This window comes from Flavobacterium sp. XS2P24, from assembly GCF_030010285.1.
Taxonomy (GTDB): domain Bacteria; phylum Bacteroidota; class Bacteroidia; order Flavobacteriales; family Flavobacteriaceae; genus Flavobacterium; species Flavobacterium algoritolerans.
The window spans coordinates 230,685-288,355 of record NZ_JASCRU010000003.1 but is presented as its reverse complement, the minus strand read 5'-3'; the positions used below and the strand labels follow the sequence as shown (position 1 = coordinate 288,355).

Annotated in this window: 42 protein-coding genes and 2 tRNA genes; 27 read left to right on the top strand and 17 right to left on the bottom strand. The window is 34.0% G+C overall.

Annotated elements, in window-relative coordinates; genetic code table 11:
- Positions 1 to 2: 2 nt before the first annotated feature.
- From QLS31_RS04405 to QLS31_RS04395, 3 genes are all read left to right on the top strand, one after another.
- A tRNA-Phe gene (locus tag QLS31_RS04405) sits at positions 3 to 75 on the top strand.
- Positions 76 to 81: 6 nt separating this feature from the next.
- Positions 82 to 167, top strand: a tRNA-Leu gene (locus tag QLS31_RS04400).
- Positions 168 to 582: 415 nt separating this feature from the next.
- Positions 583 to 2,205 (top strand): amidase, encoded by a 1,623-nt coding sequence (locus QLS31_RS04395; protein ID WP_282742880.1) that lies wholly within the window; start codon positions 583 to 585, stop codon positions 2,203 to 2,205.
- 47 nt (positions 2,206 to 2,252) lie between these two features.
- Here QLS31_RS04395 and nth read toward each other — a convergent pair whose 3' ends face one another.
- From nth to QLS31_RS04380, 3 genes are read right to left on the bottom strand one after another with little or no spacing between them, the layout of a single operon-like run.
- Entirely contained in the window at positions 2,253 to 2,897 is a 645-nt protein-coding gene (nth, locus tag QLS31_RS04390; RefSeq protein ID WP_282742878.1) for an endonuclease III, read from the bottom strand.
- Between the two features lie 4 nt (positions 2,898 to 2,901).
- Positions 2,902 to 3,291: a peptide-methionine (R)-S-oxide reductase MsrB gene (msrB, locus tag QLS31_RS04385; RefSeq protein WP_282742876.1), complete on the bottom strand. Its 390-nt coding sequence runs from the start codon at positions 3,289 to 3,291 to the stop codon at positions 2,902 to 2,904.
- A 41-nt stretch (positions 3,292 to 3,332) separates the two neighbouring features.
- Positions 3,333 to 4,199 carry an alpha/beta hydrolase gene (locus QLS31_RS04380; RefSeq protein ID WP_282742874.1) on the bottom strand — a complete coding sequence of 289 codons (867 nt, stop codon included), beginning with the start codon at positions 4,197 to 4,199 and terminating at the stop codon, positions 3,333 to 3,335.
- A 158-nt stretch (positions 4,200 to 4,357) separates the two neighbouring features.
- Between QLS31_RS04380 and QLS31_RS04375 the strand changes: the two genes are divergently transcribed.
- The 6 genes from QLS31_RS04375 to QLS31_RS04350 all read left to right on the top strand — a co-directional run bounded on the left by QLS31_RS04375 (position 4,358) and on the right by QLS31_RS04350 (position 14,044).
- Positions 4,358 to 5,779 (top strand): glycogen synthase, encoded by a 1,422-nt coding sequence (locus QLS31_RS04375; RefSeq protein ID WP_282742872.1) that lies wholly within the window; start codon positions 4,358 to 4,360, stop codon positions 5,777 to 5,779.
- Entirely contained in the window at positions 5,776 to 7,056 is a 1,281-nt protein-coding gene (locus QLS31_RS04370; RefSeq protein ID WP_282742869.1) for a glucose-1-phosphate adenylyltransferase, read from the top strand. Before QLS31_RS04375 ends, QLS31_RS04370 begins: the two co-directional genes overlap by 4 nt.
- Positions 7,057 to 7,127: 71 nt before the next feature.
- The gene (gene glgB, locus QLS31_RS04365) at positions 7,128 to 9,035 is read left to right on the top strand and encodes a 1,4-alpha-glucan branching protein GlgB (protein ID WP_282742868.1); all 1,908 of its coding nucleotides are present in this window, start codon (positions 7,128 to 7,130) and stop codon (positions 9,033 to 9,035) included.
- A gap of 198 nt (positions 9,036 to 9,233) precedes the next feature.
- On the top strand, positions 9,234 to 11,633 hold the full coding sequence (locus QLS31_RS04360) for a glycoside hydrolase family 31 protein (RefSeq protein WP_282742866.1): 2,400 nt from the start codon (positions 9,234 to 9,236) through the stop codon (positions 11,631 to 11,633).
- 88 nt (positions 11,634 to 11,721) lie between these two features.
- Positions 11,722 to 12,537 (top strand): M48 family metallopeptidase, encoded by an 816-nt coding sequence (locus tag QLS31_RS04355; RefSeq protein WP_282742864.1) that lies wholly within the window; start codon positions 11,722 to 11,724, stop codon positions 12,535 to 12,537.
- A gap of 181 nt (positions 12,538 to 12,718) precedes the next feature.
- Positions 12,719 to 14,044 (top strand): MFS transporter, encoded by a 1,326-nt coding sequence (locus QLS31_RS04350; RefSeq protein WP_282742862.1) that lies wholly within the window; start codon positions 12,719 to 12,721, stop codon positions 14,042 to 14,044.
- 34 nt (positions 14,045 to 14,078) lie between these two features.
- On the opposite strand, the gene QLS31_RS04345 is transcribed toward QLS31_RS04350, so the two are convergent.
- The 4 genes from QLS31_RS04345 to QLS31_RS04330 are packed head-to-tail and all read right to left on the bottom strand — an operon-like array spanning position 14,079 to position 16,965.
- Positions 14,079 to 14,813, bottom strand: a complete 735-nt coding sequence (locus QLS31_RS04345) for a head GIN domain-containing protein (protein ID WP_282742860.1) — start codon at positions 14,811 to 14,813, stop codon at positions 14,079 to 14,081.
- A gap of 16 nt (positions 14,814 to 14,829) precedes the next feature.
- Positions 14,830 to 15,894: a hypothetical protein gene (locus tag QLS31_RS04340; RefSeq protein ID WP_282742859.1), complete on the bottom strand. Its 1,065-nt coding sequence runs from the start codon at positions 15,892 to 15,894 to the stop codon at positions 14,830 to 14,832.
- Positions 15,878 to 16,414, bottom strand: a complete 537-nt coding sequence (locus QLS31_RS04335; RefSeq protein ID WP_099716329.1) for an anti-sigma factor — start codon at positions 16,412 to 16,414, stop codon at positions 15,878 to 15,880. Before QLS31_RS04335 ends, QLS31_RS04340 begins: the two co-directional genes overlap by 17 nt.
- The gene (locus QLS31_RS04330; protein ID WP_282742856.1) at positions 16,411 to 16,965 is read right to left on the bottom strand and encodes an RNA polymerase sigma factor; all 555 of its coding nucleotides are present in this window, start codon (positions 16,963 to 16,965) and stop codon (positions 16,411 to 16,413) included. The genes QLS31_RS04335 and QLS31_RS04330 overlap by 4 nt, the downstream gene beginning before the upstream one ends.
- Positions 16,966 to 17,274: 309 nt before the next feature.
- Here QLS31_RS04330 and lon point away from each other — a divergent pair, with 309 nt between their 5' ends.
- The 6 genes from lon (at position 17,275) to QLS31_RS04300 (ending at position 26,149) form a co-directional block, all read left to right on the top strand.
- Positions 17,275 to 19,728 (top strand): endopeptidase La, encoded by a 2,454-nt coding sequence (gene lon / locus QLS31_RS04325; protein WP_282742854.1) that lies wholly within the window; start codon positions 17,275 to 17,277, stop codon positions 19,726 to 19,728.
- Between the two features lie 164 nt (positions 19,729 to 19,892).
- Entirely contained in the window at positions 19,893 to 20,915 is a 1,023-nt protein-coding gene (gene porQ / locus QLS31_RS04320; RefSeq protein WP_282742853.1) for a type IX secretion system protein PorQ, read from the top strand.
- A gap of 63 nt (positions 20,916 to 20,978) precedes the next feature.
- Positions 20,979 to 21,671 (top strand): (d)CMP kinase, encoded by a 693-nt coding sequence (gene cmk, locus QLS31_RS04315; protein WP_282742852.1) that lies wholly within the window; start codon positions 20,979 to 20,981, stop codon positions 21,669 to 21,671.
- A gap of 73 nt (positions 21,672 to 21,744) precedes the next feature.
- Positions 21,745 to 23,121 (top strand): nucleoside permease, encoded by a 1,377-nt coding sequence (locus QLS31_RS04310; RefSeq protein ID WP_282718395.1) that lies wholly within the window; start codon positions 21,745 to 21,747, stop codon positions 23,119 to 23,121.
- Between the two features lie 371 nt (positions 23,122 to 23,492).
- Positions 23,493 to 25,268, top strand: a complete 1,776-nt coding sequence (rpsA, locus tag QLS31_RS04305) for a 30S ribosomal protein S1 (RefSeq protein ID WP_282742850.1) — start codon at positions 23,493 to 23,495, stop codon at positions 25,266 to 25,268.
- 326 nt (positions 25,269 to 25,594) lie between these two features.
- Positions 25,595 to 26,149: a fasciclin domain-containing protein gene (locus QLS31_RS04300; protein ID WP_099715439.1), complete on the top strand. Its 555-nt coding sequence runs from the start codon at positions 25,595 to 25,597 to the stop codon at positions 26,147 to 26,149.
- A gap of 125 nt (positions 26,150 to 26,274) precedes the next feature.
- Here the strand turns inward: QLS31_RS04300 and pheT are convergent, their stop codons facing one another.
- Complete coding sequence (gene pheT, locus QLS31_RS04295; RefSeq protein WP_282742849.1) at positions 26,275 to 28,695, bottom strand: phenylalanine--tRNA ligase subunit beta; 2,421 nt, start codon at positions 28,693 to 28,695, stop codon at positions 26,275 to 26,277.
- A 295-nt stretch (positions 28,696 to 28,990) separates the two neighbouring features.
- Between pheT and QLS31_RS04290 the strand changes: the two genes are divergently transcribed.
- Both QLS31_RS04290 and QLS31_RS04285 read left to right on the top strand, forming a co-directional pair.
- A complete protein-coding gene (locus QLS31_RS04290; protein ID WP_282742848.1) occupies positions 28,991 to 30,496 on the top strand; it encodes an aldehyde dehydrogenase family protein in 1,506 nt (501 codons plus the stop codon).
- A gap of 77 nt (positions 30,497 to 30,573) precedes the next feature.
- Positions 30,574 to 30,948: a DUF779 domain-containing protein gene (locus QLS31_RS04285; RefSeq protein ID WP_282742846.1), complete on the top strand. Its 375-nt coding sequence runs from the start codon at positions 30,574 to 30,576 to the stop codon at positions 30,946 to 30,948.
- A gap of 1 nt (position 30,949) precedes the next feature.
- Here QLS31_RS04285 and QLS31_RS04280 read toward each other — a convergent pair whose 3' ends face one another.
- From QLS31_RS04280 to recG, 7 genes are all read right to left on the bottom strand, one after another.
- Positions 30,950 to 31,873, bottom strand: coding sequence for an AraC family transcriptional regulator (locus tag QLS31_RS04280; protein WP_282742845.1), 924 nt, complete (start codon positions 31,871 to 31,873; stop codon positions 30,950 to 30,952).
- Between the two features lie 73 nt (positions 31,874 to 31,946).
- Complete coding sequence (locus QLS31_RS04275) at positions 31,947 to 32,810, bottom strand: bestrophin family ion channel (RefSeq protein WP_282742843.1); 864 nt, start codon at positions 32,808 to 32,810, stop codon at positions 31,947 to 31,949.
- A 149-nt stretch (positions 32,811 to 32,959) separates the two neighbouring features.
- Positions 32,960 to 33,496 (bottom strand): hypothetical protein, encoded by a 537-nt coding sequence (locus QLS31_RS04270; protein ID WP_282742841.1) that lies wholly within the window; start codon positions 33,494 to 33,496, stop codon positions 32,960 to 32,962.
- Positions 33,497 to 33,674: 178 nt separating this feature from the next.
- Complete coding sequence (locus tag QLS31_RS04265) at positions 33,675 to 34,988, bottom strand: TolC family protein (protein WP_282742839.1); 1,314 nt, start codon at positions 34,986 to 34,988, stop codon at positions 33,675 to 33,677.
- An 89-nt stretch (positions 34,989 to 35,077) separates the two neighbouring features.
- Positions 35,078 to 38,173, bottom strand: a complete 3,096-nt coding sequence (locus QLS31_RS04260) for an efflux RND transporter permease subunit (protein WP_282742837.1) — start codon at positions 38,171 to 38,173, stop codon at positions 35,078 to 35,080.
- 68 nt (positions 38,174 to 38,241) lie between these two features.
- Complete coding sequence (locus tag QLS31_RS04255) at positions 38,242 to 39,300, bottom strand: efflux RND transporter periplasmic adaptor subunit (RefSeq protein ID WP_282742835.1); 1,059 nt, start codon at positions 39,298 to 39,300, stop codon at positions 38,242 to 38,244.
- A gap of 294 nt (positions 39,301 to 39,594) precedes the next feature.
- Positions 39,595 to 41,700 (bottom strand): ATP-dependent DNA helicase RecG, encoded by a 2,106-nt coding sequence (gene recG, locus QLS31_RS04250; RefSeq protein WP_282742833.1) that lies wholly within the window; start codon positions 41,698 to 41,700, stop codon positions 39,595 to 39,597.
- Positions 41,701 to 41,906: 206 nt separating this feature from the next.
- Here recG and QLS31_RS04245 point away from each other — a divergent pair, with 206 nt between their 5' ends.
- The 5 genes from QLS31_RS04245 to QLS31_RS04225 all read left to right on the top strand — a co-directional run bounded on the left by QLS31_RS04245 (position 41,907) and on the right by QLS31_RS04225 (position 47,339).
- Positions 41,907 to 42,854 carry a hypothetical protein gene (locus tag QLS31_RS04245; protein WP_121342095.1) on the top strand — a complete coding sequence of 316 codons (948 nt, stop codon included), beginning with the start codon at positions 41,907 to 41,909 and terminating at the stop codon, positions 42,852 to 42,854.
- 42 nt (positions 42,855 to 42,896) lie between these two features.
- A complete protein-coding gene (locus tag QLS31_RS04240; protein ID WP_282742831.1) occupies positions 42,897 to 43,442 on the top strand; it encodes a DUF1697 domain-containing protein in 546 nt (181 codons plus the stop codon).
- A 205-nt stretch (positions 43,443 to 43,647) separates the two neighbouring features.
- Entirely contained in the window at positions 43,648 to 44,073 is a 426-nt protein-coding gene (locus QLS31_RS04235) for a hypothetical protein (RefSeq protein ID WP_282742829.1), read from the top strand.
- Between the two features lie 253 nt (positions 44,074 to 44,326).
- The gene (locus tag QLS31_RS04230) at positions 44,327 to 45,811 is read left to right on the top strand and encodes an aminopeptidase P N-terminal domain-containing protein (RefSeq protein ID WP_282742827.1); all 1,485 of its coding nucleotides are present in this window, start codon (positions 44,327 to 44,329) and stop codon (positions 45,809 to 45,811) included.
- A 307-nt stretch (positions 45,812 to 46,118) separates the two neighbouring features.
- On the top strand, positions 46,119 to 47,339 hold the full coding sequence (locus QLS31_RS04225; RefSeq protein WP_282742825.1) for an ATP-binding protein: 1,221 nt from the start codon (positions 46,119 to 46,121) through the stop codon (positions 47,337 to 47,339).
- A gap of 19 nt (positions 47,340 to 47,358) precedes the next feature.
- Here QLS31_RS04225 and QLS31_RS04220 read toward each other — a convergent pair whose 3' ends face one another.
- On the bottom strand, positions 47,359 to 48,096 hold the full coding sequence (locus QLS31_RS04220; protein WP_282742823.1) for a diphthine--ammonia ligase: 738 nt from the start codon (positions 48,094 to 48,096) through the stop codon (positions 47,359 to 47,361).
- Positions 48,097 to 48,200: 104 nt separating this feature from the next.
- Between QLS31_RS04220 and QLS31_RS04215 the strand changes: the two genes are divergently transcribed.
- The gene (locus QLS31_RS04215; protein WP_282742821.1) at positions 48,201 to 50,264 is read left to right on the top strand and encodes a M1 family metallopeptidase; all 2,064 of its coding nucleotides are present in this window, start codon (positions 48,201 to 48,203) and stop codon (positions 50,262 to 50,264) included.
- Positions 50,265 to 50,364: 100 nt separating this feature from the next.
- Here QLS31_RS04215 and QLS31_RS04210 read toward each other — a convergent pair whose 3' ends face one another.
- Positions 50,365 to 50,886: a hypothetical protein gene (locus QLS31_RS04210; RefSeq protein WP_282742819.1), complete on the bottom strand. Its 522-nt coding sequence runs from the start codon at positions 50,884 to 50,886 to the stop codon at positions 50,365 to 50,367.
- Between the two features lie 130 nt (positions 50,887 to 51,016).
- Between QLS31_RS04210 and QLS31_RS04205 the strand changes: the two genes are divergently transcribed.
- The 4 genes from QLS31_RS04205 (at position 51,017) to QLS31_RS04190 (ending at position 57,640) form a co-directional block, all read left to right on the top strand.
- Complete coding sequence (locus QLS31_RS04205; protein WP_282742817.1) at positions 51,017 to 51,781, top strand: TSUP family transporter; 765 nt, start codon at positions 51,017 to 51,019, stop codon at positions 51,779 to 51,781.
- Positions 51,782 to 52,317: 536 nt separating this feature from the next.
- Entirely contained in the window at positions 52,318 to 52,677 is a 360-nt protein-coding gene (locus tag QLS31_RS04200) for a hypothetical protein (RefSeq protein ID WP_282742815.1), read from the top strand.
- Positions 52,678 to 52,907: 230 nt separating this feature from the next.
- A complete protein-coding gene (locus QLS31_RS04195; protein WP_282742813.1) occupies positions 52,908 to 54,620 on the top strand; it encodes a hypothetical protein in 1,713 nt (570 codons plus the stop codon).
- Between the two features lie 680 nt (positions 54,621 to 55,300).
- Entirely contained in the window at positions 55,301 to 57,640 is a 2,340-nt protein-coding gene (locus QLS31_RS04190; protein ID WP_282742811.1) for a UvrD-helicase domain-containing protein, read from the top strand.
- Positions 57,641 to 57,671: the final 31 nt, after the last annotated feature.

Genomic DNA, 57,671 nt, shown 5'->3' with positions numbered 1-57,671 from the left:
CTGGTACCTTAGCTCAGATGGTAGAGCAATGGACTGAAAATCCATGTGTCCCTGGTTCGATCCCTGGAGGTATCACAAAATGCTCGGATGGTGAAATTGGTAGACACGCTGGACTTAAAATCCAGTGAACAGCAATGTTCGTGCGGGTTCAAGTCCCGCTCTGAGTACAAAAACTTCAATTGGCTAACGCTGACTGAAGTTTTTTTGTTTTAAAAATAAAGAATTCTCATCATTTATTTGATTTTTGTATCATAACTCATTCTATGATAGTTATATTTTACAAATGTTTACTCGAAGCGTACTGCATTTGTGGAGTTAACATTTTTGAAAGGCAATGTTCATTGAAATGATAAGTATTTAATATTTTCATCTTTGATGAAGATAAATACTTCTCATATAATGCTGTTTTTAGAAGTAATAAAGTTTAGTTTATAATTAACGGTTCATTTTAGATATTTAAGAAGTTGTTGATAAATTATTAAACTTTAACGTTTGTTCCACTTAATAGTTTATTGCATTTGGTGAAAAAAAAGTACTTTAGTTAATTGTTTAATAAATCGTTATCCAAAAAACAATTAATCTATGAAAAGAAGATCTTTTTTAACTACTGCAACTTTAGCGTCTGCAGGTCTTACCACACTTTTGATTACAGGCTGTACTTCTGGTACTAAAAAGGAAGAAGATTCAGTATCAGTTGAAGATTCCAATGCGATCTTTGAATTGGATGAAGAAACCATCGTCAGTTTAAGAGAAAAATTAGCTTCTGGAAAATATACTTCGGAACAATTAGTACAATTATATTTAAAACGTATTGAAGCTATAGATAAAAATGGACCTCAATTGAATTCTGTTATAGAAGTCAATCCTGACGCAGTTGCTATTGCAGTGACTATGGATAAAGAGTTGAAAGCTGGTAAAAGCAGAGGACCTTTACATGGAATTCCAGTTTTAATAAAAGATAACATCGATACAGCGGATAAAATGCAAACAACTGCGGGATCTTTGGCAATGGCAGGAAATATTGCTTCAAAAGATGCTTTTGTAGTACAAAAATTGAGAGAGGCCGGCGCAATAATCATTGGAAAAACCAATTTGAGTGAATGGGCAAATTTTCGTTCTACCCAATCGTGTTCCGGATGGAGCAGCAGAGGCGGTCAGACTAAAAACCCATATATTTTAGATCATAATCCATGTGGTTCCAGTGCGGGTTCCGGAACTGCTGTGTCAGCGAATCTTTGTGTAGTTGCTGTTGGAACCGAGACGGATGGTTCTATTGTTTGTCCGGCTTCGGTAAATGGAATTGTAGGCATTAAACCAACTGTAGGTTTGGTTAGTCGATCTGGAATTATTCCAATTTCAAGAACACAAGATACAGCTGGTCCTATGGCGAGAACTGTAACCGATGCGGCTATTTTATTAGGCGCAATGGCAGCTGTTGACCAAGATGATGCTATAACGCTTGAAAGCAAAGGAAAAGCGCAGAAGGATTATACCACTTTTTTAGATGTAAATGCATTGAAAGGCAAGCGCATTGGGATTGAGAAAAAGCCACAAGGAAATAATAAATATATTAATGTACTTTTAGACGATGCCATTAAACTTCTAAAAAAGCAAGGAGCTGTCATTATCGAAATTGACTATTTGGATAAAATTAATGCTTTGGGTCAAGCCGAATTTGAAATTTTACAGTATGAATTTAAAGACGGATTGAACAATTATTTGGCTACAGCCAATGCAAAAGTAAAAAATTTAAAAGAGGTCATTGATTTTAATACTGGTAATGAAGATAAAGCAATGCCTTATTTTAAACAAGAAACACTAGAGAGTTCTAACCTTAAAAAAGGATTGGATGATAAAAAATATGTAGATGCATTAACTGTTAGTTTTGAAGGTAGTAAAGGTATTTTAGATACTGTTTTTAAAGAAAATAAGCTGGATGCCATTTGTGGAATAACGATGGGACCTGCTTGTAGTATTGATGTGATTTACGGTGATCGTTGGGGAGGATATTCTTTGACATCTCCTGCTGCGGCAAGTGGATATCCACATATTACGGTTCCTAATGGGATGGTTTATGATCTTCCTGTTGGTTTATCTTTTTTCGGAACTCCCTATGCTGAGGGACAATTAATAGGATTAGGTTATGCTTATGAGCAAGCTTCTAAAAAGCGCTTAAAACCAGCTTTGAAACCTTCTTTTTTGTAATAAATTAGATTAAAAAATATTTAAAAGGGTAAAGAGTGAATCGCTTTTTACCCTTTTATATTTTTATAATATTCACAAATGGAGTTAATTGGACATTCCGGACATTTAGGCTGTGGCCGACAAATTTCTCTTCCTAAAAATGAAATAGCCATCCCGATTTCTCCCCAAATTTCTTTTGGTAATACTTGCATTAGCTGTTTTTCGGCTTTGATTCCGTCTTTGGTTTCTGGGATTAATCCAATTCTGGGTGCAACCCTAATAACATGTAAATCAGCGATAATTCCTTCAGCCGGAATTTTTGCTTCGCGAAGAATTACATTGGCTGATTTTCGTCCGATTCCTTTTAAGGCAACCAAACCGTCCATAGTAAGTGGAATATTTTCATCTTTTTGTATGGTTTGCGCTATTTCTATAAGCCACTTGGCTTTGGTTCCAAAATTCCTGACTTTTGAAATGTGCGGAATTAGTGCTTCCACATTGGAAACAGCTAAACTTTCCATGTTAGGATATGCTTCAAATAGGATAGGGGCAATTTTATTAATATTGGCATCAGAATCCTGTGCGGATAAAACGACCATCACCATAAGTTGATATAAATTATGATACTCAAGGGGGTGTTTTCTTCCTTTATATTTGGTTAGAATTGGTTCTAAATTTGTAGTCCAATCAGTAGCATTTTCAAATAAATTCATAGCTTTATTCTTTAAAATCAACAGATAAAGAGTTCACACAATAGCGTTGTCCGGTTTTTGTAGGTCCGTCATCAAATACATGCCCTAAATGGCTGCTGCAATTAGCGCAAAGAATTTCAGTACGTTTCATGCCATGTGTCGTATCGGAAATGTATTGTACTTTTCCTGGAATGGATTCATCAAATGATGGCCAACCGCAATGCGCATCAAATTTAGAGTTACTTTCGAATAAAGGCTCTCCACAAGCACCACAGCAATATGTTCCTTTTTCATAATGCAAATTATAGGTTCCGGTGTGAGGGTATTCAGTCCCTTTTTGGCGAAGAATTCGGTAGCGTTCCTCACCTAATTGTTCTTTCCATTCTTGTTCGGTTTTTTCTGCAGGATATTTCATGATTTTAAATTTTTTATTTTATGTATAATATTGTAATACAGTTATTTATTTTGAATGAATTGAACTGTTTTTTCAATTACTTTATGATTTCCTAGAATTTTTCGATGTCCTAATCCATCGGTTAATAATAACTCTCCGTTTTTCAAATATTTATGAATGTGAATTCCGGCCTTTACAGGAACTTCTGGGTCATTGTTATCATGGATTACCAAAACTGGAATAGCAATTTCTTTGGCCGCTAAAAAAGCAGAATAGCTATTCATTTTTTCTTGGTATTTTTTCTCGAAATGCAAACGTAAAAGAGTGCTTATTATTGGTTTCAATTCTAATTTTGCTACAAAATCATCCATAATATCTTCCACAATATCCCCACTGCCAATAACTACGGCATGATTTACTTTTAATCCTTTTTTGATAGCATTCAAAACGGACATTCCTCCTAATGAATGGCCAATTGCTGCTTCAAATGGTCCCAATTGTTTGTCTATTTCTAAAATTGTAGCGATGAAATCGACCATAATGGTAGTTTTTCCGGGTGATTTTCCATGAGCTGGTGCATCAAAACTAATAGTGGAATATCCTGCTTTAAGCAGTTCATCGGCTATTTTGAATAATTGTGTTCCGCGTCCCGACCAACCGTGAACCAATAAAACTTTCTTCTCACTTTTTCCATATTGATACAAAAGAACCTCTTTATCAATTGCAGGAACTGGGATTAATTTTTGAATGCTATTGCGATCCATTTCTAATTCTCTTTTTGGAATTTTATGTTTTATGGGTGTTGTAAAGAGTTTAGCAGCAAATAGTGTAATTAGTTTTGGAGAAATAAAAGAGATTAATTTACTGGTTAATAAGATAATCCTAGGAATTTTCAATGATTGGGTATGATTAGAAGTTTTTTTTGTCATTTCAATAAATTTTCAAGCGTGTAATTATATTATAATTTTTTTAGTAAATTTAGAAAAACATAAAAGTAGTATTTTTTATAAAGTTTTTTGTTTGGATTAACATAAAAGGCGGAAATATTAAATAATTCGTATTAACTAAAAACACCAAAATTTCATAAATGGAAATATTTCATATCAGTGCAGAGTGTTACCCGGTAGCTAAAGTAGGCGGTTTAGCTGATGTTGTGGGTGCATTGCCAAAATATCAAAATAATGCAGGACATCAAGTGCGGGTAGTGATACCTTGTTATGATACAAAATTCAAAAAAGAAAATGATTTTGAATGCGTTCATTGGGGGCATGTGAAATTGGGGAATTTTAATTTTCCTTTTAGTGTTCTCAAAGAAAAAACGGATAAGTTAGGATTTGAATTGTATTTGGTTGAAATCCAGGAATTATTTGATAGAAAAGATGTTTATGGATATCAAGATGATATTGAACGCTTTTTATCTTTTCAAATCGCCACTTTGGATTGGATTATAGGTAGAAATGAAGTTCCAGATGTAATTAACTGTCATGATCATCATACTGGTTTGATTCCATTTATGATGTTGTATAGTCATAAATACGAAAAACTCCAAAATATTCCTTCCATGATTACCATTCATAATGGTTTGTATCAAGGGCAGTTTGGTTTTGATAAATTGTATTATTTGCCAGAATTTGATTTGGCCCATGTCAAAGTTTTAGAATGGGATAATTGCATCAATTCATTGGCAGTAGCCATAAAATGCGCTTGGGCAGTTACCACAGTTTCTCCTAATTACCTGAATGAGATTAATTATTCGGCTAATGGTTTAGAAATGTTATTTAATCTGGTTCGCTATAAATCCAGAGGTATTTTGAACGGAATTGATATCGAAGTCTGGGATCCTGCTAAAGATGCGATGTTAGAAAAAAACTATTCGATTAAAAATTTCGAAAAAGGAAAGCAAGAAAATAAAGAAAAATTATGCAAGCTTTTTAATTTGGATCCAACAAAACCACTTTTTAGTTTTATTGGTAGGTTATTAGAAGAAAAAGGAGGCGATTTATTGCCTCATGCTGCAGCGCTAGCTTTATCTGAAAATTTTCAACAAATTAATATTTTAATCTTAGGTTCAGGAAATACAGCTATTGAGAATCAATTGAACGCTTTATTAGCTGATTACAAAGGGAATTACAATACATTTATTGGATACAATGAGGAATTAGCTCACTTGATTTATGCAGGTTCTGATTTTTTATTAATGCCTTCAAGAGTGGAACCTTGTGGTTTAAACCAGATGTACTCGTTGCGCTATGGTACAATACCTATCGTAAGAAGAACAGGAGGACTGAGAGATACAGTCATTGATTTTGGAGATGATGGAAACGGAATTTGTCACGACCAAGCAACTGTTGACGATGTTTGTTATTCGATTCAAAGGGCAGTAAATTTGTATGAAGATAAAAAACATTTAAATAAAATTATAAAAAAAGGAATGAGTACTGATCATTCTTGGGAAAGAGTTTGCCTGGAATATATAGAAATGTACAATTTAATAATTAACAAAAAATGAAAGCTAAAAAGAAAAATGTTATTGCAATTATTTTAGGTGGAGGACAAGGATCCAGATTATATCCATTGACAGAAACAAGGTCTAAACCTGCTGTGCCAATAGGAGGTAAATATAGATTGGTCGATATTCCAATTTCAAATTGTATGAATTCAGATATTTATAGAATGTTTGTACTGACGCAATTCAACTCTGCTTCTTTAAATGCCCATATAAAGAACACTTATAATTTTAGTATTTTTAGCCATGCTTTTGTTGATATTCTTGCTGCAGAGCAAACTCCAGACAATCCAACTTGGTTTCAAGGTACGGCCGATGCTGTAAGACAGTGTATGCCTCATTTCCTGAACCATGATTTTGATTATGCTTTGATTCTTTCCGGAGATCAATTGTATCAAATGGATTTCAACGATATGCTAGAAGAACATATCAAGAGAGAGGCCGATATTACAATTGCTACTTTGCCTGTAAATGCAAAAGATGCTCCTGAATTTGGAATATTAAAAACAAACTCCGAAAGCTGTATTGAATCTTTCATTGAAAAACCTGCCAAGGAATTGTTGCCAGACTGGGAATCGGATGTGAGCGAGCAAATGAAGAGCGAAGGCAAGCATTATTTAGCTTCAATGGGAATTTATATCTTCAACAAAAAACTGTTGGTTGATATAATGTCAAACAAAGAAACCAAAGATTTTGGTAAAGAAATTATACCACAAGCGGTAGGGAATAAAAAGATATTAAGTTACCAATATGAAGGATATTGGACTGATATTGGTAATATTGATTCTTTTTTTGAAGCGAATATTGGACTGACTGAAGATTTACCTAAATTTAATTTATTCGATAACAATAATAAAATTTATACCAGACCAAGATTATTGCCTCCTTCAAAATTTCAAAAAACAATGATTGATAAATCATTAATTTCCGAAGGCTGTATTTTGAATGCCAAAGAAATAAACCATTCTGTTATTGGTATCAGATCCAGAATAGGTGAGGGAACTATCATTCAAAATTGTTATGTTATGGGGAATGATTTCTATCAGAATATTGATGATATGAATGAGGACGTTAAAAGCAGTAAACAATTGATTGGTATTGGGGAAAGATGCTTTATAAACAATGCTCTTGTAGATAAAAATTGCAGAATTGGTAATGATGTTTACATCAATGGAGGAAGTCATTTAGAAGATTTTTCGAATGAATTGTATGCCATTAAAGACGGAATTGTTGTTATTAAAAAAGGAGCAGTTATACCGGATAATTACATCATAAAATAAATTTATAAACTGTTTTTTATTAAAAATAATATTCTATTCTTTTTCTAAAAATAGAATTATACAATTGTTATATGAGTAAAGTTATCTCGCATTCCCTTTTTACCGATTTTGATATCGATTTATTCAAATCAGGGAAACATTTCCGGCTGTACGAAAAACTAGGCGCACATCTTATAACGGTTGACGGAGTAGATGGTGTTTATTTTGCCGTTTGGGCTCCTACGGCTCATTCGGTATCGGTTGTTGGAGAGTTCAATTTTTGGACACAAGGAGAGCATCTGTTGCAAGTCCGTTGGGATTCTTCCGGTATTTGGGAAGGATTTATTCCAAACATCAAAAAGGGGACAACCTATAAATATAAAATACAATCCAATAATGGTGGGATAATAACAGAGAAAGCCGATCCGTTTGCTTTTTATTGCGAAAAACCGCCACATACGGCATCAGTAGTTTGGGATTTAGAGTATAAATGGAAAGACCAAAACTGGATGAAAACGCGTCAAAATCATAATGGTTTAGACAAACCTTATTCTGTTTATGAAGTCCATTTAGGTTCTTGGAAACGCCATACAGAAGGAAATCGTTTTTTGACCTATGTAGAATTTGCCGAAGATTTAGTGAATTATGTAAAAGAAACGGGTTTTACTCACGTGGAGTTTATGCCAATTATGGAATACCCTTATGATCCTTCTTGGGGGTATCAATTGGTAGGATATTTTGCGCCAACTTCTCGTTTTGGGAATCCGCAAGAATTCATGCATTTAGTAGATAAATTACATGAAGCTGGAATTGGAGTAATTCTGGACTGGGTTCCTTCTCATTTTCCAGATGACGCCCATGGTTTAGGATTTTTTGACGGATCGAATCTTTTTGAACATCCTGATCGTAGAAAAGGCTATCATCCGGATTGGAAAAGTTTAGTTTTTAATTACGGACGAAATGAAGTTCGTTCCTTCTTAATCAGTAATGCATTATTTTGGCTACATCATTATCATGCAGATGCTTTGCGTGTTGATGCAGTTGCCTCGATGTTGTATTTGGATTATTCCAGAAATGATGGTGAATGGGAACCCAATATTTACGGAGGTAGAGAAAATCTGGACACGATTAGTTTCCTTAAAGAATTCAATGAAGCCGTTTATCTAAATTATGAAGGTGCTCAAACTATAGCAGAGGAAAGTACTTCTTTTCCAATGGTTTCCAGACCTACATCTGTTGGTGGTTTAGGTTTTGGGATGAAATGGATGATGGGTTGGATGCACGATACTTTAGAATATTTTCAAAAAGATACGGTGTATAGAAAGTACCATCAAAATGATTTGACTTTTTCGATGACCTATACCTTTTCAGAAAATTTCATGTTACCGCTTTCGCATGACGAAGTAGTATATGGGAAAAAATCGATAGCAGGAAGAATGCCAGGTGATGAATGGCAAAAATTTGCGAATTTAAGATTACTATATGGCTACATGTTTATGCATCCCGGAACTAAATTGTTGTTTATGGGAAGTGAATTTGGACAAAGTAGTGAGTGGAATTTTGAAGGAAGTTTAGATTGGCATTTGTTGCAATATCCGTATCATGAAGGAGTAAAACTATTGATTACCGATTTGAATAAATTGTATAAAACACAACCTGCTTTGCATGAAAAACAATTCAGTCCGGAAGGTTTTGAATGGATTAATTACTCCGATCATCAAAATGCGGTGATGTCTTTTATTCGTAAAGGAAATGACCCAAAAGAGGATGTAATTGTAGTGTGTAATTTCACTCAAGTGGTGCGCTCTAATTACCGAATTGGTTTGCCTAAAAAAGGAAAATTGACAGAGATTTTTAATAGTGATGCTGCAAATTATGGAGGAAGCGGAGTTTCTAACGCTAAAAAAATAGTAATTGAAGCTATGCCTTACGATGGAAGAGATTATTCGACAGAGTTGCTTTTACCGCCATTAAGTGTAACCGTTTTTAAAATTTCATAAGTATAAAAGGGTTCTTTTTTTAAAATAAGAATAACTAATGGTTTTCATTTATAATGGAAACCATTATTATATATAGTTGATTTTTATATTAAAATACACTATAACGTTTTCGCGAATAAAACCCACATATATAACTGTTTACAAAGTAATTTTGTAAGTTTGAGTTCTAAGAAAAGATAAAAATTAATACCATATAAAATGATTACAAATACAGAATTAGAATATAAAGGCGATTTATATCCCACAAAAATAACTTCTTTTGAGCATGAAGTAGATTCAATATTTTTTCATACCGATAATAGTGTCATATTAAAAGTAACCGTATTAAGAGATAGTTTAATCCGGTTTAGATTTACTACTAAAGGGTATTTTAGCAACGATTTTTCTTACGCAGTTGATAAAAGTCATTCTCATGGATATAATTTTCTTGAGGTTTCTGAATTAGAGGATTATTATCAGATAAAAACCAGTAAAGTAAAATGTAGAATTCAAAAAATAGATATGAGGTTGTCTATTTTTGATGTGGAGGACAATATTATTTTAGAGGATGAATTGGGTTTCCATTGGGAAGAAAGCTATGAATACGGGGGGAATATCGTAAAAATGAGTAAGGCTTCAAAAGATGGGGAATGCTTTTACGGACTTGGCGATAAAGCAACACAAATGAATTTGAAAGGTAAGAGACTGGAAAATTTTGCGACGGATCAATATGCTTTTCAAAAAGACCAGGAACCGTTGTATAAAGTAGTTCCGTTTTACATTGGATTACAAAACAAACAATCTTATGGAATTTTCTTTGATAATACGTTTAGAACCTATTTTGATTTTTGTCATGAAAGAAGAAACGTAACGAGTTATTGGGCAGAAGGTGGAGAAATGAATTACTATTTCATTTACGGACCACAAATGCAAGATGTTGTTACTACCTATACTGATTTGACCGGAAAACCTGAATTACCGCCACTTTGGGCACTTGGATACCACCAATGTAAATGGAGTTATTATCCGGAAAGTAATTTAAAAGAAGTTGCCGCAAAATTTAGAGAGTTGAAAATTCCATGTGATGCACTGTATCTAGATATTGATTATATGGAAGGTTTTCGATGTTTCACTTGGAACAAAGAATATTTCCCAGATCCAAAAAGAATGGTGGCTGAATTAGCCGAAGACGGTTTTAAAACAGTGGTTATTATTGATCCGGGAATAAAAATTGACAAAGAATACGCTATATATAAAGAAGCTTTAGAAAAAGATTATTTCTGTAAAAGAGCTGATGGTCCATACATGAAAGGGAAAGTTTGGCCTGGAGAATGTAATTTTCCGGATTATACAAATCCAGCAGTAAGAGAATGGTGGGCGGGATTATTCAAAGAATTAATTTCAGATATTGGAGTAAAAGGAGTGTGGAACGATATGAATGAACCTGCGGTTATGGAGGTTCCTAATAAAACGTTTCCTATGGATGTACGCCATGATTACGATGGAAATCCTTGCAGTCATAGAAAAGCACACAATATTTACGGTACACAAATGGCGAGGGCAACGTATCACGGTGTGAAACGATTTGCATATCCAAAAAGGCCTTTTGTAATAACAAGATCAGCATACGCTGGAGCACAACGCTACACGTCTTCTTGGACAGGAGATAATGTTGCGACTTGGGAACATTTATGGATTGCAAATATTCAAGTGCAGCGCATGTCTATTTCGGGAATGGGTTTCACAGGATCAGATATTGGTGGATTTGCTGAACAGCCTTCGGGTGAATTATATGCACGTTGGATTCAATTAGGTGTTTTTCATCCTTTTTGCAGAACACACTCTTCTGGAGATCACGGAGATCAGGAGCCATGGGCTTTTGATGAAGAAGTTATCGATATCACCAGAAAATTTGTCAATTTGAGATATCAATTATTACCCTATTTATATACAATGTTTTGGCAATATATTGAGGAAGGAATTCCTATGTTGAAGCCATTAGTGTATTATGATCAGGACGATATTCAAACGCATTACAGAAATGACGAATTTGTTTTTGGTAATCAAATATTAGTTTGTCCAATTTTAGAGCCAAATGCTTTAGGCAGAAGGATGTATATTCCTCGTGGTCAATGGTATAATTATTGGACCAACGAAGAAGTTAAAGGAGGAAAAGAAATTTGGGTAGAAACTAAATTTGATCAGATTCCAATTTTTGTAAAAGCAGGGGCAATCATTCCTAAATATCCTGTTCAGCAATATGTTGGAGAGTTAGAATTTGATGAGTTAACATTAGATATTTACTACAAAGAAGGAAAAGAAAAATCAGTTGTTTATGAAGATGCCCAAGATGGGTATGATTATAAAAAAGGGAGATACAGCTTCTTATCGTTTCAAACAACTGGAAAAGAGAAAGAACTGATTGTTCAGTTACATAAAGAAGGAAAATACGATACGAATTATTCCAAATATAAAATAAATCTTATAGGATTGCCATTTAAAGTTAAAATGATTGAAATTGACAATGTAGAAGTGTCATTTGATAAAAATACTTTCGAAAATGAAGGTTACTTAATTGTTGATAAAGGGTTTACGGCTTTTCATATTACTGGTGAATAACAAAAAAGTTGATACTTTTACATTTAATTATGTAAATTTAAATGTTTATAATAATTGTATTTTTGTTTAATATTTAAAATCTAAAATTATGAAAAAGCATTTAATAGTAGGGATTTTTGCAGTAGGATTAGTTTATTCTTGTGCAACGAATCCTATAACAGGGAAAAAAAATTTTAATATTGTTTCAAACACTGAATTGTTTCCAACATCGTTTCAACAATATGGTACTTTCTTAAAAGAAAATAAGGTAATTACCGGAACTGCTGAAGCTAAAAAAGTAGAGACAGTTGGTTTGCGAATTAAAGCTGCTGCAGAAAAATATTTGACCTATTTAGGGCAAAATCAATATTTGCAAGATTATCGTTGGGAGTATAAATTAATCGACAATAAAGAGGTGAATGCTTGGTGTATGCCCGGAGGAAAAATTGTTGTTTATTCCGGTATTTTACCAATCACTAAAAATGATGCAGGTTTAGCAACGGTAGTGGGACATGAAGTTTCTCACGCATTAGCCAATCATGGAGCACAACGTATGAGTGCAGCTCAATTACAACAATTAGGGGCTGTAGGAGTTGCTGTAGCTACCGGAGGTAAGAGCGAAGAGAATCAACAAATCTGGCAACAAGCTTATGGTGTAACGACCCAGTACGGTGCAATGCTTCCTTTTAGTAGAGGACATGAAACTGAAGCAGATAAAATAGGACTTACTTTAATGGCAATTGCAGGGTATAACCCAGATGAGTCGATTACTTTTTGGCAAAGAATGGCTGCACAATCTTCAGGACAAGCACCGCCGGAATTTTTAAGTACACACCCATCTGATGCTACCAGAATTGCAAATCTAAAAGCATTAATACCGGAAGCAAAAGCTTTAGCGGCTAAAGTTGGTGTTATTTACAAATAGTAACTTATTATAAAATATCTAAACAGGTTGTCCTTAAAATGGATAGCCTGTTTTTTTTTGAATATGAGTTATAATTATTATGCATCTCTTTATTCATTAATGATTTGTTAATGCATAAATATTTACTTTTTATATCGTTCTTAGCAAAAAATAAATAAATTCGTATCCTAAAAAAATAAACATGGCAGATTTAGAAAAAGGAAGTAAAAAATTATTAAACGCTTGGGCTTTTTATGATTGGGCAAATTCAGTTTATACACTTACCATTGCATCTGCAGTATTTCCTATTTTTTATGAAGCTTTGTTTTCTGAGCGTGATCACTACATTGATGTTTTTGGCTTGCATCTAAAAAATTCAGCTTTAATTAGCTTTGTTACGGCTTTAGCATTTTTATTAGTGGCTTTTATTTCGCCTTTATTGTCTGGTATTGCAGATTATGTGGGGGATAAAAAATCATTTATGAAATTCTTTTGCTACCTGGGAGCGCTTTCTTGTATGGGATTGTATTGGTTTAATCTTGAACATATATACATTGGATTGGCATTTTATTTTTTTGGATTGATTGGGTATTGGGGAAGTTTAGTTTTTTATAACTCTTATTTACCGGACATCGCTTTTGTAGAGCAACAAGATAAAATTAGCGCCAAGGGATATTCATTTGGATACATTGGAAGTGTTATTTTATTGATTATCAATTTAGCGATGATCATGAAACCAAAACTTTTTGGAATTACTGGAACTGATGGAGAAGCAGCCATGAAAGCCATGCGATATTCATTTGTTATGGTTGGAGTTTGGTGGATATTATTCAGTCAATATACGTACTATTATTTGCCAAAAGGGAATAAAAACGCCGACCGTAAAGTAACACATCATGTTGTATTTAACGGTTTTAGAGAGTTGAAAAAAGTTTGGTTTTTATTGAAAGAAAATATTGCATTAAGACGGTATTTAGGAAGTTTTTTTGTGTACAGTATGGCCGTACAAACGGTAATGCTAGTTGCCACTTATTTTGGAGCACAAGAAATTGCTTGGTCCTCTAAAGCTGAAAGTACTACGGGTTTAATTATTTGTATTTTGATCATACAATTAGTTGCTGTTTTGGGAGCAGTTATCACTTCAAGAGCCTCAGAAAAATTCGGAAATATTCCAACGTTAATTGTGATTAACTGTATTTGGGCCGTATTTTGTGCAATTGCATTTTTTATTACTTTGCCAATACATTTTTATGTTATGGCAGGAATTGCAGGACTTGTAATGGGCGGAATTCAAGCTTTATCACGTTCAACTTATTCTAAATTATTACCTGAAACAGATGATACAGCTTCCTTTTTTAGTTTCTTTGATGTTGCTGAAAAAATAGGAATTGTTATAGGAATGTGTATCTATGGAATTATCGATCAAATCACTGGAAGTCCAAGGTTAGCAATTGTATTTCTTGGTGTATTCTTTGTTGTGGGTATTCTGTTATTAAAAAGAGTGCCAAAAAAAGGCGTTTTAAATTAATAAAACACCTTCATAATAGTTATTATTTTTAAAATTAGGCTCTCGATATAGCTCCTGAGCCATTTACTTTCGTATCTTTTTTCTTTGGGTCTCCAATGTATTCAATATCTCCTGAACCAGAAACTCTGGCATGAAGACTTTCACTGCAAAAAACTTTACTGTCTCCTGAACCAGAAATGGTAATCTTAGCGTTTTTAGCTTTCAAATCACCGGCATCAATATCACCGGAACCATTTAAATTACTGTTGAAGTTTTCAGTTTTCCCAGCAAGAACTATATCTCCTGAACCACTTAAATTAACATCAAAGTCATTTGCTTCAACATCTAATTTCATATCACCTGAACCGGTCAATTTAGCTGAAAATGATTTCGTTTTAATGCTATTTTTAGTCATTACATCACCAGAACCAGTCAAAGAAACTTGATTTATACTCTCGAAAGGTACAGTTATGATAATTTGTTGTCCTTTGCTTACGCTGATATATTTGTTCTTTTCAGTAGAAATTTTTAATACCTGATCGACAACCTCGACTTTAATGTAAGACAATAAGTTTTCTTCCCCTTTTATCGTAATATTTCCTTCTTTTCCGGAAACTAATTCGACATCAAAAAATCCTGTTATTGCAATTTCATCATACGAAGCGGTGCTTCTTTTTTCAGAAGTTACTTTTCCATTTCCTTTTATTTTTTCATTGGATGACCATTGCGCATTAGCCATTGTAGTTAGTAATAGTGAACAACTAACAAATAATTTGATTGAATTTTTCATAAATAAAGCTTTAAGATTATTGTTTTTTTACTAGTATTACATTTCCGTAATCTGAAATTATAGAGACATTGTTAACTCCTCTTTTCTTATAAAAACCACTGTATTTTTTTAAGTTGTTTGAGTCTTCTTTAGAATTTACTTCTAATTCATTGTCATATTTAAAATTGGCATATTTTACAGTCACATTAAAATCAAAAGCATAATTAGCATCAAATCCAATGTTTAATCCCGTGTAACCAGCTGCAATAGTTACAGTGTTGGCTTTCGCATTAATAGTTCCAATAGTTACATTGCTGTATTTTGTGGACAGTTTTAAATTATTGGATAATTCACCTATTTTAAGTGTTAGATAATTTCCGGTTGCGTCTAATGATTTTACATTTTGAATTTTAATATTTCCGTATTTACTGATGTATTTAACAACATCACTTTCTTGAATATCTACATCCGTATAATCAGAAGCTAAATCGAGTTTTGCAACTTCTCCAATTTTCAAATTCGAATACTTTGCTGTAACAGTAGCATTTTTTAAAAATGAAATACTTGAGTTGGAACAATATTCTACTAGGATGTTACTGGAGTTTCCGGATAATCTGCCTAAAGCTATTTTGCCATATTTACATTTAATTTCAGCATCAGAAAACAAGTCAGATGTAGTGATATTTCCATATTTATTATGAAGTTTTACACTTCCATTTTTTGGTATTTTGAGCGTATAATTAATTTGAAAACTATTGTTTTTGCCATTACTCTTATAACTGGAGTTTCCTAAAATGGTTTTTGCAGTAATCATCCCTTTCAGTGCAATTATATCAACATCAATATCGTTGATGCGCTGGTTGACCCAATTTTCGTTATCACCACTCACTTTTATTACAATATCCAATTCGGTTTTATCTTCGTCCCAAGTTGTTACTGAAATATTGCCGTATGAGTTATCAATATAAAGACCAGCATCCGAGTTTACGAAATAAGCTTTTTTAATATTTTTTTGTTTGGTATGGATATAATCAGGATCATTGGAAAATCCTAAAAATGGAATTAAAACGAATAATAGGAGTAGTTTAAATTGTTTTTTCATCAGAAATATTTTTTAATTTTTCATTGTTTTCAATGTGTAACAGTACATTTTGTAAAAAAGAAATTCGGGTTTGAAGATTGCTGATCATCGCATAAATAATTTGCTTGCTTTCTCCATTTGTTTCTAATTCCTTAATTATTTTTTCATAATCACTATCTAATGTTCTCATTTGTTTGAGTGCATCGGAAATTATTTTTTCATTTTCAGGTGATTTTTTCTCTCTTATTTTTTCTAATTCATTTTCAATTAAAACGGTAAAAATAGAATCTGTTTGTTTAGTTTCTTTTGATGCAAATCGCAATTCTTCTGTTTTTTTAGGAGTAGTATTGAAGATTGAAAGTCCCAACATAACTACGATAGAAGCAGCGATTCCAATAGAAACGAAACGTTTCCAATTCGATTTCTTAGATTTTAATTTTTTTAAAAACCGTTCCTCATGATGATTTTCAATAGTCTCAATGTCCCATTGATTTTCAAATTTGTCAAATAATTTGTCTAGTTTTTTATTTTCCTTTTTCATATTTCCTCTAGTTTTTTTCTTAAACAATCCTTGGCTCTGCTGAGTGTAGTTCTGCAATTGGCATAACTGATATTAAGTATTTCGCTGATTTCTTCTTGGTCATAACCTTCGATGAAAAAAAGAGTCAAAACCATTCTGTAATTATATTTCAGGGAGTTGATGACCTCTAAAATTTGTTTTACTTTTAACTCATTGAAATCTATAATTTCAGTTAAAACCGTTTCTTTTTCTTCAATTTTATAAAGTGTAGTATCAAAGTCTTCCGGTTTGAATTGATTATTTTTTTTGTAAAAATCGATACTACAGTTCACGACTATTCTTTTTAACCAAGCACCAAAAGCAACTTCTTGTTTATAGTCGTTTATCTTAGTGAATGCTTTTAAAAAACCTTCCTGCATAACATCTTCTGCAAAATGAACATCTTTGACAATACGAAAGGACACATTATACATCGCTTTTGCATAGCGATTGTAAAGTTCACACTGTGCTTTTTGATTTTTTTGCCTGCAGAGCAAGATTAATTCTTCGATATTATGGTTGGTTAAACTCAAACAGCTGATTTTAGTTTATTATAAGGACTCGACCTTTTCACGTTTGTTACACTTTTATAAAACTAAATTATATTTTTTTAAAATAGAGTTCAATATTATTTAAATTATAAAATTATTCTAACCTTAGAATCATTGTTTTTTTGCCAAAGAATAAACAGATTTAATTTTTATTTTGGCATAATGATTGTCTCTTTTAGTAGGAAGTGAATTATACATGTCAGATGTCGATTTTATTCAAAATAAACGGCATGATCCTTATATTTGCTTAATAAATGAAAATTTTTAATGACAAAAAGACTTAAATAATATATGTCAAATCATAAAATACTTACTATTGACAATCTGTCACTTCAGGAATTTGATTCAGAAGCAGATTTAATTCCACTTTTGACTCCTGAAGATGAGGAGGAAATGAATAATGAGGCTTTACCGGAATCATTGGCTATTTTACCGTTACGGAATATGGTTTTATTTCCTGGGGTTGTAATACCAATTACTGCTGGGCGAGATAAATCAATAAAATTAATCAATGACGCTAATGCTGCCGGTAAAACGATAGGAGTTGTTGCTCAAAAAAATGAAGAAGACGAAGATCCAACCAAAGACGATATTCATGCAATAGGAACTGTAGCCCGCATTTTACGTGTGCTAAAAATGCCTGATGGTAATATCACTGTAATTCTTCAAGGTAAAAAGCGTTTTGAAATTGATTCAGTTGTTTCTGAAACGCCATACATTACTGCAAAAATCAAGGAAGTTCCTGAAAAAAGACCTAAGAAAAACGATACTGAATTTGTAGCAATTCTGGATTCAATCAAAGAATTAGCGATTCAAATCATTAAAGAAAGTCCAAATATTCCAAGCGAAGCAACCTTTGCCATCAAAAATATTGAAAGTCAATCCTTCTTGATCAATTTTGTTACTTCTAATATGAACTTGTCTGTTGAAGAGAAACAAGATTTGTTAGCGATTAATGAATTAAAAGGCAGAGCTTTAGAAACGTTGCGTTATATGAATATAGAGTTGCAAAAACTCGAATTGAAAAATGACATTCAATCTAAAGTTCGTTTTGATTTAGACCAACAACAACGCGAATATTTTCTTCATCAACAAATGAAAACCATTCAGGAAGAATTGGGTGGCGTTTCTCAGGAAGAAGAAATGGACGAAATGTTGCAGAAGTCTTTGACTAAAAACTGGGACGAAAAAACTAAAAAACATTTCGATAAAGAATTGTCTAAAATGCGTCGCATGAATCCGCAAGCGCCTGATTTTGGAATTCAAAGAAACTATTTAGAGTTGTTCTTGGAATTGCCTTGGAATGAATATTCTAAAGATGATTTCGATTTAAAAAAAGCACAAAAAATATTGGACAGAGACCATTTTGGTCTTGAAGACGTCAAGAAAAGAATGATAGAACATTTGGCAGTTTTAAAATTGCGAAATGATATGAAGTCTCCTATTATTTGTTTGACGGGACCTCCGGGAGTAGGAAAAACATCAATTGGACGCTCTATTGCAGAAGCTTTGGGTAGAAAATACGTTAGAATTTCGCTTGGTGGTTTGCGTGATGAAGCGGAGATTCGTGGACATAGAAAAACGTATATTGGTGCTATGCCGGGACGAATCATTCAAAGTTTGAAAAAAGCGGGAACTTCAAATCCAGTTTTTGTTTTGGATGAAATCGATAAATTATCAAACAGCAATCAAGGAGATCCATCTTCGGCATTACTGGAAGTTTTAGATCCGGAGCAAAACAATTCTTTTTATGATAATTTCCTTGAAATGGGGTACGATTTGTCTAAAGTGATGTTTATTGCTACATCTAATAATATGGCAGCGATTCAACCTGCGTTGAAAGACAGAATGGAAATCATCAAAATGTCAGGCTATACGATTGAAGAAAAGGTAGAAATTGCGCGTCAGCATTTGTTTCCAAGACAATTGAAAGAACACGGTTTGACAACTAAAGATTTGACTATTGGAAAAAAACAATTAGAGAAAATCGTCGAAGGATATACACGTGAATCTGGTGTTCGTGGTTTAGAAGCCAAAATTGCTCAAGTAATCCGTAATGCAGCCAAATCTGTTGCGATGGAAGAGGAGTATAACAAAAAAGTTACCGACGAAGATATCATAAAAACACTTGGTGTTCCAAGATTGGAAAGAGATAAATACGAGAACAATGATGTTGCCGGAGTGGTAACTGGTTTGGCTTGGACTTCTGTTGGGGGTGACATTCTGTTTATAGAATCGTTGCTTTCTCCTGGAAAAGGAACTATGACCATAACCGGAAACTTAGGTACGGTAATGAAAGAATCAGCAACCATTGCTTTAGAATATATCAAGGCAAATGCGAAACTTTTAGGATTGGATTCAGAGATGCTTTCTAAATATAATATTCACTTGCACGTTCCGGAAGGTGCTACTCCAAAAGACGGTCCAAGTGCCGGTATTGCAATGTTGACATCATTAGTTTCGCTGTTTACACAAAAACGTGTGAAGAAAAACTTGGCAATGACAGGAGAAATCACATTGCGTGGGAAAGTTTTGCCAGTAGGCGGAATCAAAGAAAAGATTTTGGCGGCAAAAAGAGCGAATATCAAAGAAATTATTCTTTGTCACGAAAACAAAAGTGATATTGATGAAATAAAACCAGAATATCTGGAAGGACTTTCTTTTCATTATGTGAAGGAAATGAGCGAAGTATTGAAATATGCTTTGACTGATCAGAAAGTGAAAAATGCCAAGGATTTAAAATAAAAATTAATTCAATATTTTAAAATTCCAAATTCTAAAACCTGATTTTCAGTGCTTAGAATTTGGAATTTTTATTTGTAATTACGGGTTTTAAAGTTGCCATTTATTGTATTTATAATTTTATCTTCGCATTTACGTTTTACCTTACATAAGTTGCACTTTAAAGCATGTTAAAAAAACTTTTATTATACACCTCTTTTTTCATTTGTTCTGTGTCTTACAGTCAAATAGGAGGTAAGTATACCTATCAGTTTTTGAATTTGGTCACTTCGCCAAGACAAGCGGCACTGGGAGGAAAAGTAATCACTATTTATGATGATGATGTCAATCAGGCCCATTTTAATCCAGCAACCATAAATGCTGAAATGGACAACCATTTGGCTTTGAATTATGGAAGCTATTTCAAGGAAGTAACTTATGGAACGGCTTCTTATGCCTACACTTACGATCGACATTTGCAAACTTTTCAGGCTGGAGTGAATTATGTGAATTATGGTAATTTTGAAGGCTATGACGAGAATGGTCAGCCAACATCGGAATTTACCGGAAGCGAAATAGCCCTTTCTTTTGGGTATGCGTACAATATTCCGTATACCGACATTCATATTGGAGCCAGTGCCAAATTGATATCTTCGACTTTAGAAAGTTATAATTCTTTTGGAGGAGCAATTGATATTGGAGCGCTTTTTATCGATGAAAAAAATGATGTGAATTGGGGTTTGGCTATTCGAAATATTGGGACTCAATTTTCTACTTATAATGGTACAAACGAAAAGCTGCCACTCGAAATCATTGCGGGCGTTTCGCAAGAATTAGAAAATGTGCCTATTCGTTGGCATCTTACTTTGGAAAATTTGCAGCAATGGAATATAGCTTTTTCAAATCCGGTCAGGGCAGAATCATCATTTGACGGAACTGAGACTGAAGAAAAAATTTCATTTGTAAATAATGCGTTGCGACATGTAATAGTAGGAGTAGAGCTTTTTCCAAAAAAAGCATTTAATTTGCGTGTGGGATATAATTTTCGAAGAGCAGAGGAATTACGCCTTCAGGAACAACGTAATTTTTCGGGAGTTTCATTAGGTTTCGGACTTAAATTGAATAAGTTGAAATTCAATTATTCGTATTCCAGATACACATTGGCAGGAAATACAAGCCTTTTTGGGTTAACCATTAACTTTCAAGAATAATTTTCTCCTTTGAAAATTATGGAAGGACAGTTTGATTAATTATTAAAATTTAAATATAATATTTTGAAAAAAATTACCATCGCAATTGACGGATTTTCATCGACAGGAAAAAGCACGTTGGCCAAACAACTTGCGAATCATTTAGGATATATTTACGTTGATACTGGGGCAATGTACCGTGCCGTAGCTTTATTTGCAATGCAAAACGGTTACATAAATGCGGATTCTTTTGATAAACAAACATTAATTAACAGTTTGCCAAATATAAAATTGCAATTCAAATTCAATGCTGATTTAGGTTTTGCCGAAATGTATTTGAATGAAGTAAATGTTGAAACCGAAATCAGAACGATTGAAGTTTCCAGTTTTGTGAGTAAAGTAGCTGAAGTTTCTGAAGTTCGTGCCAAATTAGTCGAGCAGCAAAAAGAAATGGGAAAAGACAAAGCAATAGTAATGGACGGAAGAGATATTGGGACTGTAGTTTTTCCGGATGCAGAGCTTAAAATTTTCATGACAGCAAGTGCAACTACTAGAGCGCAAAGGCGTTACGATGAATTAGTTAAAAAAGGTGATACAGTAACTTTTGATGAAGTTTTGGCAAATGTAGAAGAACGCGATTACATTGACACGCACCGTAAGGATTCCCCTTTGGTTATGGCGGAAGATGCTATAGAAATTGATAATTCGCATTTGAATCGTGAGGAACAATTCGAGCTTGTGTTGGAATTGGTAAATGAAATTAGTAAAACGGCATAATTATTTGCAGATCTCATTTTTAATAGTAGATTTACGCCTTGTTAATTTTTAAAAATAAAAAACAATTCATCTCATGGGAATTAAAAATAGATTGGTAATAATGAGCTTTCTTCAGTTTTTTGTTTGGGGAGCTTGGCTGATTACCATTGCAAATTACTGGTTTGGCACAAAAAACTGGGAAGGAACTCAATTTGGGTTGGTTTTTGGGACTATGGGAATTGCTTCATTATTTATGCCAACACTAACGGGGATTATCGCTGACAGATGGATAAATGCTGAAAAATTATATGGAACACTACATATTCTATATGCTGCGGTTTTATTCTATATTCCTCAAGTTACCACTCCCAATACCTTTATCTATATTATGCTTTTGGCGATGTGTTTTTACATGCCAACGATTGCTTTGAGCAACTCTATATCGTATAATGCACTCAAATTAAACAATAAAGATATTATTAAAAATTTTCCACCTATTCGGGTTTGGGGAACAATTGGTTTTATTGTAGCGATGTGGATTACTAATTTAACGGGAAACAAATCAACAGAATATCAGTTTTATATCGCAGGTTTAGCGGCAGTATTTCTAGGGATTTATTCCTTCACTTTGCCAAAGTGTAAGCCGCAACGTTTGTCTAAAGAGAATGCTTCTATCATGGAAACATTAGGGTTAGAATCGTTTAAATTATTTGCAGATTATAAGATGGCTTTGTTTTTTGTTTTCTCTATGTTTTTAGGAGGCGCTTTGCAATTGACAAATGCGTATGGAGATGTTTTCTTAGATGAGTTCAAACATTTTCCAAAATATGCGGATTCGTTCGTTGTGGAATATTCAACTATTATAATGTCAATTTCTCAAATTTCGGAAACATTATTTATTCTTGCGATTCCTTTTTTTCTAAGACGTTTTGGTATCAAACAAGTGATGTTGATTAGTATGCTTGCTTGGGTATTGCGTTTTGGACTATTTGCTTACGGAAATCCGACAAGTGGTTTATGGATGATTATTATGTCTTGTGTGGTTTACGGAATGGCATTTGATTTCTTTAATATCTCAGGATCATTATTTGTTGAAACGAATACAGACCCTAAAAATCGTTCCTCAGCCCAAGGTTTGTTTATGATGATGACCAATGGTTTTGGAGCAGTTTTAGGAAGTTTTACTTCGGGATGGGCTATTGATAAATATTTTACAAAATCATTTAATAATACTACTGATTTGGCTGGTTTCTTGGAAACAGAAACGACTAATCCAAAAATGTTGGAATTTGTTACCGGTCAAGGGAATTCAATTACTGCCGATGGATTGTTTAGTAAAGTAATTTTCATGAAAGACTGGCATACAATTTGGCTGGCTTTTGCAATTTACGCATTGATAATTGCCGTTGCATTTGCAGTTTTATTTAAGCACAAACACAATCCTATGGATGTTGAAAATGTAAGTCACTAAAACAGGATTAAAATAATATAGAACCCGATATTTTTATACGATATCGGGTTTTTTTATGCTGAAAAATCAGGGTAAAGCCTATCTAGCCAAGATGGAGCTGATATCCTCGCATCTCGTCTTTTGGGACGAGAGGAGAGATAAAGGCGATAGCGGGAACTTTGCCAGCAAAAAAGCCAATTAATTCGCTCCTGATTATCAATCGATTATCTTGTCTGTAAAATTTTGCAGTTTAAGATAAATGTGTTACTTTTGCAGTCCTTTTGGTGAATAAGAGTTTCCTTTAGGGTTCAACTAATTATACAAACAACTTCTGTTGTTTTCTAGCACATTAAGAAACTCGAGAAAATACAGAATACAAATTTTTAATCAGCATGTCTGAACAATTAAAATCACAAGAAGAGTTTTTAGCAAATTTTAACTGGCACAATTTCGAAGAAGGTATTGATGCTGTTGATGAGAAAAACTTATTAGAATTCGAAGAACTAGTTTCAAAAACATTTATCGCTACTGATCAAGAAGAAGTTGTAGATGGTACAGTTGTTAGAATTACAGATAGAGACGTTATCGTTGATATCAACGCAAAATCGGAAGGTGTTATTTCATTAAACGAATTCCGTTACAACCCAGCCTTAAAAGTAGGTGATACTGTTGAAGTATTAATTGACATCCGTGAGGATAAAACTGGTCAATTAGTATTATCTCACAGAAAAGCACGTACTATCAAATCATGGGATAGAGTTATTTCGGCTAACGAAACAGGAGAAATCGTTAATGGTTTTGTAAAATGCAGAACTAAAGGTGGTATGATCGTTGACGTTTTCGGAATTGAAGCTTTCTTACCAGGATCTCAAATTGATGTTAAACCAATTAGAGACTACGATGTATATGTAAACAAAATGATGGAATTCAAAGTGGTAAAAATCAACCACGAATTCAAAAATGTTGTTGTTTCTCATAAAGCGCTTATTGAAGCGGATATCGAAATCCAGAAAAAAGAAATCATCGGTCAATTACAAAAAGGACAAGTATTAGAAGGTGTTGTTAAAAACATTACTTCTTATGGTGTCTTTATTGACTTAGGTGGTGTTGATGGATTGATTCATATTACTGACCTTTCTTGGTCAAGAATCAACCACCCATCTGAAGTATTGGAATTAGATCAAAAATTAAACGTTGTAATCCTTGATTTCGATGACGAAAAAACAAGAATACAATTAGGATTGAAACAATTAAACGCTCACCCATGGGACGCTTTAGATGCTAACTTAAAAATTGGTGATAAAGTAAAAGGTAAAGTAGTTGTAATCGCTGATTACGGTGCATTTATTGAAGTTGCTGAAGGTGTTGAAGGTTTAATCCACGTTTCTGAAATGTCTTGGTCTACTCATTTACGTTCTGCTCAGGATTTCGTAAAAGTAGGAGATATTGTTGAAGCTCAAATTTTAACTTTAGACAGAGATGACCGTAAAATGTCATTAGGTATCAAACAATTGTCTCAAGATCCTTGGACTGATATCACTGCTAAATACCCAGTAGGTTCTAAACATACAGGTATCGTTAGAAACTTTACAAACTTTGGAATTTTCGTAGAATTAGAAGAAGGAATTGATGGATTAATTTACATCTCTGACTTATCTTGGACTAAGAAAATCAAACACCCATCTGAATTTGTAAACGTTGGTGAAAAACTTGACGTAGTAGTATTAGAATTAGATGTTGAAGGACGTAAATTATCTTTAGGTCACAAACAAACTACTGCTAATCCTTGGGATCAGTATGAAGATTCTTTCGCAGTTGGAACTATCCACACAGGTGAAATTTCTGAAATCGTTGACAAAGGAGCTACTGTAGAATTCGGAGATGATATCGTTGCTTTCATTCCTACACGTCACCTTGAAAAAGAAGACGGAAAGAAATTGAAAAAAGGTGATTCAGCTGATTTCAAAGTAATCGAATTCAACAAAGAATTCAAAAGAGTAGTTGCATCTCACACTGCTATCTTCCGTGAAGAAGAAGAGAAAAATGTGAAAGCAGTTTCTGAAAACACTTCATCTTCATCTACAAATGCACCAGCTGCAACTTTAGGTGATAACAATGATATGTTAGCTGCATTGAAAGCTAAAATGGAAAAATCAGAGAAAAAATAATTTCTTGAAATTTTTTGAATATAGAAAGCCCCGCAATTTGCGGGGCTTTTTTTTGTGCTTTATTTTTTAGGAGCAGAGCAGTTGAATTCGCAATCCACAATCCTCCCGCTGTACGCAGTATCTTTTTATTGTGCAGAAAACAATTTTGAAAATCAACTTTTGTATAACACAATAAAAAGGATACTTGCTGCCATCGGGGCTAATTAGAACTAATGTCAATTTCATCTCATTCAGAAAAATTAAATTTTTAAAAATAATTTCATTTTTTAAAACCAAACACAATTAAACACCGTAAATGAAATTATATAACTTAAAAAATAGATTTTATGAAAACTAGAAAATTTTTATCCATTGCATTATTTACAGTAGTATTAGGAGCAACTTCATTCGCTCAAAAAACAGTTATGGTTGGTGGAGCTGCCATGTATCCATCTAAAAATATTGTTGAGAATGCTGTTAATTCAAAAGATCATACAACTTTAGTTGCAGCAGTAACAGCAGCCGGATTAGTTGAAACATTACAAAGTAAAGGACCATTCACCGTTTTTGCCCCAACAAATGCCGCGTTTGACAAATTGCCTGCTGGAACTGTAACCACATTATTAAAACCAGAAAACTTAAAAACATTGCAAACAATCCTTACATATCATGTTGTTGCAGGAAAAATGAACGCTTCGGATATAGCAAAAGCTATTAAAATGGGTAATGGAAAAGCTACAATGAAAACAGTAAGTGGTGGAACTTTGACAGCTTGGATGCAAGGAAAAGATTTATACATTACGGATGAGAATATGAATAAAGCTAAGGTAACAATTGCAGATGTTAATCAATCAAATGGTGTGATTCACGTGATAGATGCTGTAGTATTGCCTAAACAATAATTTTTGGATTAGAGGTTGATATTTTGTTAGTCTTAAGAGCCCTGCAACTTGCAGGGCTTTTTTGTATAAAAAAATCCCAATTCTAAATTTTAGAATTGGGATTTTATAGTATGTAAAAAGAGCTATTATCGTAAGCTGGCTCCAAGTTCAGTTTCAAAATTATTTTGCAGTTTGCTCATAATTTTATCAATTTGCGTGTCGGTCAGAGTTTTAGAACTGTCTTGAATAGTAAAACTTAGCGCGTATGATTTTTTGCCTTCAGGAAGATTTTTCCCTTCATATACATCAAATAAATTAATGTCTTTTAAGAGTGCTTTCTCTGTTTGGCGTGCAATATTGTAAATGCTGTCATAGGTTACGTTTTGATCAATTAGCAACGCTAAATCTCTACGAACTTCAGGGTATTTAGGAATTTCAGTATATTTTATCTTGGTTGAAATCAATTTCAAAATCAAAGCCCAGTTAAAATCTGCAAAAAATACTTCTTGTTTGATTCCGAAATGTTTTAATATTGATTTTTTAACTACTCCTAACTCTACCAGTATTTCGGTTCCAACGCTAATAGCAATCCCCTCAGAAAACACATCCGAAGTTACAGGTACATTTTGTGTTTTTTGAATGCCTAATCTGGAAAGGATTCCATTCACATATCCTTTGAATAAAAAGAAATCAGATGTTTTTTGAGCGCTAGTCCAATTTTCTTGATTTCTATTTCCGGAAAGAAATAAAGTCAAATGCTTTTTCTCTTCGTAACCGGCAAGATAGTTATGGTACGTTTTTCCAAATTCAAATAATTTCAAATCAGCATTTTTGCGATTGATATTATATGAGATTGCTTCTAGTCCGGAAAACAACAAAGATTGACGCATGGTAGCTAAATCAGCACTTAACGGATTTAACATTGTCACGTTGTTTGCTGGATTCAAAACTTCTGAAAGTTCAACATAAGACGCAGTAGTCAATGAGTTTGCCATCATTTCATTAAATCCTTGAGAATTTAACTGCGTAGCAATCACATTTTGTATTTTATAGTCTTCATTTCTTGGAGAATTAGAAACCGTGGCATTTAATTTTTTAGAAAAATCAATGTTGTTGTATCCATATACTCTCAATATTTCTTCAATAACATCTATTTCTCTTTGAACGTCAACGCGGTAAGAAGGAATAGTTAATCCTAATCCTGCATCTGAAACGCTGTTTACTTTAATGTCCAATGAAACTAATATTTTCTTAATAGTGTCTTTCGGTAATTCCTGTCCAATAATTTTAGCTACTTTACTGAAGTTTAAAAACACAGAAAAGTCTTCAATTTTCTTTGGGTACACATTAACAACATCTGATGTTATTTCTCCGCCGGCAACCTCTTGAATTAATAAAGCTGCACGCTTCAATGCGTATTCAGTAATAGTTGGGTCAATTCCTCTTTCAAAACGGAAAGAAGCATCAGTGTTTAATTGATGTCTTTTGGCAGTTTTACGAATGTTTACCGGATTGAAATAAGCACTTTCTAAAAATATAGAATTGGTACTTTCTGAAACTCCAGATTTTTTTCCGCCAAAAACTCCTGCAATACATAAAGGTCCTTTTTCGTCACAAATCATTAAATCCTCTTCGTGTAAAGTTCTTTCTATATCGTCAAGAGTAGTAAATTTTGTTCCCGCAGGAAGTGTTTGAACTACTATTTTACCGTTAACTTTTGAAGCGTCAAAGGCATGAAGCGGCTGACCTAATTCGTGCAAAACGTAATTAGTAACATCGACAATATTGTTTTTTGGATTCAATCCAATAGCTTTCAATCTGTTTTGCAACCAAGCTGGTGATGGTTTTACTTCAATGCCAGAAATTGTCACTCCGCAATATCTTGGAGCTAGTTTAGGTTCTTTTACGTCAATATCAATTTTCAAAGTTCTTTTATCTACTCTGAAATTGCTCACTGATGGTGTAATCAATTCTACGTTTACACCGCTTTGCAACATTCCTGCTCTCAAATCACGTGCAGTACCTAAATGACTCATTGCATCGGCACGATTGGGTGTTAAACCAATCTCGAAAACTTCGTCGTTTTCAATTTTGAAAACCGTTGCAGCAGGAGTTCCAGGCATTAATGCATCGTCCAATATCATAATTCCATCATGGCTTTCACCAAGACCTATTTCATCTTCGGCACAAATCATTCCGTGACTTTCCTGTCCGCGAATTTTTCCTTTTTTGATTGAAAAAGCAACCCCTTCCTTATCGTATAATGTAGTTCCAATTGTGGCGACTGGTACTTTTTGTCCCGCAGCAACATTACTGGCACCGCAAACAATCTGTACAGGAACGCCATTTCCTAAATCTACGGTAATTATTTTTAATCTGTCGGCATCAGGATGTTGGATACAGGTAAGAACATGTCCCACAACAATGCCTTCTAATCCGCCTTTTACTGATTGGTATTTGTCAACAATTTCTACTTCCAGACCTAAATCGGTAAGTAGTGCTGCAGTTTCTTCGGATTTCCAGTCTATTTTAATGAATTGTTTTAACCAGTTGTAAGATATTTTCATCTGTCAATTTTAATGCGATTACTTCGTCAGTTAGACCTTTGGTCTCGGATGCAAATATAAGGATTGCAGTTTGGAGTAAGAAACAATTTTTTTGGTTTTTTATAACTGATTTAGTGTATTAAGTAAGTATTTAAAATAAGAATTCAATACTATTAGTTGTAAATAAATATGAATTAAATAATAAATTTAGGTTAAAAAAACTAATATGAAAATTTAATGCTATTAGTTGAATGAATTGTGCTATTCTAAGAATAAGGATGAGGGTATATTTGATAAAACATAAAAAGATAACGACATGGATAACGTGGTAAAAAGACCTGATTTTAAGGCAACATATGATAATTATATAGGTGGCAAATTTGTTGCTCCAATAGGTGGGCAGTATTTTGACGTAGTTTCTCCGGTTGACGGGAAAGTATTTACAAGAGCTGCGCATTCCACTAAAGTAGATTTAGATTTAGCTGTTGATACAGCGTATGAAGCTTTCCAGGCATGGGGGAAAACATCTGTTACGGAACGTAGTAATCTATTGAATAAAATTGCTCAGGTTATGGAAGATAACCTCGAATATCTTGCAACTGTGGAAACTATTGACAACGGAAAAGCCATTCGTGAAACTTTAGCTGCCGATATGCCTTTGGCAATTGATCACTTCAGATATTTTGCAAGTGTAATCCGTGCTGAGGAAAGTTCAATCGCCGAATTGGATTCGCAAACTGTTTCCATCGCTTTAAGCGAACCTTTGGGCGTAATTGCTCAAATTATTCCTTGGAATTTCCCTATTTTAATGGCTGTTTGGAAACTAGCGCCAGCATTAGCGGCAGGAAATACCGTGGTTTTAAAACCAGCAGAAAGTACGCCGATCTCTATTATGGTTTTGATGGAATTGATTGGTGATATTTTGCCTCCAGGAGTTATAAATATTGTTAATGGTTTTGGTGCTGAACTAGGAAGAGCTTTGGTTACCAATAAAAAAGTGTCAAAAGCTGCTTTTACAGGTTCTACAACAACCGGTCGTTTAGTGATGCAATATGCTACTGAAAATATTATTCCGGTAACTTTAGAACTTGGAGGAAAATCTCCAAATATTTTCATGAAGTCCGTTGGTGATGCTGATGATGATTTCTTTGACAAAGCAATTGAAGGTGCGGTAATGTTTGCTTTGAATCAAGGAGAAATTTGTACTTGTCCATCCAGATTATTAGTTCACGAAGATATTTATGATAAATTCATCGCGCGAGTAATTGAAAGAACAGCTGCAATCAAATTAGGAAATCCTTTAGACAGAACCACTATGATGGGAGCGCAGGCTTCTTTGGTTCAAAAAGAAAAAATTCTGACTTATATTAAATTAGGAAAAGAAGAAGGTGCGGAAGTTTTAATTGGAGGCGAAGAAAATCATTTGGAAGGAAATTTAGCCGGAGGTTATTATATCAAACCAACGCTTTTCAAAGGACACAATAAAATGCGTATTTTTCAAGAAGAGATTTTCGGACCGGTTTTAGCTGTTACTACTTTCAAAACTACTGAAGAAGCTATCGCTATTGCAAATGATACGATGTATGGTTTGGGAGCTGGACTTTGGACACGTGATGCACACGAAATTTATCAGGTTCCAAGAGCGATTCAAGCAGGTCGTGTTTGGATTAATCAGTATCATTCTTATCCTGCGGGAGCCCCTTTTGGAGGTTATAAACAATCAGGTATTGGTCGTGAAAACCATAAAATGATGCTTGGACACTATCGTCAGACAAAAAACATGCTGATTTCTTATGACAAAAAGAAATTAGGTTTCTTTTAGTTAATTACTGATTATTGGTTAATCATAAACCTGGCAGATTGTATAATTTGTCAGGTTTTATTTTAAATTAAAAAAAGATGATAAAAAGAATTGATGCCACAGAAAAAGCAATAGAGTTAATCAAGATCCTAAAGGAAAAACACGGTGATTTGATGTTCTATCAAGCAGGAGGATGTTGCGAGGGAACGCAGCCACAATGTTTTGAAAAAGGCGGATTTTATCAGCGAATGGGTGATGTATGTATTGGTAAAATTGAAGAAACTGAATTTTGGGTTGATAAAGATTTATTCGAATACTGGAAACATGCTCATTTTACTTTGGATGTAATTGATGCGTTTGGAGTGGGAGGATTTTCCTTAGAAACGCCATTGAAAAAAACATTCCGAATTGAATATAGAATTTTTACTCCAGAAGAAGAATTATCGCTTGAACCAGTGACATTTATTGAATAATCTAGTTTACGTACAGTAATTGATATTGTTTTGGGGTAATTCCTTCATGTTTTTTAAACAAACGAATGAAGTAATTACAATCTTCAAATCCTGATAAGTAACAAACCTCATTGATTTGTATCGAAGGATTTTTCAGCAACTGTTTGGCGCATTTCATTTTTTCGCTAATCACAAATTCTATGGGGCTCATGCCTAATTCTCTTTTGAAAAAACGATAGAAAGAAGTCGTACTCATGCAGGCTTTCTCGCTCAAATGTTTCATGCTTATATTTTCCTTCAAATTCAATCGGATGAATTCTACTACTTGTGTAATAGGATTTTTTGGATCGGCAAATAAACCGTCGTCTATTGCTTTTGCAGTTTGTGTCTGAATAATTCTAATTAATAATTCCTGCAAAGTCAAATCGGCCAAAGCATCTTTAGTAATTGAAGTACTCATGCATTCTTTGATCAATTTATTAATCGTTGTTGCCAATTCCACATTGTTGTAAAAGAAATAATTTTGGTAATTCAATTGCCAGAATTGGTCTTTTCCTTCTTTTGGGTAGCGTTCGTTTAAAAACTGTAAAGTATCGGTAATTTTAGTTTGGTCTATCGCCAAAGCCAAACACTGCGTCGGATTGTTTTTTGAAGCTTCCGGAAAATCGATTTTCATTTCCACATTAGAAGGAATCACGACGGTTTCACCCGGTAAATAGACAAAACTTGGATCGTCAAAAAGATGCATTATTTTTTTGCCTCGCAACATGCTTGTAACGACCAAATCATTGAATTTCAAAGGAACTAATGCCGAAGATTCATACGTTTCAAAAAGGTTCAGTTCACAATGGTTTAAAGAGTAAACGGTTCTGTTTTCAACTAATGTTTTTAACGATTTCTCGGTTGATAAATGCGGTGGATTTATAAAAGCGCGGTTACTATTCATAGTTTTAAACTTTAAAAAGGCAAAGCTTAAATTTAATGAAAATAATTAGAACCGGAACACTGTTTAACAAAATTTAAATTAATTCTTCCACATGTTTTTTGATGTTCTCCGCAATTTTATGAGTTGGTAAATCATTCTCATCGCTTCCAAAAGGATCTTCAATTTCCTCAGCAATTAGCTCTAAACTCGCCAAAACATAAAAAATAAATACCACAACAGGAACAACATAATAACCCAAACTAAAGGAATATCCAAAAGGCAGTGTCATGACATAAAAGAAGATGAATTTTTTAAGGAAAGCACTGTAGGAGTAGGGAATAGGCGTGTTTTTGATTCGTTCGCAAGCACCACAAATATCAGTAAATGATTTTACTTCTTCGTTTAAAATAATCAGTTGATCACCAGTTATTTTTTTGGAATCGTATAAATCATTAATCTTCTGAAATAACATTTTAGCGACTTGATTGGGTTTGTGCTTGTGATGATCTATTTCTAAATCGACATCTTCAAACAATTGTTTGCTGGTATCATTATCATTCAAATGTTTATGCAAAATGGAAGCATAACCGGGAATCATTTTTCGGAAGTATTTGCGATCTTTTTCATCATGCAATATTGCCGATAATTTAATGGCAAAATTACGACTGTTGTTTACTAAAGCACCCCACATTTTGCGTCCTTCCCACCAACGGTCATAAGCAGTATTGGTTCTGAAAACAAGCAATAATGAAATCACGAAACCAAGCATTCCGTGCATGATTGTGATATTCTTTACATAACTGTTGTCAGCTAATTTCCAATATTCAACCTCTAAATAACCGACAACTCCAGAATAAATTCCAATAGCGAGCATTATTGGCATTAATGTTCTAAAAGTGTCCGCTTTGTGGAAACGAAAAATAAAAGTAAACCAGTCTTTTGTATTATATGAAACCATTTAAGATACTATTTTTAGCAAAAGTAAATTAAAAATTAAGATTTTCTGCTACTTAAAAGTACAATTCAAATAATAACAAATACAAAAGGAACTATCTTATGAATAGTTCCTTTTTTAATTGTTTTTTAAAGTAAAAAACCTATTAAAGACTATTCTACTAAATAGTCTTCTCTTGGACAGCCTGGTGCAGAGATTACAGCTTGTTCGCAAGAAGTACCTGCTTTAAGCCATGAAGTTGCAGTAGTGAAAATTTCATAGCCGCGGCTATATTTCAAAATGATTACCCATGAAGTTGCCTCTTCAACATCAAATTTAACAAAATTTGTAGTAATTGCTTGCGGATTACAACCTGTTCCAGAACCTTCAGTTGGAGACAAATTTGCGGGACTTCCATTAACGGTAGCTGAAATAATATTGGCAAAAGTAGCACTTTCTTGACCACAATTATTAAGGTCGATGATAAAGTGACTAAGGGTTTTTGCTTTAGAAACTGCTCTTGTTATGGTATAAGTCCATTCAGTACCATCTAAACTTACCGCAACAGCAACGTTGTAATCACCAGAATTACTGATAGATTTTGCTGATCGGTTGCTATTAGCGGTTGATTGTGTCTCTAAAGCAACGGGCTCATTGCTACAGCTAAAAGTAATGATAGATAACAAAAGGAATAAATAGAATTTTTTCATTTGTAAGTTTTAAATAATTGGTTATAATTTTGATAATACTTTAATTTCATGCAAGATGATAAAGTAATTATTTTAAAAAAATAAAAATCGTTAAACTCTTCCTTTTAACGCTTAAGTGTAATATTTATGAATAATATCTAAAATTGAATTATTCTTTTTATCCTTAACTTTTTTAGAATTAAAAATTAAGATTTCCGGCCAATTCTCGGAGTGCAATTTCAGATAACTTTCCTTGAAATTGAGCATTGCTGTAACGCACTTTGGCATTCACATAATTCAATTGTGCGGTTCTGAATTCTAAAGTAGTTATCGTCCCAATTCTGAATTTGTCTAAAGTAATATTTAGATTTTGTTTCGCAATAGATTCATTTTTTTCTTCTAAAGCAATCAATTCTAAATTAGTTAAATACGTTTGATAGGAAGTAGCTAATTGAGAATTTAAAGCTAAATTTTGCTGATCTATATTTAATTTAGAATTTTCAATTTGAATCTTGGCAATTTTCTCATTTCGGTGCTGTGCAAAACCATCAAATATATTCAAGGAAGCACTAAAACCATAGTTCAAACCTCTTGATTGTGCTTGTGCTACAAACCCAAGACTCGATTGACTTTCTGAAAAATTGTAAGCGGTATTCACTCGAACAGTAGGATAACGTGCCGCTTTAATTTGTTTTAATTCTAATTCAGCTACTCTTTTATTGATAATCTGGGCTTCTAATTGTGGGTTTTGTTTTTCAGCTAAGGCAGTAAGTTCAGGCAGTAATAATAATCCATCTACTTGAAGTTGATCAATTACTTTGAAATCAGTGGCAACATCTCTGGCCAATAGTTGGTTTAATAAAATCTTGCTGTTAGCATACAATTCTTTTTGTCTTAACAATGCAACCTGATCGGTATTCAAATCTACTTGAGCATTCAAAACTTCTAATTTAGAGGCTTTTCCAATGGTAAATCTGTTTTGTGCCAAAGTCAATCGCTGGTTTGAAATCACAATTGTCGAATCCAAAGCGGCCAATTGCTGCTGTTGTTGAACCAAATTGTAATATGCCGCATTCACGTCGCTGATTCGTGTGATTACAGTCAGTTTTAGTTGTGCTTCACCTAATTTTTGCAATTCTTTCAACTGATCCAGTCTGGCAAACATTCGCATTCCATCAAAAATAGTCCAATCCAATCCGACACCATACGTTAAACTATTGTTTTTGGCATTGTCTAATTCGGTTACTGTTCCGTCCTGACGCGTTTGTGAACTATTCTGAATGCTGTTATTATCCACAACGGTTGCAGTAACTGTGGGCAACATTCCTGCATTTCCAATAGCTACATTTGTTTTTTCAATGGTTAAATTGTTGGTGGCAATTTTTATTTCGTAATTGTTTTCCAATGCAATTTTTACTGCGCTTTCCAATGTCAAAACTTCTTGCGCATTGGTTTTAACTACACAAAATACGAGTAGTATAAAGCTTTGAAATAGTATTTTAGTATGTGTCATAATTATATTTTTTAGCCACGAATCAATGAATTTTATATAAAAAATTCTGATAAATCTATTTAATTCGCGTCATCAGCGTTCCATTCAAATTATTTAACTTCTTTTTCATATTCTTCAATATGATCAAACTCAGGATAATGTTTTCTGGCTTTAGACCACATTAAATACATTGCAGGAATAACGAATAACGTTAAAACCAAAGAGAAAATAGTTCCTCCAACAATTACAACTCCCATCCCAATTCTACTGGTTGAAGCTGCTCCAAGTGACATAGCAATTGGTAATGCTCCTAATGAAATAGCCAAACTTGTCATTAAAATAGGTCGTAATCTCGCTTCCGAAGCTTCTAAAATAGCTTCCATTTTTGGTTTTCCTTGTTCTCGAAGCTGGTTAGCAAATTCGACAATTAAGATTCCGTTCTTGGTTACCAGACCAATAAGCATTACAGTTCCAATTTGGCTGAAAATATTCCAAGTCTGGTCAAATAACCATAATGAGAATAGTGCTCCTGCAACGGCCATCGGAACGGTCAAAATAATGATAAAAGGATCAATAAAGCTTTCAAATTGTGCTGCCAGAATCAAAAATATTAATACTAAAGCCAATCCGAATGCAAAAGCAGTATTCGAACTACTTTCAACAAAATCTCTTGATTCTCCACCTAAATCGGTGGTAAAGGTATCATCAAGAACTTTAGCTTTAATTTCGTTCATCGCATCAATTCCATCGCTAATACTTTTGCCTGGAGCGAGACCTGCAGAAACAGTTGCAGCCATGTATCGATTGTTGTGGTATAATTGTGGCGGATTACTTTTTTCTTCAATAGTTACCACATTGTCCATTTGGATTAATTGTCCCAAATTATTTTTGACATACATTGACGTTAAATCCAATGGTTTTGAACGGTCTTTTTGGTCAAATTGTCCAATAACCTGATACTGTTTTCCATTTCTCATGAAATAACCAAAACGTTGTCCGCTCAAGGAAAGCTGTAAGGTTTGTGCAATATCAATAACTGAAATTCCTAAACTTTCGGCTTTTTCTCGGTCAATGGTTACATTAACCTCTGGTTTGTTGAATTTTAAATTGACATCACTAACCGCAAAAGTTGGGTTTTTAGCTACTTCATCCATAAAAACAGGAATTTTTTCTTCCAATTTTTTAAAGTTTGGCGCTTGTATGATGTATTGAATCGGCAATCCACCGCGTCTGTTTACAGCAATTGTTGGTTGCTCAATTACGGACGTTTTTGCATCTGGATATTGTTTGGTCCATTTGGTTAATTTCTCTGCGATTTCTTTTTGAGAATCTTTTCTTTCATCAGGTTGAACCAATGATACCCGAATAAAACCACTATTTACGGATGAAGATCCAAAACCAGGAGACGTAATAACTAAGGCTACTTTTTTACCGGGAATCGAGTCATCCACTAATTGAGATACTTCCTGCATAAAGCGATCTGTATATTCATAAGAAGAACCTTCGGGTGTAGACATACGCAATACAAAACCACTACGGTCATCATAAGGTGCGGTTTCTTTTTGCAAAAGGTTGAAAAACAAATAAATTAATCCAAAACAAGCAATCAAAATAGGGAAACTCAACCATTTTTTCTTCATAAAACGGTCTAATGCACTGGCGTAACCACTGTTTAGTTTTTGGAAATAAGGTTCTGTACGAATGTAGAATTTTGATTTTTTTTGTTCGCCGCCTTTCATTAAATAGGCGTTTAACATTGGTGTTAATGTCAACGATACAAAAGCTGAAATTAATACCGCAGCACCTATGACGACGCCAAACTCCCTAAACAATCGCCCGACAAATCCTTCGAGGAAAATCACAGGAAGAAATACCGCTGCCAAGGTTATCGAAATGGAAATTACCGCAAAGAATATTTCGTTAGATCCTTTGATAGCTGCCTCGATAGGCGTCATTCCTTCTTCTACTTTTTTGAAAATATTCTCGGTGACTACAATTCCATCATCGACCACCAATCCTGTTGCCAAAACGATAGCCAATAAAGTCAATACATTGATGGAAAATCCGAAAAGCCACATGATAAAGAAAGTAGCAATCAACGAAACTGGAATATCAATCAATGGTCTAAATGCAATCGCCCAATCCCTAAAGAATAAATAGATAATCAAAATCACCAGAATTATTGAAATTCCCAATGTTTCAGCAACTTCAATAACTGATTTTTTTACAAAAATAGTATTGTCAATGGCAATATTAAGTTTAATATCCTTTGGTAAATCCTTTTTTAAACGTTCGAAAACTTTGTAAAAAGCAGTAGAAATATCCAAGTAATTAGCTCCTGGAAGTGGTACAATAGCAACACCAACTAAGGGCGTACCTGATTGCGTCATTTTGGTTTCCGTATTTTCTGGTCCAAGACTTGCTAATCCTACATCGCTAAAACGAACTACTTTTTCCCCTTCGGTACGAATAATAATATTGTTAAATTCTTCAGCTGTAGAAAGGTTTCCCACTGTTTTTACCGTTAATTCGGTATTATCTCCCGTTAGTTTTCCAGAAGGTAATTCTACATTTTGTTTGTTCAATGCATCTCTCACTTCAGAAACGGTGCAACCATAAGCAGCCAGTTTTATGGGATCAATCCACAGACGCATTGCGTATCTTTTTTGTCCCCAAATTTGGACACCGCTCACACCGGGAATCGTTTCTAGACGTTGTGAAATTACATTTTCGGCGTAATCGCTTAATTCTAATGCGTTTCTCGTATCACTTTGAACCGTCATTGAAATAATCGCCTCACCATTGGCGTCAGCCTTAGAAACTACTGGCGGAGAGTCGATATCTTGTGGAAGGTTTCTAACCGCTTGAGAAACTTTATCTCGCACATCATTTGCGGCTTCTTCTAAATCTTTATCCAGATTAAACTCTATGGTAATGTTACTGCTTCCTTGCGCACTCGAAGAAGTGACGTTTCTAATCCCATCAATGGAATTGATTGCTTTTTCTAACGGTTCTGTAATTTGCGACTCAATAATATCAGCATTTGCGCCGGCATATCGAGTACTGATGGAAACTTGTGCAGGATCAATCGATGGAAATTCTCGAACGCCCAGGAAGGTATAGCCAATTATTCCAAACAATACGATGGATAAATTGATTACTATTGTAAATACGGGTCTTCTAATACTTGTTGTAGATAAACTCATTTAGATTTTAGATTTTTGATTGCTGATTTTAGATTGTAGATGGCTCTGAAGGAATCTAATATCTCAATCTATTTAATTTTAACGGTCACCGGAGTTTCATTTTTTAGAGACATAACACCACTGGTAATAATGGTATCACCCGCTTTCAAACCAGAAAGTACTAAAATAGAAGCATCCGTTCTTGTGGCAGTTTCTATCATCACTTCTTTGGCTTGACCATTGCTAGAGATGAAAACTTTTTTACCATTTTGCACCGGAATAATAGCTTCTGTAGGTACAACGATGGCATCTTTTATGATGTCCAAAGGCAATTCGACATCAGCAAATGTTCCCGGTAATAATTTTCCGTTTTTATTTTCGGCAATCGCACGAACTTGTAATGTTCTGGTCGCAACCGCAACTTCTGGCTCAATAGCATATACTTTAGCGGTATATTTTTCAGTAGAACCCGAAACGGTAAAGGTGATATAGGTATTTGTTTTTACTTGACTGGCGTATTTTTCAGGGATTGAAAAAGTGATTTTTAGTTTTCCGGTATTTACTAGTTTCGCCACCAAAATTGCAGGTGTGATGTAGGTTCCCGGCGAAATAGAACGCAATCCGATTCTTCCTGAGAATGGTGCTCTAACTGATGTTTTTGCAATTTGTGCTTTTATCAACTGACTTTGTGCTTGTGCAGATTTTAAATCGGCTCTGGCCAAATCATATTCTTCCTGACTGATGGCTTCTTTTTGTAATAACAATTTAGCTCTTCTTTCGTTTTCCGAAGCCAATCCTTCTCTGGTAGACGTTTGTCTCAATTGTGCTCTTAATTCTAAATCATTTACTTTAAAAAGTACCTGCCCTTTGCTCACATTGCTTCCTTCCTGAAAATAAATAGCCTCCACAATTCCAGAAACTTCACTACGAATTTCTACTTGTTCATTGGCTTCAATTGAACCCGAAAGGGATAAATTATTGTCAAAAGTTTGTGGGATTGCCACAATTCCGTTAACACTCATGGATTTGCCTTTTCCTTTTTGATCTTTCGAATCGGCATTTTTATTTTTGTTTTCTGTGATTCGGTAGCCAATAAATCCAATGATTCCAATGGTCAACAAGGCATAAACTAGGTATTTGATTTTCATAGGTATAGAGTAATGTAGGATTAGGTTTCAGTAATTTTAGTTAAAAACAAATTTAGGTTTTAGAAATGGCAATTATGATCTTGTTAATTTTTATTTAACGTTTGTACATACAAATATTAACATTTAGAAAATACAAGATTTACAAATGAATGCAAGCAATAACAACCTCTAATTAGTAGAGACTGCTAAAAATGAAAATGGTTTAATCAAGAATTGAAAAAAGAAACCTTTTTTAAGAAAATAAATTTAGTAGCGTAATTTTAAACAGATAAAAAATGCACATCACGTATTGAATTAACTAATATAATTCCAGATATTTTTCTTTTTGGTCATTTCGATAAAAACAGCTCTCAAAGCCGCATGTTCCGGCTTTTGCATGCTCGCATCTTCCTTAAGTAGTTTCAAAGCATAATTTCTAGCTAATGCCAAAGTGTCTCTGTCTCGAACCAAATCGGCAATTTGAAGATTAAGTACGCCGCTTTGTTGGGTTCCCATTAAATCTCCCGGACCACGAAGTTTCAAGTCGACTTCAGCAATTTCGAAACCATCGTTCGTTTGCACCATCGTTTCCATTCGGGTTTTACTGTCAGAACTCAATTTATGGCTCGTCATCAGGATGCAATAACTTTGTTCCGCACCACGACCCACGCGACCGCGAAGCTGATGCAGTTGTGATAATCCAAAACGTTCCGCACTTTCAATAATCATCACACTGGCGTTAGGAACATTCACGCCAACTTCAATTACGGTTGTGGCGACCATAATATTGGTTTTTCCTTCCGAAAAGCGTTTCATTTCGGCATCTTTATCCGCCGGTTTCATCTTTCCGTGAAGTATGGAAATTGAATATTGCGGCAACGGAAAATCTCGGGAAATACTTTCGTAACCGTCCATCAAATCCTTGAAATCCATTTTCTCTGATTCTTGGATTAACGGATAAACTATATAGATTTGGCGTCCCAAAGCGATTTCGTCCCGAAGGAATTTCCAGACCTTCAATCTATTGCTGTCAAAACGATGTACGGTCTGAATCGGTTTTCGTCCCGGAGGTAATTCATCAATTACTGAAATGTCTAAATCGCCATACAAACTCATCGCCAAAGTTCTAGGAATAGGTGTGGCGGTCATCACCAAAACATGTGGGGGAATCACATTTTTCTTCCACAATTTAGAGCGTTGTTCTACCCCAAAACGGTGTTGTTCATCAATCACGGCCAGCCCTAAATTCTTAAATTTTACTTTATCTTCCAATAAAGCATGCGTTCCGATGAGAATGTGTAACGTGCCGTTTTCCAGTTCTTCATGGATAATTCTGCGTTGCGCTATTTTGGTGGAACCCGTTAGGATTCTAATGTTTATATTTAGAGTTTCTGCTAATTCAGATAAACCAACAAAATGCTGATTTGCCAAGATTTCCGTAGGCGCCATCAAGCACGCTTGGAAACCATTATCAAGTGCCAAAAGCATGCTCATAAAAGCCACAATGGTTTTTCCGGAACCTACATCGCCTTGCAGTAATCGGTTCATTTGGGCGTTGCTGCCCATGTCGGTTCGTATTTCCTTGATAACTCTTTTTTGGGCATTGGTCAATTGAAAAGGCAAATGATTCTGATAAAAATCATTGAAATATTCGCCTACGGTTGCAAACGGATGCCCTTTTATTTTATGTTTCCTAATCAGGTTCTTCGTGATTAGTTGCAGTTGAATAAAGAACAATTCTTCGAATATTAATCGGAATTTGGCTTTCGCCAAAACGTCTGCGCTTTTTGGAAAATGAATGTTAAATAAAGCTGTTTTTTTAGGAATTAGCTTCAGTTCGTTGATTAAATAATCCGGTAAGGTTTCCGTAAACAATGCTTGCGTTTCAAGAAACAATTGTTGCATCAGTTTATTAATCACTCGGTTCGAAATTCCGCGATTCGTCAAGGTTTCTGTCGAAGGATAAACGGGTTGCATCGCCGAACGCAGACTTTGTTCGTGTTCGCTCATCAGTTCGATTTCCGGATGCGCCATATTGAACGCATTCCCGAAAGACGTACATTTTCCGAAAATCACACAGATTTCATTCAGCTTTAAACTCTCTCGAATCCATTTGTGGCCTTGAAACCAAACGAGTTCCATTTGGCCCGTATCATCCACAAAAGTAGCGACTAATCGTTTTTGGTTTCGTCCAAATTCAACGGTTTTTATGTTGATGATTTTACCGATAATCTGAACCTCGGCAATGTTGTTTTGCAGTTCGTTAATCTTGTAATACCGCGTTCTGTCAATGTATCTGTTTGGAAAAAAATTAACCAAATCCACGTACTTATAAATTCCCAATTCCTTACGCAGCAATTCGCCCCGATTGGGTCCAACGCCTTTGAGGTATTCAATGGGAGTGAGTAGGAGGTTGCTCATTTAGTTTTTTTTGGACACGGATGAAACGGATTTGCTTCTCTCGACTTCGCTCGAGATGGCAAAACGCAGATTAAAACGGATTTTTAATTCGATGGAGCGAAGATAGTTTTTTGTTTGGAAATTTGGAAATGGGAATGTTTGGAAATAGCGTAGGAAAATATGTATATTTGAAAAAAAAAGAATAAAAATAAAAATTCTAAAATCATATGAAATATAAAATTCAATACTTGTTACTACTTTTAACTATTGTAGGAATAAATTTCAATTTAAATGCCCAATCGCCAAAAATAACTATTGAAAGAACTGTTAATTCTGATAATAGTATTGTTTTGAGTTATAAAAAGGAAGAACCGGGTAGTTATTTTATTTATTTAAATTTTTCAAATGTTACAAATAGCTACGTTTCGAATTATAAAACCGTTATCGATGGTCATTCAGGCAATTTACTTACACTTAAGCCATCAAATAACAAGCAGTCAGTAGGTTATGCATTACAGTATTATGTAATATTTGGTAAACCTAATCCAAAAGTCGACAGCTTGTTTCATTATGTTTTACCTTTTAAGAAAGGGAAAAAACATAATATTATTGAAGCTTCAAATTTAGGTGAAAAATATTTTGACCAAGTAAAACCTAAAAATTGGAAATCTTATGTAATCAATTCTACAACGCCAGATACAATTTGTAGTATGAGAAAAGGAATTGTCGTTAAAATTGATAATCAATATCAAAATTCTTCACGAGATATGATTTATACGAGCAAAAGAAATTCTATAACTGTAGAACATTCAGATGGAACAATAGCGATGTACAATGGATTTAAAAAAAATCTAATATTTGTAAAATTAGGTCAAACTGTCTATCCACAAACTGAATTAGGAGTAATAGATGAGTTTAATTCAAATGTTTACAGAGCAGATATTTCTATAGCTTTTTTATCTGATAAAAGTTTCAACTCTATTACTATGCAATCTTTGCAGAATTACAAAAGCAAGTATGAATTTGTAACTCCATATTTTGTAACTGAAAAGGGTGTAGAAAAATTAGTTTCCAATACAGAATATACGTCTGTTTGTAATGAAATAGTATTTTCAGAGGAATTAAGTCGATCCGAAAAGAAAAAATATCTTAAAGATCCAGCTTTATTTAAATAAAAACAAAAACATACTACCTTCGCAAAATAAAAAGCTTAAAAAATGACAACTCATCTCGCATTGCTTCGTGGTATTAATGTTTCCGGTCACAACATGATAAAAATGGAGGCGCTAAAAACGACTTTGGAAGCCATTGGTTTTCAAAATGTGCTAACATATATTCAATCGGGAAATGTTTTTGTGGATACGGAGGAAGATAGCCCTACGAAAGTTGGTTTTCTAATCAAGCAGGAAATTTTCAAGGTTTTTGGTCATGAAGTGCCTATTGTGGTAATTGCCAAAGAAGACTTGGAAGCGTGTTTCAAGAACAATCCTTTTTTGAAGGAAAAAGATATTGATATTAAAAAGTTATACGTGGCTTTTATTTCTACGACCTTGCAAAGTACCAGTATCAATGATTTGAAAATTAGCCAATTCAAACCGGATGAAGCCAGTATTGACGGTAGCAGAATTTTTATTAAATACGCTGTTGGAGCCGGAAAAACTAGATTTGACCAAAAATACATCGAGAAAAAATTGAATGTTACCGCAACAATCCGCAATTGGAATACGGTGACGCAGCTACTGAAACTCTACGAGGAAAGATAAATAAGGACTTCACAAGTAATAAAATAAGCCACAGATTCTCCGATTTTTTTAAATCAGTTAATCTGTGGCTATTTATTTATAGGCAACCGAGAACCTATAAATAGTATCGTTTTATGCATTTTTTTACTTTAGAAAAAAATAATTATAATTTGACGCAACCTTTTGCAAGAAGTAGCATCTAAAGAATATCTGTAAAATCTGATACATGAAAAAACAAATCATTCTTGTTGCTTTCCTTGCTATTTTTTGCTCCTGTTCAAAGGATGAAGCTGAAGCAATTGTTACTACGGATTTTTACGGAAAATGGACTTTGGTTGCGATGACAGGTTCTTTTCAAAATTCTGGAACTACAGGTGCAGCAATGGAATGGCAAGAATATTATTTGTTCAACACCAACGGAACTTTTACAAAATCCAGAGAAAGAAATGGGGTAACAACAACACTTTCCGGAACCTACACGACTACCACTCAATCAGACGGAATATTTTTTGAATTAACATATCCCAATGACAGCGAAATTATAGGAAGCTGTTACGGAAATCAAAAAGAAGGATTGTATTTAACGGACAATAATTCCTTGTCCAGCACTTGGAGTTATTGCGATGGTCCCGGATTAAAGTATAAAAAGTAAATTATAAGTGCTTATTAAAAAACATTTTTCATAAAATTTAGTTTTGGTTAATTTTAGAATGATGAAGCACTTTTGCTAAAGAGTACTCAGAAGTTGAAAAACTTTTGGTGCTCTTTTTCTATTTTTAAACGAATAAAAGAAAGGGAGTTTCAATAAAAATAGTAATTGGTACGCACAAAAAAATTATATTTACCTATTAATTAATTCATCCAAAACCTCGCTTTATTTTGCAAAACTCTAATATTTTAATGCTATGAATTTAAAACTTTCTTTTGTTTTTACAGTTCTTTTTGTTTGTGCAGCATTAGCACAAAACGGAAATCCAACCGATTATTTGTCGGCTCAATTCCATAAAGAGCGTAGAGAAGCTTTGCGTGCTAAAATGCCTCAGAATAGTGTGGCGGTATTTTTTGGTAATCCTATTAGGAACCGAGCCAATGATGTGGATTTTATCTACCATCAAGATCCTGATTTTTATTATTTAACAGGATATAAAGAGCCGAATTCAGTTCTGGTAATTTTTTCGAACAATCAAACTAATAAAGATGGAAGGTCATTCAATGAGTTATTGTATGTTCAGGAAAAAAATCCAAGAGCGGAGCAATGGACAGGAGTGCGTTTAGGAACGGAGGGTGCCAAAAAAGAGTTGGGTTTTGAAAATGCTTTCAATGGAGCAGCGTTTTTAAATTCGGGGATTGATTACGCCAGTTTTGACACTGTTTTCTTTAAGGAATTTGAAGAAGACACTCGAAATTCGAAAAATGAAAAAGCCGATTTATACAAGTTAATTGGCGCCTTTAAATCCCAAATTGGCTACAATGAAAAAGTAAAATCTCAAATGGATTCGAATGTGCAAAACGAAATTAATGCTAAAAAAAGCATCACTTCAAAAAAAGCCACTATAAATACCAAATCGATTTTGACTTATATGGCGAGTTTGCGTGAGAAAAAATCCAAAGAAGAGTTGGTTTTGTTGACAAAAGCCGTGCGAATTTCGGCAATGGGACAACGCGAAATTATGAAAGCGATGCATCCAGGAATGTCTGAAACGGAAATACAGGGAATTCACGAATTTGTTTATAAAAAGTACGGCAGCGAGTTTGAAGGTTATCCGTCAATCGTAGGCGCTGGAAACAACGGTTGTGTGTTGCATTATATTGAAAACAGCAAAATGAAAGTCGAAAATGATTTGGTTTTGATGGATTTAGGTGCTGAATATCATGGATATACTGCCGATGTAACTCGAACGATTCCTGCTAACGGAAAATTTTCTACTGAGCAAAAGCTGATTTATGATTTAGTATATGATGCTCAAGAAGCGGGAATTGCTGCTGCTAAAATTAGTAATAATTTTAATGCACCAGATGCTGCGGCACGCAAAATAATCAGTGCCGGTTTAGTGAAACTAGGAATTGTTAAAACGGAACAAGAATCCCGTAAATATTTTCCGCACGGAACTTCGCATCACATTGGGTTAGATGTTCACGATCCGGGCTTGTACAATGCTTTTGAAGCAGATATGGTCGTTACTGTAGAACCAGGAATTTACATTCCTATCGGTAGTGATTGTGATAAAAAATGGTGGGGAATTGCGGTGCGAATTGAAGATGATATTTTGATTACTACAAATGGACCCGTAAATTTATCTGGAGAAGCACCTAGAAAATCAAATGAAATTGAAGCACTTATGAATGAAAAAAGTGTTTTGGATACTTTCGCTGTACCAAATTTAGATTAATTAATTCATTTTTAAGTAATTAGATTGATTTCTTGTTGCTTTTTACTATTTAATAGCGATAGATTTGAATACGTAAGGAACCGTTCTAAGTTAATAAACACAAATTAACTTAGAACGGTTCTTTCTTTTTGTATTAAAATTTATATAAAAAGAATGCTTATCGAAAGTAAAGCTTAAGAAAATAAATACTTTTGCAAACGTTTTACTATTTGTATATTAATGATGAGCGAATAAGTGCTACTAAAAATATTTAAGATGGTATTATACAAAGCATTCCAAAAATAAAGCATAAAAAAATACCACAAAAATGATTGTACCAGAAAAGTATATCCAAGAAGAAGAAAGAATTAAATTATTGGAATCCTATTCTATTCTAGATACCCTTCCAGAAGCAGACTATGATAATTTGACCTTGATAGCATCGCAAATATGTGGAACTCCAATAGCTCTTATCACTTTTGTTGATGAAGAACGCCAATGGTTTAAATCGCATGCAGGATTAGATATTTCAGAAACTCCAAGAGATTATTCTTTTTGTGCGTATGCAATCAATGACCCCAAAAATGTTTTCATTATTCCGGATGCAAGAAATGATATTCGTTTTCATGATAATCCAATAGTTGCCGGCCAACCCAACGTGATTTTTTATGCCGGTGTACCTTTGACAAATGAAGATGGATTTCCACTTGGAACCATATGTGTAATTGATCACAAGCCAAAAATTTTGACTCCTGCTCAAATTGGTTCGTTAAAAGCACTTTCTGAACAGACGATGAAATTATTGGAACTGAGGTTGAATAAATTGCAATTAGAAAAAACAATGGAAGCCTTGGGAAAAAAGAATCTGGAACTGGAACGATTTGCTTACATCGCAGCGCATGATTTAAAATCTCCTTTGGCTAATATATCTGGGCTGACTGATTTTTTTATTGATAATTACAACGAAACAATTGATGAGGATGGAAAAGAAATTATTAATTTAATTAAAAGTTCTTCGGCTAAGTTAAGAGAGATGATTGACAGCTTGTTAGAGTACAGCAAGTCAAATGTGATAGAGAAAGAAAACAATAGTGAAGTAGAAATTGCTGTTTTAGAAAAAGAACTTTCGAATCTTTTTATTTTCAAAAACAACTGTTCTATTACTTTCAAATCGAATGTAAGCTCTGTGTACACCAATAAAACTGCGATTGAGCAAATATTGATTAATCTCGTTACAAATGCTATAAAGTATAACGATAAAGAAAATATTGAGATTGAAATTGAAATAATTGAAGAAAATGACTTTTATAAAATTGCCGTTAGCGATAACGGACCGGGAATTTTAAAAGAATATCATAAAGTTATTTTTGAAATATTTGAAGTAGTTTCAACAGTTGATCGATACGGTGTAAAAGGAAACGGAATAGGCTTAGCTACGGTAAAAAAGATAGTGGAAGCTTTAGACGGTACTATCGATATTGAGTCTGAAATGGGAAAAGGATCAAAATTTAAATTCACATTAGGTCGCGAAAAAGAACTAGTCGTCTAGGTTTTTCTATTTAGAGAAACTATTTTGATACTAAATCACAATACCAAAATCCAAAATCAAATGCATCAGAAGCACTGGTATCGCAAGCGGTATCTGAGGAATCTTCTTTTTCCGGTTTTTCGTATTTTCGGTACGCGATTTCTCCAATTTCAAAATCAATTGGTTTCGAAAAAATAGGACCATCAAATGTGAAGGTATGGAATTCACCGTTTTCGCCACAAACATCTACATTTTCAGGTAAATCGTTGATGAAATCTTGGTCAATCACGCGACCAACAAAGCTTTTATCCAAGAATCGTTCGTTGACACAAACCACAATTGTTTTAAATCCTAAACTGATAAATTCTTGAATGAGTTCGTGAGTTGGGATTTTCCAAAGCGGGAAAATACCTTTAAATCCTATTTCGGCTAATTTGTCTTCGCGGTATTTACGCAAATCTTCCAGAAAAATATCCCCAAAAATAGAATGGGTTATGCCTTGGTTTTTTAGTGTAGTCAATGTTTCGCGCATCACATTTTCGTAAACTTCCATGGTGGGCATTTCGGGAATTTGCATGATTTCAAGCGGTAATCCAATGCTTTCAGCTTGTTGTTGCAATAATTCAACTCTAACACCATGCATAGAAATACGCTGGTATTGTTGGTTTACGCTGGTCAGCAAACAGGCAATTTCGATTTCAGGACTTTGTAGTGTTTTATATAAGGCCAGCGCAGAATCTTTTCCGCTGCTCCAATTAAATAAGGCTTTCGTTTTCAATGTAATTTTCTTGTAATTTTCTGGAGGTAAACTTACAAAATTAGTCGGATTAGTTTGGGAAACCTTTGTAACTTTGGAAATCTCAGTTTTAACCTTTGAAATTCATGAAATACCTTTTTCTCTTAATATCTGCCATCACTTTTGCGCAACAAAGTAAATCTGTCGATTTTAAATCGGTTGGTGGACAGATAACAATTAATTCTAAGGCTAAATCTGTTAGCGGTGCAGTCAGCTATTGGTTTAATGTTTTAAAAGAAACAGATACTATTAAAATTGACGGGCAAAATATGGATTTTTCTGATGCAGAATTAAATCAAAAAAAAATTCAATTTATTACAAATGGAAAGCAAATTCTATTGATTTCACATTTCAAAAAAGGAAAAAATAATGTTAGTTTTAATTATGTTGCCAAACCAAAGCAAGCCTTGTATTTTGTTGGTTCTGAAGAAAAAGATAATGTGCAAATATGGACGCAAGGACAAGGAAAAAACACTAGCAATTGGCTGCCAAGTTTTGATGATGTCAATGAGAAAATGATTTTTAGTTTGGAAATAGTAGTTGATTCAAAATACCAAGTAATTTCTAACGGAATTTTAAAAAGTAAGGTTAATAATGATTCAATGACCTATTGGAGATTCAACATGCAAAAACCAATGAGTTCTTATTTACTCATGCTTGCCATCGGGAAATTTGAAAAACAAATACAGCAATCAAATTCGGGAATTCCTTTAGAAATGTATTTGGAACCAAAAGACGCAACTAAATTTGAACCAACCTATCGTGATTCTAAAATAATGTTTGATTTTTTAGAAAAGGAAATAGGAGTAAAGTATCCTTGGGAAATTTATAAACAAGCGCCTGTCAGAGATTTCTTGTATGCCGGAATGGAAAATGCATCAGCAACACTTTTCAACACGCGTTATGTGGTCGATTCTACAGGTTTTGAGGATAGAAGTTACACGAATGTTAATGCACATGAATTAGCACATCAATGGTTTGGGAATTTAGTCACTGCCGAAAGTGGAAAACACCATTGGTTACAGGAAGGTTTCGCAACCTATTACGCGTTGCTGGTCGAAAAGGAAATCTATGGTGAAGATTATTTCTATTCCAAATTATATGAGTCGGCGCAACAATTGAAATTTGCTTCCCGAACGGACACCATTCCTGTTTTGAATGCCAAAGCCAGTACATTGACTTTTTATCAAAAAGGAGCTTGGGCACTTTTTGTTTTACAAAAAGAAATAGGAGATAAGGCCTTTAAAAAAGCGGTATCAAACTATTTGAAAAAGCATGCTTTTAAGAGTGTGAATACACCAGATTTCTTTGCTGAAATCAAAAAAGTATCAAGATATGATTTGGATAATTTTAGTAAAGTATGGCTTGAAAATACCGTTTTCAATACACAACAAGCCAATAGTTTATTGCTTAAAAATAAAGATATTCAGATACTGTTTGAAGTTGATAAGTTAAAAAACAAACCGTTGTCAGAGAAAAGAGATTTTCTAAAAAAAACAATGCAATCTGACGTTTGTTTTTCGGTAAAAGAAGCGATTCTGAATCAATTGAAAAATGAAAATTGGGAAGATAAAAAGAGTTTTTTTATTTTAGCTTTAGAAACTAAAAATATGCAATTGCGCCAATCGGTTGCTGCATCATTGAATGAAATTCCGGAGAGTTTCAGAACGCAATATGAAACTTTATTACAGGATAAATCATATCAAACACAAGAAATTGCGCTGTATAATTTATGGCATAATTTTCCGGTGCAACGCATTCAGTATTTGGATAAATCAAAAACCTGGATAGGTTTCAATGATTATAATTTAAGGACATTATGGCTCACACTCGCTTTGTCAACACCCAATTATGCTGAAGAAAAAGGTGCCCTCATAAACGAATTAATACAGTATTCGTCAATCAATTACGAAGCGAATACAAGACAAAATGCTTTGGATAAATTACTTTCTTTCAAAATAATAAATGATGTTGTTTTGGAGAATTTGGTCAACTCAACCACGCATCACATGTGGCATTTCTCGAAATTTGGAAGAGATAACATTAGAAAATTATTAAAAAATTCGGAAATGAGAGCTTCATTGGAAAGAATTGTTCCTGATTTAAATGAAGCGGAACGGTTTCAATTGAACCGGTTGTTGAAAGAATAAGTCAGAATCAACAGGGATTTAAAACATAAATTCACTAATTTCAAACGATTATTGATATTGAAATTAGTGAATTTGATTATGTTCATTGTTTTAGAATGTTTTACCACAATTGACCCACTTCATTTTTAATGTAGGCTAATGCAGCATTGCTAGGTGATTGTTTTTCCATCAAATCACTTATAACAACTTCACGCAATTTATCGGCATTGTCTACATGTTCACTCATATTCGCTTTTCTAATCATTTGTATTGTAGCATTTTTTGCAGTTACAATGATAGTCCAACATTCATCTGACATGTAAATTTGTTGGGTTAAATTGTGCTCAAATTCTTGTTCGATTTGTGAAATTATCAGATTTTCGTAATCGTTTTTATCGTTGGAAATTGGAGCAATCCGAATTAATAATTTAGTTGGATTAATGCGTTCCATGTATAATGACATGCGCTCATAGGCTTGTAAACGCAGTGGTAAAGCATTTTTTTGTGCTTCTTTTTGTAATAACCAACGTCTAGTATTTTGTTGGTCTTTAAAATAAGAGTTGAACAAGTAATAAGCAACTCCACCGGTAATTAGTGAGGGTATTGTGTACGCCAGAATTTCTATGATTTTTGTTGAATCCATTTTGATTTAAAATTTAAATAACAAAAATATACTTTTTTGAAGACAAAACAATTTCTATTTAATAGCAATACATCAATACGAATACTATTTTTGTCCCTTGTAACTACACTATTTAAAATCGAATACCGTAATGGAAACTTATATTCTAGTTTTACTTTGTTTAGCGGCCTTTGCGGCAGGATTTATTGACGCAATTGTTGGTGGTGGCGGATTGATACAAACTCCCATGGGTTTGATTTTATTGCCTAATCTTCCTGTTTCAACTGTAATTGGCACGCTAAAAGTTCCTGCTTTTAGTGGAACATCGTTTGCAGCATATCAGTATCTTAAAAAAGTAGATATGAACTGGAAATTGCTGGCTATTATGATGCTTTTGGCATTTCCTTCGGCATTTTTAGGCTCTACTTTATTGACGTATGTGAGCAATGATTTCATGAAACCATTATTGCTGGTTGTTCTTTCTTTTTTAGTGATTTATACCTACGCCAAGAAAAATTTTGGGCAACATATTGAAAAGAATCATTCTTCGAGAACCCAAATTTGGAATGCTATTGGAATCAGTTTCATAGTTGGTTTATACGATGGATTTATTGGTCCGGGAACCGGAAGTTTTTTGGTAGTTGCTTTTATAGCCATTATGGGATTCGATTTTTTACATGCTTCCGCAAATGCTAAAATGGTGAATTTGTCGACTAATTTTGGTTCCATTTGTCTTTTTATTTTAAAAGGTAAAATAATTTGGGTAGTTGCATTGCCTATGGCTGCCAGTAATGCTCTTGGCGGTTGGATTGGCGCCAAACTGGCCATCAATAAAGGAAATAGTTTTATCCGAATTTTCTTTTTGGTAGTGGTAGTCGGGACTTTAATCCGTTTTGCGTACGATGTGTTTTTTTAATAATATCAACCGAATCCTTTTGGCGTAACCCCTATTAGAAAAAAGGGCTAATCCTTGGTACCGCCTATATGCCCTTTTTCCTAGCGGCGGTCAGGCTATCCGCGCTACTTTGATAGCTAGCTTCTATCCTTTACGCATACACAACAGCTTTACGAAAAGCGAGGGAATTTATTATTTTTAAGATTATTAAGAATCAAACCAATTCCATTGTCTTTTGACTATTTATAAGTTTTTTTTACAGCAACGACTGAACGGACTTAACGGAAACCCCGAAGCGCAAATCGCGAGTTTCTTTCTTTTTATATTTATATTAGAAGAATTCACTTTACTTTTACATTCAAAAAAAGGCTAAGTTATAAAAACATAAAGCGAAACAAACCTTCTCAAATAGATCTTAATTTGGGTGTATAAACGAAGGTTTGTTTCGTGCATATGGAATTTAGCAGAAACGTAGCCAAAAAAGAAATATTTTTGAAATCAATTAAATTTAAATGAAGAAGTTATTATTACTATTAGTTATGTTAGTTCCAGTGAGCATGAGTGCTCAGGTAAAAAAATACACATTTATCGGAACATCAATGATCAATGGAGATTCAGTAATTGAGTCTACTAAAAAATACAAGACGACGGTGACAATCTATAATGTAGGAAAAAAAACTTCAGCAACTGTGGTTTTTCAAAGCGGAGAAGTATATAGATATGAAGAGTATATACCAAAAGAAATTGGAAGCGAACCCCATAGAGGAAAGTTTACGCTATACTATTTTAATGATACAGAAACAGAAGAAAAAATTGGATTAATGATTTATGATGACATACTACATTGGGGAGGAGCAATAATTTATGAAAATGAAGATACATTGCATCTTTATAAAACATTAGTAAGATCATACTAAATATAAAAAAATTCTTTGAAATTAGAGTAATTCCAATAAACACAAGAAAAAAAATAAAAATTTGATGATTTAGGCAACGAAAGTTGAGCCACGAGAGAACCCAAAAGCGAGGGCGAGGGCGACGAAGCGCGAGTTTCTTTATTTTTGATATTTAAATTAGAAGAATTTACATTATTTTATAAGTAAAAAAAGCTAAGTTATATAAAACTAAAGCGAAAAAAAACGACATAATGCCGACAATCCAAGAATTACGAGCCAAGGCTGATGAGCTAAAAAAGAAAGAAGAATTTGAAAATGCACTTCCTTTATTTCGTGAAATATGGGAAAGGGAAAAGAGTGACTGGAATGGTTATTATCTAGCTCAATGCTTACGAAAGATAAGTAAATATTCTGAAGCAAGAGAATTACACATTTATATCAAGACAAATTATCCTAACTTTAAACCAATACAAAACGAAGAACTTTGGTTGGACTATAGTGATAAAATTAAGGACTGGAAAAATCTAAATCTTCTGAGTGATGCTGAAAATCTTTTGTCGAGAACTAATAAGTATGATAAATACACAGGAAGTATTTTTAATAAAACAGTATTGACTGTTGTAAAATACTTGGTTTCTAAAAACTCCAATTCAATAGCCTTAACTTGGCTCGACAAATTGGACTTTAGTGTTTTAAGTAATTCTCCTTTTTCATTCCAATATCAAAAATATGCTTCCGACCAAAAAGTATTTTTTGTTCGTTATGCTGACGTTTTAGTGAAATTAGATAAGCATATTAAATACATTGAAAGTTGCTTGATGTGTCTGAGAATTGAAGGAATAAAACAAACACAATTCAAAAATTACATTATTGAAACAATCTCTTATCAAGATTATAACGGCAACCCTAAAGTAACTCGTTTACGCCTTGCTCTGTACTTGAAATATTTTAAAGAAGAGATTCACAACAGGACAAAGAATGCTTTTACAAAAAATTACAATTCCAAGAAAATTACACTTGTTAGTGACCTTAGTGACTTTGAGTTTTGTCCAGTTAGTTTTGCCATAAATGAAACCTATGCGGTTTCTTCTAATGCAACTTGGGAAAAAGATGAATGGCTTGGAGAGAAAAAACATTTGATTGACAGGTATAACGATTTTCAGAGAACAAAAAATATTGCAGAAACTTTCAAAGACAGCTTAATTGAAATAAATGTTACCGTAAAAAACGACTTTAATGAAATTTTAAATGCAAAGCTTATCATCAACAACTTTGACGGCTTAAACAATAGCTTTTATTCAAATCCAACAGATACGGTTAGGGGGAACCCTGACTATGTATTTGAAAACACAAGTGGTAAACGTTTCGCAGTAGTTGAAAAGTTTACCAAACGGACATCAGAAGGGATTTCTACAGCATTTAATAACGACCTGATAAAATTGTATGGCTATATTTTTGAATTAACTTCATTGAATATCGATTTTGGCTACTTAATTTATTGGTATTGGCAACTGGAAGATATAGGAGAATTTAATAGCAAAAAGAAAATTAGAATTAGAACTTATCGCATTTTCAAAGTTGATAAAACAAACGAAAATAAATCTAAACTGGCGGCATCTTTAAACAGAGTAAATGAATTTAAACGAACAAGCAAATTTGAAATAGATGGTGACAGAATTTCACATCCTAACAAGTGTCTAAATTGTAGTGCAGTGAGTTACTGTCATCACAAAACAGGTAAATTCAATACAATTAAATTGCCGTATGACGTATCGGAAATAACCTTAAATGGACAACCAAGCGTAAATTTTCAAACACCCACAACAAACGACAAAAGTGAAACAGATGACGATTATTTGGAAAATGCAATACTGCCGTTTACAACTGCCACAATTGATTATGGCAATTGGACTAAGTTAAAAAAGGTTTTGTCTTTGAAATATTTTAGCAAATCCAAAAATTAAGGATTAAATATAAAGTGACCTTAATAAAAAAATAGATTGACTTTTTCTGTTTGTTTAAATTTTAGTTTCCCTACTCATCAAAGTGTTCATTGCTAATTACTAAGCGAAGTCTCCCGACTTTACCACGCAAGCCGAGCAAATGATACAAATCTACAATCAAAGTCATTGCGAGGAACGAAGCAAACTCATTAACAAAAGCAAAATCAGTAGATTATTGGAAGGGATATACTAAATGCGATTGCTTCGTTCCTCGCAAGGACTTAACGAATATCATTCATTGTTCAGATAAATAATTAGAAAGTAGCAAACTCACTAACAAAATCAAGCCCAATAGATTATTGGAATGGACATACTAATTGGGATTGCTTTCGCCACGGCGAACACGTTGTTTCTAGTAAGTACTTGCAAAGAATCATTATCAGTTTCGGCAAATAAAACAATCTGGGTTTGCAGGGTCTTGCGTGAGGGATAGAAATAAGCTACCGAAGTAGCATGGATAGCCCGACCGCAATAGGGAAAGGGGCGAATAGCGACAATGAAAAATAGCCCCTTTTTTCTATTGTGGTCACGCCCAAGTGATAGCCCCAAAACGGATTGGTTATAATTTTGTAAAATGGCCAATTGGGGTCGCTAATTCATTCTTAAATTCTTATTTTTGCATAATAAATTTAAATTTCTCCATGCATAAATATATCGATCAACTCAACGAAGCCCAACGTGAACCTGTTCTTCAAAAAGACGGGCCAATGATTATCATTGCTGGTGCGGGCTCTGGGAAAACGCGTGTGTTGACTATTAGAATCGCTTATTTGATGAATCAGGGCGTTGATGCCTTTAATATTTTGTCGCTTACGTTTACCAACAAAGCGGCACGGGAAATGAAAACCCGAATCTCCCAAATTGTAGGAGCAAGTGAGGCAAAAAATCTTTGGATGGGAACATTTCACTCGGTTTTTGCCAGAATTTTACGTTCCGAAGCGGATCATTTGGGATATCCTTCGAATTTTACGATTTATGACTCCCAAGATTCATTGCGTTGTATTTCCGGGATTATCAAAGAAATGCAATTGGACAGGGATGTGTATAAACCCAAACAGGTTTTAAGCAGAATCTCCAGTTATAAAAATAGCTTGATTACGGTAAAAGCCTATTTCAATAATCCCGAATTACAAGAAGCGGATGCAATGGCTAAAAAGCCAAGATTAGGAGAAATTTATCAAAATTATGTAGATAAATGCTTCAAATCCGGCGCGATGGATTTTGATGATTTATTATTGAAAACCAATGAATTATTGACCCGTTTTCCAGAAGTTTTAGCCAAATATCAAAACCGTTTTCGTTATATATTGGTGGATGAGTACCAAGATACGAACCACTCTCAATATTTAATTGTTCGTGCTTTATCAGATAAATTCCAGAATATTTGTGTGGTGGGTGATGATGCGCAAAGTATTTATGCGTTTCGTGGTGCGAATATCAACAACATTTTGAATTTCCAAAAAGATTATGAAGGTGTGAAAACCTTTAGATTGGAACAAAATTACCGTTCGACAAAAAACATAGTGGAAGCCGCAAATACTATTATCGATAAGAATAAGGTAAAGTTGGATAAAATAGTTTGGACTGCCAATGATTTTGGTCCAAAAATAAAAGTGCACCGCAGCATGACTGATGCCGAAGAAGGGCGTTTTGTAGCCAGTACTATTTTCGAACAAAAAATGCAAAACCAGCTTAGTAATGGCTCTTTTGCAATTTTGTATCGTACCAATGCGCAATCCCGTGCGATGGAAGATGCCCTTAGAAAAAGAGATATTCCGTATCGAATTTATGGTGGTTTGTCTTTTTATCAAAGGAAAGAAATCAAGGATGTATTGTGTTACTTGCGGTTGGTTATCAATCCAAAAGATGAAGAAGCTTTGGTTCGCGTAATCAATTATCCGGCTCGAGGAATTGGAGATACAACTGTTGAAAAGCTTACGATTGCCGCCAATCACTACAAACGTTCCATCTGGGAAGTGATGCAGAATATTGATAAAATTGACTTGAAACTGAATTCGGGAACCAAGCAAAAGCTACAGGATTTTGTAACGATGATTCAGAGTTTTCAGGTTATTGATCAAAATCAAGATGCGTTTTATATCACCGATCACGTTGCCAAAAAAACAGGATTGGTTCAAGAATTAAAGAAAGATGCCACTCCGGAAGGAATGGCCAAAATCCAGAATATAGAGGAATTATTAAACGGTATCAAAGATTTCACCGAAGGGCAAAAAGAAATCGATGGTACTCGTGGCGCCTTGTCTGAGTTTATGGAAGATGTGGCTTTGGCAACAGATTTAGACAAAGATACCAGCGATGAAGATCGTGTGGCTTTGATGACAATTCACTTGGCAAAAGGATTGGAATTTCCTCATGTTTTTGTAGTAGGAATGGAAGAAGATTTGTTCCCGAGTGCAATGAGTATGAGTACAAGAAGTGAACTCGAAGAAGAACGTCGTTTGTTCTATGTGGCTTTGACTCGTGCGGAGCATCAGGCGTATTTGACGTATGCACAATCTCGTTATCGTTGGGGGAAATTAACTGATAGTGAACCATCTCGATTTGTTGAGGAAATTGATGCACAGTATTTAGAATATCTAACTCCGGCTGAATCAAATTATAGGTATAAACCAATGATTGACAGTGATATTTTTGGAGATGTAGATAAATCCAAATTGCGTCTGGCAAAACCAGCCAACGGAACTCCACCAGTCAAATATAGTAATGATAGTGAACCCAAATCGGATATAAATATTCGTAAATTGAAACCTGTATCCAATACTGCAACTTCAAGCGGTAGTGCAAATTTGTTTGATAATAAATTAGTTGCCGGAAATATTGTAATGCACGAACGTTTTGGTAAAGGCGAAGTTTTAAACCTGGAAGGAGTGGGAGCAGATAAAAAAGCCGAAATCAAATTTGAGGTTGGTGGTATAAAGAAATTATTGTTACGCTTTGCGAAACTGGATATTATTGGATAGTACCAAGTGGTCAGTTCTTCAGTGTTCAGAG

Bases quoted from the DNA above. Each gene is read 5' to 3' on its own strand.
- glgB (WP_282742868.1), top strand. From the start codon at position 7,128: ATGAGTAAAGTTATCTCGCATTCCCTTTTTACCGATTTTGATATCGAT.
- QLS31_RS04380 (WP_282742874.1), bottom strand. From the start codon at position 4,199: ATGACAAAAAAAACTTCTAATCATACCCAATCATTGAAAATTCCTAGG.
- QLS31_RS04395 (WP_282742880.1), top strand. From the start codon at position 583: ATGAAAAGAAGATCTTTTTTAACTACTGCAACTTTAGCGTCTGCAGGT.
- QLS31_RS04245 (WP_121342095.1), top strand. From the start codon at position 41,907: ATGAAATATAAAATTCAATACTTGTTACTACTTTTAACTATTGTAGGA.
- recG (WP_282742833.1), bottom strand. From the start codon at position 41,700: ATGAGCAACCTCCTACTCACTCCCATTGAATACCTCAAAGGCGTTGGA.
- QLS31_RS04335 (WP_099716329.1), bottom strand. From the start codon at position 16,414: ATGAAAAAGGAAAATAAAAAACTAGACAAATTATTTGACAAATTTGAA.
- QLS31_RS04290 (WP_282742848.1), top strand. From the start codon at position 28,991: ATGGATAACGTGGTAAAAAGACCTGATTTTAAGGCAACATATGATAAT.
- QLS31_RS04205 (WP_282742817.1), top strand. From the start codon at position 51,017: ATGGAAACTTATATTCTAGTTTTACTTTGTTTAGCGGCCTTTGCGGCA.
- rpsA (WP_282742850.1), top strand. From the start codon at position 23,493: ATGTCTGAACAATTAAAATCACAAGAAGAGTTTTTAGCAAATTTTAAC.
- QLS31_RS04310 (WP_282718395.1), top strand. From the start codon at position 21,745: ATGGGAATTAAAAATAGATTGGTAATAATGAGCTTTCTTCAGTTTTTT.
- msrB (WP_282742876.1), bottom strand. From the start codon at position 3,291: ATGAAATATCCTGCAGAAAAAACCGAACAAGAATGGAAAGAACAATTA.
- QLS31_RS04190 (WP_282742811.1), top strand. From the start codon at position 55,301: ATGCATAAATATATCGATCAACTCAACGAAGCCCAACGTGAACCTGTT.
- QLS31_RS04350 (WP_282742862.1), top strand. From the start codon at position 12,719: ATGGCAGATTTAGAAAAAGGAAGTAAAAAATTATTAAACGCTTGGGCT.
- QLS31_RS04285 (WP_282742846.1), top strand. From the start codon at position 30,574: ATGATAAAAAGAATTGATGCCACAGAAAAAGCAATAGAGTTAATCAAG.
- QLS31_RS04240 (WP_282742831.1), top strand. From the start codon at position 42,897: ATGACAACTCATCTCGCATTGCTTCGTGGTATTAATGTTTCCGGTCAC.
- QLS31_RS04370 (WP_282742869.1), top strand. From the start codon at position 5,776: ATGAAAGCTAAAAAGAAAAATGTTATTGCAATTATTTTAGGTGGAGGA.
- QLS31_RS04260 (WP_282742837.1), bottom strand. From the start codon at position 38,173: ATGAGTTTATCTACAACAAGTATTAGAAGACCCGTATTTACAATAGTA.
- porQ (WP_282742853.1), top strand. From the start codon at position 19,893: ATGTTAAAAAAACTTTTATTATACACCTCTTTTTTCATTTGTTCTGTG.
- QLS31_RS04270 (WP_282742841.1), bottom strand. From the start codon at position 33,496: ATGAAAAAATTCTATTTATTCCTTTTGTTATCTATCATTACTTTTAGC.
- QLS31_RS04275 (WP_282742843.1), bottom strand. From the start codon at position 32,810: ATGGTTTCATATAATACAAAAGACTGGTTTACTTTTATTTTTCGTTTC.
- QLS31_RS04200 (WP_282742815.1), top strand. From the start codon at position 52,318: ATGAGTGCTCAGGTAAAAAAATACACATTTATCGGAACATCAATGATC.
- pheT (WP_282742849.1), bottom strand. From the start codon at position 28,695: ATGAAAATATCTTACAACTGGTTAAAACAATTCATTAAAATAGACTGG.
- QLS31_RS04345 (WP_282742860.1), bottom strand. From the start codon at position 14,813: ATGAAAAATTCAATCAAATTATTTGTTAGTTGTTCACTATTACTAACT.
- QLS31_RS04280 (WP_282742845.1), bottom strand. From the start codon at position 31,873: ATGAATAGTAACCGCGCTTTTATAAATCCACCGCATTTATCAACCGAG.
- nth (WP_282742878.1), bottom strand. From the start codon at position 2,897: ATGAATTTATTTGAAAATGCTACTGATTGGACTACAAATTTAGAACCA.
- QLS31_RS04375 (WP_282742872.1), top strand. From the start codon at position 4,358: ATGGAAATATTTCATATCAGTGCAGAGTGTTACCCGGTAGCTAAAGTA.
- QLS31_RS04210 (WP_282742819.1), bottom strand. From the start codon at position 50,886: ATGGATTCAACAAAAATCATAGAAATTCTGGCGTACACAATACCCTCA.
- QLS31_RS04225 (WP_282742825.1), top strand. From the start codon at position 46,119: ATGATTGTACCAGAAAAGTATATCCAAGAAGAAGAAAGAATTAAATTA.
- QLS31_RS04360 (WP_282742866.1), top strand. From the start codon at position 9,234: ATGATTACAAATACAGAATTAGAATATAAAGGCGATTTATATCCCACA.
- lon (WP_282742854.1), top strand. From the start codon at position 17,275: ATGTCAAATCATAAAATACTTACTATTGACAATCTGTCACTTCAGGAA.
- QLS31_RS04195 (WP_282742813.1), top strand. From the start codon at position 52,908: ATGCCGACAATCCAAGAATTACGAGCCAAGGCTGATGAGCTAAAAAAG.
- QLS31_RS04355 (WP_282742864.1), top strand. From the start codon at position 11,722: ATGAAAAAGCATTTAATAGTAGGGATTTTTGCAGTAGGATTAGTTTAT.
- QLS31_RS04235 (WP_282742829.1), top strand. From the start codon at position 43,648: ATGAAAAAACAAATCATTCTTGTTGCTTTCCTTGCTATTTTTTGCTCC.
- QLS31_RS04230 (WP_282742827.1), top strand. From the start codon at position 44,327: ATGAATTTAAAACTTTCTTTTGTTTTTACAGTTCTTTTTGTTTGTGCA.
- QLS31_RS04300 (WP_099715439.1), top strand. From the start codon at position 25,595: ATGAAAACTAGAAAATTTTTATCCATTGCATTATTTACAGTAGTATTA.
- QLS31_RS04265 (WP_282742839.1), bottom strand. From the start codon at position 34,988: ATGACACATACTAAAATACTATTTCAAAGCTTTATACTACTCGTATTT.
- QLS31_RS04255 (WP_282742835.1), bottom strand. From the start codon at position 39,300: ATGAAAATCAAATACCTAGTTTATGCCTTGTTGACCATTGGAATCATT.
- QLS31_RS04215 (WP_282742821.1), top strand. From the start codon at position 48,201: ATGAAATACCTTTTTCTCTTAATATCTGCCATCACTTTTGCGCAACAA.
- QLS31_RS04340 (WP_282742859.1), bottom strand. From the start codon at position 15,894: ATGAAAAAACAATTTAAACTACTCCTATTATTCGTTTTAATTCCATTT.